We start from the raw sequence: 43,434 nt of genomic DNA on the forward strand, positions 1-43,434 counted from the left end.
TTGATTTTATTTAAAAGCTTTAATAAGCCTCTCCTGTTTTCATTTACTCCACTTGCTATTTCAGATATGACTTCATACTGCCATCCCTGGAAATTAGCGTATTCTTCAAGCCTTCTAATTTGATTCTTAAGATATTCTTCTTGTTTCTTTGTGGACACTCTTGCATACAAAACTACTTTAGGTTTTAGTTCTTCTTCCAGCATGCCTAATAATTTCTCTATATCTTCTTTTTTGTACCTTCTTCTTCCTTTTGGTGTTCTAACTGGGGTTATTAATCCTTCCTTTTCCCAGTTTATTAACGTAATTCTGCTTATATCATATAGCTATTTAACCTTTTTTATAGTTAATAACATTCATCATCATCTAATTAAAATTATATCATTTTTTACTACCAATTTTAACTGTTTTAGCCTCCCATATTAATTTCTGATACATAAAGTAAACCACAGTATGTTTATTTATATTTATATTTAAAAAATATTAATTTTTTCGATCTCTATACATTTGTCGCCATTAAACTTAAACTTTACAATCCACGGCATAACATGTTTGATTTCATTAAATTCATTATATCCAAATGATTTATCATAAAAATTGATAATAGTACTCAATATAGTACCATGAGTCCCTATTGCAATATTTTGGTTTTTATAATTCTCTAAAACTTTTTTCAGTGCTGCAATGCCTCGTTGCTGTACCTCTGATAAACTTTCACCATCTGATAATTTAAAATTAAAATCTTGCCATTGCTGTCTCGCAAAAGAATCAAAATCATCAATCCATTCACTATCAACCTTGCGTTCTCTAAAATCCAGAACAGTAATTACTGGTAGGTTAACTTTATTAGCAAAATCTACCAAAGTATCAACTGCTCGTTTATATGGACTTGATAAAATAATTTTAATATCTTTATCCATCAAATAAGCTGTGACAAGTTGTCTATCGATTAAGCCTTTATTTGTAAGAGGTCTTAACTCATCATTGTGCTCTGTATAGTCTGATTCTGCATGACGAATAAAATAAATTGTTGTCAATTAACCCACCTCCACCATATTATTTCAACATTATTCCTTAATATAATCACCATCACTTTGAAATATGGTTTCGTGATTAATTCCTCTTAGCATCATGTGGTAAATTCCCGTTTTGCTCTATTTTAGTGCTTTCCTTGGCATTTACTACTTCCTATCGTAAATCATATATATATTATATCATATTGTTAAACAAGTCCTTGTTACAATATTTTTTCATTTTCTTATTTTTCAGACAGGTCCCTCTTCCCTTCTCCTTAAGTATAAGTCTTAGTTACTGTAAATTTTCCCTTTTGTGCTATAATACTATTAGCAATTAAAAAGTGAAATTTTTGAAGAATGCAATATATGAATTTAAAAAAGGAACTAACGTAAAATAATGGATGTATAAACTCCGCCAATTCCTCAACAAACAGGAGGTGTTATATGGCAACTAAAAAAGAAATAAAAGAAATACTTAATTTAGCACTACCTGCAGTTGGAGAAATGCTACTATACATGGTAGTGTGGGTAGTAGATACGATGATGGTGGGACAATTTGGCGGTAAAGACAGTGTCAGCGCTGTAGGCCTTGCATCAGAAATTATATATACCTTCTCTAACATTTTTATTGCAATGGGAATCTCCATAGGAGTAACTTCTTATGTCGCCCGCAGTATAGGAGCGAAAGATTTTGAAGCTGCCGAAAAATACGCATCTCAAGGAATTTTTTTAGGATTTATTTTTGCTATTTTCATTTCTTTAATACTTTTTACCTTTGCAGAAAATTTTTTAATAATAGCTGGCGCTACTGGTAATGTGCTTGTCTTAGGAAGGATATTTATAAAAATTGCATCAATAGGTATTTTCTTTAATATGCTTATGAATGTATTAAACGCAATTTTAAGAGCTCAAGGAAATACAAAAACGCCTATGATAGGAGCAAGTATAGTCATATTTATTAATATTTTACTGGACTGGATTTTGATATTTGGAAGATTTGGTTTTCCTCCTTTAGGTGCAAAAGGGTCTGCAATTGCTACTACTATAGCACAAATTACTGGCTTTATATTTATAATGTTATATTACTTCAACCAAAAAATATTAAATATCGAGCTTCGTGATATAGTGAACTTTGACAGGCAAATAATTGTAGATATACTGAAACTTGCCTTCCCTGCTTCTCTTCAAGAAGCTGCCTTTGACATAAGTCGACTTATTTCAATATTCATGATAATGCACCTTGGGACAGTAGCTTTTGCAGCAAATCAAATTGCAACTACGATTGAATCTATATCCTTTATGCCAGGATGGGGTTTTGCAGTCGCTGCAACCACAATGGCAGGTCAAATGGTAGGAGCTAAAAAATATGACAGTGCAAAAAGGTATACAAATATTTCGGCATTATTTGCTGTAGCAATTATGGGTACAATGTCTATACTATTTCTGACAATACCCCATCTCTTTATAAGAGCTTTTATAAAAGATGCTGACGTAATAGCTGTCGGCATCCTTTGCCTTATGGTAGCCTCCATTGAACAGCCTTTTATGGCAGTTGGTATGGTTTATGGAGGAGGCCTTAAAGGAAGTGGAAATACAAAGACTCCATTTATTATCTCCACAATATCCAGCTGGTTTATAAGACTTCCTCTTATGTACGTAGTCATTTACATCTTAAAATTAGGAGTTGTATATGTATGGTTTGTAACAGCTATCCAATGGGCTTTTGAAGGAACTACAATGTATTTATACTTTAGAAAAGAAATAAATAAATTAAAAAGTGCAGTAAAAGATTTTTAATACGCTTTACTGCACCTTTTTATCACCATTTAAGCATTATAAAATTAACTGGGAGGTAAGAAAATGATTGACGATGGCTTAATCCATGAAATCAAAAATAAATTCCCTTTTATTAAAAACCTAAAGGATAAAAATAAGTTAGACAATTTTATGAGAATCATCAAAATTATCAAGTTGAAAAATGGAGAAAAACTTTTAGAAGAAGGAGATTACTGTACTGACATAGTTTTTGTTATAAATGGAGTAGTAAGAGTGTATAAACTTTCTCCTGAAGGAAAGGAAATAACTCTAATGTGACTTTGTCACTGAATTAAATTGTATAGTCTTGTATAATAGATATCAAGATAGGAAAAATAAATAGAGGAGGTTATAAAAATGAAAAATATTGGAAAAATTGATAAAATAATCAGATATATAATAGGAATAGCTTTGTTGAGTCTGTTGTTTTTAGTTCATAGTAACCTAAGATTTTTTGGATTAATAGGACTTGTACCAATATTAACAGCTGCTTTTGGTTTCTGCCCATTATATGCTTTATTTGGCATTAATACATGTTCAACAAAAAAATAAAAATTCAGACTGTAGACAAACTTTCGTAAAGGAGATATTTTGCAATCGGTGCGACTTGTTACAAAGCGGCAACAAAACTTAGCAAGACCAAGGGTGGAGGCAGGGCCGAAGCCACGGATGGCGGAGGCGGGCACCTTAAGGCATGGATAAATTGTGTGATAATTTTTATCAAATTAATGTGAGGGGTTAATACCCCCATTAATTTGATATGTCTTTAAAAAGTTGAAGGCAACACCAACGCCACACTTTCCACATGGTGCGTATAAGGAAACATATCAACAGGCTGAACTTCCATCGTTTTGTATCCATTGTCCTCAAGGTATCTTAAATCCCGTGCTAATGTGGAAGGATTGCAAGAAACGTATACAATTTTTTTCGGATTCATTTTTATAACTGCTTCTAAAACAGATGTATCACAGCCCTTTCTTGGAGGATCCATTATAACTACATCTGCTTTGACTCCTTTATCGGCCAACTCAGGCATTACTTTTTCCGCATCTCCTGAAATAAATTCCACATTTTTAATGCCATTTATGTAAGCATTTCTCTTTGCATCTTCTACTGCCTGGTGAACAGCCTCAATGCCATAGACAAAGGCTGCCTTTTCTGCTGCAAACAAAGATATAGTCCCTATACCACAATATATATCTATTACAGTCTCTTCACCTTTTAAATCAGCATATTCAAGGGCTTTTCCGTATAAAATTTCTGTTTGAACAGGATTTACCTGAAAAAATGACAAAGGAGATATTTCAAATTTTGTGTCTTTTATATAGTCAATAATATTATCGCTTCCGTAAATAGTTATACTTTCCTCTCCCATAATCACATTAGTTTTTTTGGTATTAATATTTATTACTATACTTTTAAGACCCCTTATTTCTTCTTTTAAAGCATCAATCAGTTGTTTTTTATATGGTATGTCCTTTCCATTAATCACAATAACAGCCATAACTTCCCCAGTTTTAAAAGCAACTCTTGTGACAATATGTCTTATCAGGCCTTTTCCCGTTTTTTCCTCATATACAGATATGTTATATTTCCTAATCCAATTCCTCACGACCCTAGCAATCTCATCACTAATCTCATGCTGTATCATACAACTTTCCACAGGCACAATGTCATGAGAACGAGGAGCGTAAAAACCTGTAACAGCTTCCCCTTCAACCATTCCAACTGGAAATTGTGCTTTATTTCTATACCGCTGAGGCTTTTCCATCCCTATGGTATCTTGGACTTTTGTATACACTTTGCCTATTCTCTCTAAATTGTCTTTGACTTTTTGTGTTTTATATTTTAACTGCCCTTCGTAGCTTAAATGCTGTAAAGAACAGCCACCGCACTTATCTGCATAAGGACATAAAGGTTCTACTCTATCACGGGACTTTTCTAATATTTCTACTACATGACCTATAACGTAATTTTTGGAAATTTTATCTATTTGTGCAACGACCCTCTCTCCTGTCAATGCTCCTTCTACAAAGACAGCCACTCCTTCAATTTTTCCAACTCCTTGGCCTTCATGGGCCATATTGTCAATATATACCTCGTATTTTTCCCCTACTTTTATGTCGTGCAATTCAAAAACGCCTCCTTCACAATTATTATACCTTTTATATAGCAAAAAATATAGGGGATAACACACCCCCACAGACTGTAAGCAAACTTTCGTAAAGGAGATATTTTGTATAAGGAGTGACTTGTGACAAAGCGGCAACAAAACTTAGCAAGACCGAAGGTGGAGGCAGGGCCGAAGCCATGGATGGCGAAGGCGGGCACCTGAGACAGGACGTCGATTGTGCCCGGTACCCTGCCGGAACCTGAAGGTCGAGTTTTAGTTTTGTAGCTTTGGAACATCGGAGCGACGATACAAAATATCTCCTTTTGAATATTTTTTTACTTTGTCAACAAACTGAGGGGATAACACATCCCCATTATTTCTTTCCTAACACATATCTATCATAAACTGATTGAGGCATATCTACAACTTTATGCTCTATATTTGAAACGAACAATACTACATACTCTGCATGTGCCCAGTTAAGAGGCGATGCAGAATCTGTAGGAAGTCCTGTATCTTCCCAAACTTGCTCAGACAACACATAACCTTGATTTGCAAAATTCTCCATTGCCTTAAGGTATTCATCAGCACTTTTACCTGCCGCTATTTCATACATACCTCTTTCACCAGTAAGAAGAGGCCATAATCTTCCTTTACCTGTGCCATGATATAGTTCTGTTTTAGAGGGCTCTCCATAGCCATCATGATTATACCTATACCAACAAGGACCTTTTGGAGTATTAACTTTTATGAGGTTGTCTACTACATAAATAGTGCTTAATATCTTAGGGTCATTGGCAGGTTTTACTCCCAACCGCACCAATTCAAGAAAACTTGGGTCTATAATTTCCTTTTGGTCATAGACTCCACCACCGTTAGCGATGCTTATTAAAAAGTCTGCATTTGGATCCGGTAGTCCTGCTATTCTTATGTAATACTGTCCATTTCCATACGGTCCTTTTGTTGTATAAGTCAGCTCATCAATTAACTTTTGCCATTTATCAGCCTTATCCAAATATTTTTGTGCACTTTCCATATCTTTATTTTGTTTTGCTATGTCCGCAGCACATACAAGTCCCGCAACTTCAGCTGCCATTGTCGCAGGTGAATATCCCCCTGCTTCTTCCCATCTTTCTTGCCCTGTTTTGGGGCCAATTTTTGTAATAAAGTCCGCAAGAGGTTTTACCAATTTTTCATACAAATCATACCGCTTTAGCTGATATGCCAGTATTATAGGGTCTGCTTGCTCATCCATTTGGATACCATTCCAATAAGGCTCCCCATTTATCCAGGTATTTTGTGGAATAAACCCATTTTTCTCTACTACCATAGTTAAAAAGTCTAAGGCTCTATTAGCAGAATCTTTGTCTCCAGCTGCAATAAAGGCATTAGCGATGTGATACAAGTCTCTTGCCCAAACTAAGTGATATCCCCCTTTATTTTCATCTCCTTGACCTTCACCCCATGGAATTGAAAGAGAAGCAATATAGGCACCTTTATTAGTCTTATCTTCACTGGCTTTTAAAATCATCATACTCGTGTAGTATAACTCATTAGCTTTCCCTTTAAAATCCTTAAGTCCATCACAGTATTTATTCCACTCAGCAATGTATATGCCAATCATTTTATCATAATTGTCCTTTAATGTACTCAAAGCAGTTTTTGCTGCCTCCTCTTCACTTTCTCCAAAAGAAAGCACTGTTTTAAACTCTGTCTTATCGCTTAAATCTATCTCTATTCCTTCAATAATATTCCCTCTTGCCTTATCAAAATGTTGTGTCATAGTTTTGTTTTTTTCTAAATCTGATATAGGGTCATTCACCTGATTATATCCTATAGAATACCCTTTCCATTTTACATCAGTTGTCAAAGCTGAATATATTTTTTCTCTAGCAGCTATAAAAACCTGTTTGTCATTTGCTTTTATAGCATAACCCTCATTGTATTTACCTTCATTAGCAATATGAGGGTCATACATAAGATAAAGTTTATAATCTTCAGTCTCTCCTTTTAGTACTTCAAATTTTGTTTTCATAATGAGGGAATTCCTTTTAGGATCAGTAAATATCTCTTTTGTAATCCTATATCTTCCCTGTTTATCGGTATTTATTAGCTTAAATGCTAAAGACCTATTGTTGAGTTTCTCCACTTTGCTCACTGTATCCTTTGTCTCATCAGAGACAAAACTTTTTCCGCCAGTTACTAAAAATTTCAAAAATTTGCTATTAGCCATATCAATCGTGGGATAGTAAACTTCTGATATTGCACCATGAGTCAAAGTAAACCATACCTTTGAAACATCATTATTTGCAGTTCCAATGCCTTGTTTTTGAGCAGATGCCCAAGTATCCTTTTTGCCAGGTGCCTGTGATGCTTCATTAGCAGTTAAGTGCTGAATTTTTACATAAGAAACATCAGAAGAACACCCTGAAAAAATAGTTATTGAAAAAATTATTAAAAATAATATCGCTAAAATTTTTCTATTCATCTAATAACACCTCCGTCTTATACCTCTATTTTATCTCAAATCATAATTTTGTGCAAACGTTTGTTATGAATAAAAAAGAAAAAATACACTTAGAAAGTGTATTGCAGACTGTAGACAAGCTTTCGTAAAGGAGATATTTTGTATAAGGAGTGACTTGTGACAAAGCGGCAACAAAACTTAACAAGACCGAGGGTGGAGGCAGGGCCGTAGCCACGGATGGCGGAGGCGGGCACCTTAAGGCATGGATGCCGATTGTGCCCGGTACCCTGCCGGAACCTGAAGGTCGAGTTTTAGTTTTGTCGCTTTGGAACATCGGAGCGACGATACAAAATATCTCCTTTTGAATATTTTTTTACTTTGTCAACAAACTGAAATACACTTAGAAAGTGTATTGAGAAAAAATCGGTTACCCTATTATTTATTATAGCTCATTTTCATAGTATTTTATACCATTTTTTATAAATTTTAATCACAGCATTTTGCGAGCATTTCATAAACCTCTGACATGACTTTTTTTAAATTGATAGGCTTTTTTTCAAGATTTGTAAAGGGATGCTCTGTATAACCTTGTGCTAAAAGTTTGTTATCCTCTTTTCGTATTATATCATATAAAAATTTAAGACGAGTTCCTTTTACAAATTCTAATCGTGTTCTTATTATTATGAGGTCATCGTATAAAGCAGAAGAAAAATATTTACACTGAGCGTCAATTACAGGTAGCATTACATTTTTTTCTTCTAAGCTTCTGTAGGACATTCCCAAAGAGCGAAAAAACTCCGTTCTCCCAATTTCAAACCAATTAAAATAATTAGAATAGTAAACTATACCCATTTTGTCTGTTTCTCCATATCGGACCCTTATCTCTGCATCCCATACATGCATGACTTAATCACCCCTTAAAAAGAAAGGAAAGACAAGAGGGAATCTTGTCTTATTTAATATTTACAATTCCTTTATACACAAATCCTCTAACTGTGTCAACCGTTACAGTCATGCCATCTTTGAGTTTAGAAGTTGCTCCTTCACACCCAACAATTACAGGGATTCCTAAGTTTAATCCCACAATAGCAGCGTGAGAAGTAAGCCCTCCTTCTTCTGTGATTATAGCAGAAGCTTTCTCTATAAGAGGCATAAAATCTCTTTCTGTCTTTGCAGTTACTATTATATCGCCTTCTCTAAATTTATCTTTATCTTTGCTGATATCATTAATGACACATACAACACCTGTAGTAGCTTTAGAACCTATACCTATTCCTCTTAATAAAACATCCCCTACTATATGTACCTTCAACATGTTGGTGGTGCCTGTCATAGCTACAGGGATTCCTGCAGAAATTACTACGATATCGCCATTTCTTATAAGTCCCGCATTTAAAGCACTTTGTATTGCAACATCTATCATTTCATCTGTAGTAGAAACCTCTTCTGTAACTAAAGGATATGCTCCCCAGACTATAGAGAGTTTCCTTGCAACACTTTCGCTTGGAGTAGTAGCAATAATCGGAGCTTGAGGCCTGTACCTTGATACCATTCTCGCCGTATAACCAGATTTAGTACAAGTTATTATAGCAGCTGCTCCTATATCTCTTGCAGTAGTACAAGTTGCATGGCTTATAGCATTTGTAATAGAAACATTTGTATCAATATTTCTATCAATGATATCTCTATATCCTACATAAGCCTCTGTCTTTTCTGCAATCTTTGCCATTGTTTCAAAAGCTTCTACAGGATATTTACCCTGAGCTGTCTCCCCTGATAGCATTATAGCATCTGTACCATCTAGAATAGCATTTGCTACATCTGTAACTTCAGCCCTTGTAGGTCTTGGATTTCTCATCATGGAGTCTAACATTTGAGTTGCAGTGATTACAGGTTTTCCTGCTTTATTGCATTTTTGTATAATCATCTTCTGAACGATTGGTATTTCTTCAAGAGGAATTTCAACACCTAAATCTCCTCTTGCTACCATTATTCCATCTGAAACCTTTATAATTTCGTCTATATTTTCTACTCCTTCGCGATTTTCTATTTTGGCAATAATTAAAATATGCTCTGCCTTATTTTCTTCCAAAAGTTTTCTTATTGCCAAAACATCAGCTGCCTTTCTAACAAAAGAAGCAGCAATCATATCAATGCCCTTTTGAATTCCAAATTCTATATCATCTACATCTTTTTGAGTCAAAGCAGGAAGATTAAGTTTTACTCCTGGAACATTTACTCCTTTATGGTCTTTTACAGGACCAGAATTTTCTACAATGCAAACTATATCTTCTCCTTTAACATCAGTAACCTTTAGAGAAATTAACCCATCATCAATTAGTATGCGGCTACCTCTTTCCACATCTTGAGGCAAGCCCTTATAGGATACACTACATATAGTTTCGTCTCCTAATACATCTCTTGTCGTAATGACAAAAGTTTGTCCTTCTTTTAATTCCACTCCGCCATTTTTAAACTTTCCTGTCCTTATTTCTGGACCTTTAGTATCTAACAAAATAGCAACAGGTAATCCTAATTCTTCTCTTATCTTTTTAATATTGTCAATTCTTGCCCCATGCTCTTCAAAATCTCCATGAGAAAAATTCAATCGAGCAACGTTCATACCCTTCTCAATTAATTTTTTTAGTATATTATAGTCTTCGCTGGCAGGTCCTATTGTACACACTATTTTTGTTCTGCGCATACCTTCACTCCCTAAAATTTATTTATATAGACAATATCTTGCTGAGCTCATAAAGTTTTCTGTTAAACTCCTTTTTCATGGAAAGGGCTTCATCTATATCATCGTCTACAATTTGATTGTTTCGTATACTTATTATTCTCTTAGTTTTATTTTCTAAAAGCAATTCCACTGCTCTTGCTCCCATTTGGCTTGCCAATACCCTATCCATCACTGTAGGGGCTCCACCTCTTTGAATGTGCCCCAAAATAGTATACCTTAAGTCTAATTTTGGTAGCCTTTCTTTAATCATTTTCGCTAGTTCTGGAGCGCTCATAACTCCCTCTGCAAGGACAATTATATGGTGAAGCTTCCCTCTCTTTATCCCGTAAGTTATCTTATCACAAAGTTCATCGATGCTCCATTCCACTTCAGGAAGTATAATCATCTCTGCTCCACCAGCTAGGCCAGCATACAAAGCAATATAACCCGCATTTCTTCCCATCACTTCTATTATATTTGCTCTTTCATGGGAAGTAGCAGTATCCCTTATTTTATTTATTGCATCAATGACAGTATTGCAAGCGGTGTCAAACCCTATTGTATAATCTGTACAAGGTATGTCATTATCAATTGTACCTGGAATCCCAATTGTATTTACATTCCATTCTTCACTTAAAAGCTGTGCTCCTCTAAAAGATCCATCTCCTCCAATTACAACGAGACCCTCTATCCCATGTTTTTGAAGGGTTTCGTAGGCTTTTTTGCGCACCTCTTTTTTCTTAAATTCTTCACATCTAGCAGTTCTCAAAATAGTACCACCTTTTTGCAATATATCTCCTACTGAAGAAAGATTTAAATCAATAACTTCATCCTCTACTAGCCCTGCATATCCCCTCATAATGCCTTTTACTTTAAGCCCATAATAAATTCCTGCCCTTACCACAGCCCTTATAGCTGCGTTCATCCCTGGTGCATCTCCACCACTTGTAAGTATACCAATCGTCTTCATAGTTTACCTCCTCATTTTATCCCACATGGACTTTAGTTGTCCCATTTTCGTTAAAGTAGCCCTTTCGGGCAAAAAATTATAAGCCATATTCAATAATAATACTTTGTGCATCTTGAGCTTCTGCCTTTGGAACTAACACTTCACAATAAGAACCTTTTTTATCTATTTTTTTATTAAGTGGACGCAATTTTACCAAAAAACCTTCTTTTGTTAAAACGTCTTTGACTTTTTCTGCTGTCTCCATATTTTGTGCCATGTATATTACCGTCCACATAAAACGGCCTCCTTAGTATTTCTAAATTATATTTTAATCTATTTTTTTGCAGTTATCAACTCAAAAATTTGCAAATGCCTATTTCAAATTACTTTGACATTTTCCTCTCCTAAAACAGCATACAATTGTTTAATTAATTCCTTACTTCCATCTACCCACAAGTCTCTATTAGCAACCAATAATTTTTTACTATTAAGCTTTAGAACTACCGGCATATTACCAGGATTTTTGCGTAATATTTGTTTAACAATCTCAATCTTTGTAGAATCCTGCAAATTAAGATAAAGTTTTTTCACTATCGCTTGAGACAACGGCTTAATTTCATCGCATAAAATTTTAGGCTCTTCTTCTTCCTTTAAACTAACCTTTCCCCTAATCACAACCGGGCTGTCTTCTTTTATTATACTGGAATACTTTTCATATACAGTTGGAAATACTATTACTTCTACAGTTCCATACAAGTCCTCAATTGTGACAAAAGCCATCATATTATTACTTTTTGTAAATTTAATTTTTTTTGTAGCTATGACTCCCGCTATCACCACTTCTTGGTTATCTTGCAATTTAGGTTGAAACATTTCCTCTTCGCTAACTTTAAAATCCAAAGTAGTGGCATTAGTAATTTTAGGAATATCATCCACATATTCTTCTAAAGGATGCCCACTTATATAAAGACCTAAAGTTTCTTTTTCCATAGACAACAATCTGCTTTTTGAAAATTCTTCTAAATCAGGAAATTCAAATTCCACACCATGACTTTGTTCTACTTCGCCAAATAAAGAAATCTGCCCATTTAAATTATTATTTCTATTTCTCTTTATATTTTCCATTAATTTGTCATATACAGACAAAAGTTGAGAACGCCGTACACCAAAAGAACTAAAAGCTCCTGCTTTAATTAAGCTTTCCACTGCTTTTTTATTTAATTGACTGTCCTGCATCCTCTCAAAAAAGTCAATTACAGATTTAAATTTCCCATTTCTTTCTCTTTCGCTTACAATTTCCATTGTCATATTTAAGCCAACATTTTTTACTGCGCTAAGACCAAACCTTATTTTATCTTCTACCACTGTAAAATAGGAATCACTCTCGTTTATATCAGGTGGTAACACTTTTATTCCCATTTTTTTGCATACTTGAACATAAAAAGCAATTTTATCTAAGTTATCCACAAAACTGTTTAAAAGTGCAGCCATAAATTCTCCAGGATAATACCTTTTCAAATATGCAGTCTGATAAGCTATAACAGCATAAGCCGCGGCATGAGACTTATTAAAAGCATAGTTTGCAAAATCTAACATCTCGTCAAAAAGCTTATTAGCAGTTGCCTCATCTAATCCATTTCTTAAAGCCCCTGGAACTATTACATTTCCCTCTTCATCAACTATCCCATAAATAAAATTCTTTCTTTCTTGTTCCATTACATCCATTTTCTTTTTAGCCATAGCTCGTCTTACCAAGTCAGACCTGCCCAAAGAGTAACCAGCGACATCTCTCACAATTTGCATAACTTGTTCTTGATATACCATGCAACCATAAGTTACGTCTAAAATTGGCTTTAAAAGAGGATGATCATAGACTATACTCTCTGGATGATTTCTATTTGCAAGATATCTTGGAATTTGGTCCATAGGTCCGGGGCGATAGAGAGAAATTCCTGCTATTATGTCCTCAAGGTTTTTAGGCTTTAATTCTGTCATAAACTGTTTCATTCCTGGAGACTCTAATTGAAAAACTCCTTCTGTTTCCCCTTTTGATATAAGTTCATAAACTTTAGAGTCATCGTACTCCATAGAATCAAAGTCTATAGTCACACCCTTGTTCTTTTTTACCATTTCAATTGTATCCCTTATAACTGTCAAAGTTCTCAGTCCCAAAAAGTCCATCTTCAAAAGTCCTAACTCCTCAAGGGTGGTCATTGGAAATTGAGTCACTATGGAATCTTCGTTTTTTTGCAATGGCACGTAATTGACAAGAGGTTCTTTTGATATTACCACTCCTGCAGCATGAGTAGAGGCATGTCTAGGAAGACCTTCTAAAGACCTGGAAATATCAATAAGCTGTTTTACTTTTTCTTCATTTTCGTATCGCGCTTTAAGTTCAGGGTTTAAAGATAAAGCTTTATCAATAGTCATTCCCAATTCAAAAGGAATCATTTTTGCAATTACATCTACCTCTGCATAGGGATAATTTAAAGCCCTTCCTACATCCCTTATAACCGCTCTCGCCGCCATTGTACCAAAAGTTATAATTTGAGCTACATTGTCCTTACCATATTTTTCTACAACGTAATCAATTACTTCTTGTCTTCTCTCATAGCAAAAATCTGAATCAATATCAGGCATGCTGACCCTCTCAGGGTTTAAAAATCTCTCAAAAAGAAGGTTGTATTTTATAGGGTCTATGTTGGTTATTCCCAACGTATAAGCCACTAAACTTCCTGCCGCAGAACCTCTTCCTGGTCCCGTCATAATCCCATTGTCTTTTGCAAACTTTATAAAGTCCCAGACTATGAGGAAATAATCTACATATCCCATTTGCTTTATTACAGAAAGTTCGTAATCTAATCTTTCAATCACTTCTTTGCTTGGATTTTTATACCTTTTGTACAATCCTTCATAACATAACTTTCTCAAATATTCATAGGAATCAACGCCTTCTGGCAAATCGTATTTGGGCAATTTCGTTTTATTAAACTCAAATTCTACATTACACATGTCTGCAATCTTCTCAGTATTTTCAATGGCCTCTTTACAACAAGAAAAAAGATTCTCCATCTCTTGTGGAGATTTTAAATAAAATTCATCAGTTGGAAAAGACATACGATCTTCATCATCAATTGTCTTCCCTGTTTGAATGCACAAAAGCACTTCATGAGCTTTTGCATCTTTTTTTTCAAGATAGTGTACATCATTAGTGGCAACTAAAGGTATTCCCGTCTCTTTGGATAGTTTTATAAGCTCTTTATTTACCTTTTGCTGTTCTAAAATTCCATGGTCCTGCAGTTCTAAATAAAAATTCCCTCGTCCAAAAACAGAGTCGTAAAAAAGTGCTGCCTCTTTCGCTTTTTCATACTCACCTCTTAAAATATAAGAGGGAACTTCTCCTGCAAGACAAGCAGTCAAAGCAATTAGCCCCTCACTATGCTCTTTTAAAAACTCTCTGTCAACTCGTGGTTTATAATAAAAACCTTCAATTGAAGCCACAGTCACTATCTTCATTAAATTTTTATATCCTACCATGTCCTTTGCCAGTAGCACCAAGTGATAATTTTCATTATCAATCCCATATTCTTTATCCTGCATGCTTCGAGGGGCTACATAAATTTCACAGCCTATGATAGGTTTTATTCCTTGGGCTACTGCTTCTTTGTAAAAATCTATTACGCCATACATCACTCCATGGTCTGTAATAGCTATGGCTTTCATGTTTAACTCTTTAGTTTTAGCAATTAAATCTTTAATTCTGCAAGAACCATCAAGTAAACTGTATTCAGAATGAACGTGCAAATGGACAAACATGATATAATCACCTAAACCATCTTTATTCTTTTTGAAAGTCTAACAGACATCAATGCCTTTGCAATTTCTTCTTTTTCATGAATGATTTGAATTTCCAACTTACTAAAATTATTACTAACTTCTATTATTTTTGCGAAAACTTCTATTAATTCTTCTGTACGCATGGGTTTAATAAAATAAACTGAGAAATTATCTAAAACCGCATCATATCTTTTATTCTGCGTTATAGCAAAAATACCTGATTCACACATTAACATCATCAAAGCACTGCTACTCACTGTACCAAATTGGTTAATCATCATCGAAGGGATCTTACCTTTAAATTTTACTCCATTTTCTATTTTTTCCATATCAAAATCTTTAAAAATTGTATCTTGAATAGCTTCACTAATCTGGGGCTGTTTTGTCGTATAATGTAGGGCCTTAATTACATCTTCCCTGCTTATAAGTCCTATCAATTCTTTGCCACGAGTCACAGGTAGTATCTCTACATTCCACCATATCATTAGATGGGCTGCATAAGAAAGCGTAGTAGTATCCGTTACAAATACAGGGTTAGGAGTCATAATACTCCCAATTCTATCATCATCCGATGCAGTGGCAATATCTCTTGAAGTTACCATACCAACTAATATACCTTTAGAATCAACAACGGGATATCTGGTATGTTTAGTCTCTGTATATAATCTTTTCCAATCTTTTACTGTTTGTTGAGGCGTCATATAGATTGGATTATATGTCATTACATCGCTGACGTACAAAATTTTTTTCCGTGTCATACTTTCATTGATCGCCTTGTTTATAAGAGTCGCTACAGTAAAAGTATCATAAGAAGTAGATATAAGCGGCAATGAAAGCTTATCCGCCAGTTCTTTTATATGAGGTAATGTATCAAAACCTCCTGTAATCATCACTGCTGCCCCTGCTTTCAAAGCCGCTTCCTGTGCATCTTCTCTATTTCCCAAAATTACAAGGTCTCCCGGTGATATGTACTTCACCATTTCATCAATGGTCATGGCTCCAATTAAGAATTTGTGAAGTTCCATCCTCATTCCCCCATGACCACCTAATACTGTACCTTCTACCACATCTGTAATAACCTCATAAGTAAGACGATCAAAAAATGGATCTTTTTGTTTTCTTCTTATAGTTCCTACTCTTGGAATCGTAGTTACAAGCATTAAATTCTCTGCATCTTTTATAGCTTTGTAAGCAGTACCTTCACTTATATGTAAAGCCTGTGCAAGACCTCTTACTGAAATTTTAGTACCTTCAGGTAAATTTTTTATATATTCCAACACAATTTCATTTTTTTTCATAACTATCATCCTTTATACAAAAAAGGTTTCTGAAAAAGAAACCTTTTTTGTTTACTCCTCACCGAATTTTGATTCAATAAGGTCTACCAACGCTTTTATAGCTGCCTCTTCGTCGTCACCTTCGGCACTTAATTTAACAACATTGCCTTGCGATACTCCAAGAGACATAATTCCCATTATACTTTTGGCATTTACTTTTTTGTTATCTTTCTCTACCCATATTTGTGAGGAAAATTTGCTGGCAGTTTGTACAAATAATGCTGCAGGTCTTGCATGAAGCCCCGTCTTATTTTTAATTTCAATCGTAACCTCTTTCATTATTTAACTCTCCTCTCTTTCAATTTCTTTGAAATTTCTTCAATCCTCCTAAGTCTATGATTCACTCCTGACTTGCCGACAGGAGGAACTAGCATTTGTCCCAATTCCTTTAAGCTCAAATCAGGATAACTAATCCTGAGTTCCGCCATCTCTTTCAAATTAGGTGGCAAATAATCAAGTCCTACTGTTTCTTTGATATAATTTATACTCTCTATTTGCCTTAAAGATGCATTAATAGTTTTGGTCAAATTTGCAGTTTCACAATTAACAATTCTATTTACATTGTTTCTCATTTCTTTGTATATTCGTATATTTTCCAAGTTCAAAAGAGCACTGTGGGCACCTATTATATTTAAAACATCAACAATTTGTTCTCCTTCTTTTAAGTATACTACATAATTATTTTTTCTTGCAATAACCTTTGAATTTAAGTCAAAAGAATTTATCAATTTGCTTAAATCTTTCCCGTGTTCTAAATTATGAGTAATAAACTCCATATGATAAGCTTTTTCAGGATCGCTTATTGAACCACCTCCTAAAAAAGCTCCTCTCAAATAAGCCTTCTTTGTTTTACTGTTTTTTACAATCTTTTTGTCTATTCCATAATTTAATTTTATATGGTCTTTTTCATAATTCAATATTTTAACTTTACCTAAAATTTCTTCGGCAATTTTTGTATCAGGCACAAAGATAAGATAGGTTAAGGTTTTTTTAAGATACTTACCTCTTCTTACCATTGTCTCAGGAATTATCCTAAATAAATCTTTTATTAACTTAAAAACTAATCTCGCCACAGAGGCATTTTCTGTAGTAAAGGTTAAAGAAATTTTCCTCTTGCCATATATCGAAATGCTGCCTATCGTCCTAATCAAAGCAGCTAACTCTGCTATTTTACTTTCTTCATCTTCAGGATAAATCCTTGCTAATTCGTCTTTTGTATCTGAAGAAAATGACATAAAGCATCACCTCAACAGGCTTATCTTTATTATACTACATTATTTCAAAAAAAAAACCCCTTTCAAAAACAAATAAATAGAAAGGGTTTTTACACTTCTATAACAAACTACAATAATTTTTTCTTTTCCCATTCAATATATTTAGGTGAATTTTTCCAATTATGTCTTTCTTCAGAATTACACCATTCCTTGAACTCTTTGTAATCTTTCCACTCTTCATATTCACTTGCTTCAACTAATTTTTTTAATGTAATAAGCTTTGTAATGTCGTAACTTCCATACAATCTCTCATAATCCTTATAGTATTGATAATCTCTGCCATAGCGGGATGTATCTTTCATACCATCACCCCTGTTTTTTTAAAAAATATAGGGGAATTTTCATTCCCCTTTATTTTTCTATCTTCATATTATTCACTTAAACTCAGATTGGTTACTTTAAAATATAGGCAGAGTTAGGTTGTAAGTAAAGGAGATTTCCACTTCTTTTTAATTCCCTCATCTTTAAAATATCTTCTTTCCCTTCTGCTTCATTCAAAAATATCACTTCCTGCTTGCTACTGTTATTTAGTACAACAATTATTGATTTACCTTTATATTCCCTCTTAAAAGCAAACACCCTTCCTATAGCATATAAAGTAGAGAAATTTCCGTATTTGAGCTCCTCATTTTCTCTTCTTATAGAAATCAGTTTTTTATAGAAATTAAAAATACTTTTATTTTGCTTTTCCTCCTCCCATATCATGCATCTTCTGCAATCAGGGTCATAACCCCCTACCATTCCTACCTCGTCTCCATAATAAATATATGGAATTCCAACAAAGCTAAATTGAAACACCAACGCCAACTTCATTCTCGCAACCATGCCATTAGCTAAAGTCAAAAACCTCTCAGTATCATGACTTCCTATTAAATTAAACATAACCCTATTCACACTATCCATATGTCTCATAAGTTGCTCTGTAATCATTGTATTAAAGCGAGAAGCACTTATTTTCCTTCTTGCAAAAAAGTCCACAACCGCATTTCTAAAAGGATAGTTCATTACACTGTCAAACTGATCCCCTCTAAGCCAAGGAGAAGCATCATGCCAGACCTCTCCCACAATTATGGCTTCCGGTTTGGCTGTCTTTACAACTTCTCTAAACTTTCTCCAAAAATGGTGATCTATCTCATTAGCAACATCCAGCCTCCAGCCGTCTATGTCCACTTCTTTAATCCAATATTCCGCTACTTCCAATAAATACTTCTGTACTTCTGGATTTTTTGTCATAAGTTTTGGCATTCTCCATACAGTATCTGCAAAAGCTTCATAGGAAGGTTTTGGATGAGTTTTAATTGGCCATTCGTATATATTAAACCAATCCCAATATTTTGATTTTTTACCATTTTTAACAACATCCTGAAATGCAAAAAAGTTATATCCGCAGTGATTAAAAACGGCATCAAATATAACTTTTATGCCATTGTCATGACATTTTTGCACAAGTTCTCTCGCTTTTTGTGTATCACCAAAGTGGGGGTCAATTGTATAATAGTCAGTAGTATCATATTTGTGGGTAGAAGGAGATAAAAATATGGGGGTTAAATAAATGGCATTTATACCCAAATCCTTTAAATAATCTATTCTATCTATTATTCCTTGCAAATCTCCTCCAAAAAAAGAATCTGCAGTAGGTTTTTCGCCCCAAGGCTTTACGCTTTCAGGGTCGTTTGATTTATCACCGTTATTAAACCTTTCAGGAAATATCTGATACACTATGCAATCGTTTGTCCACTCTGGAGCAAAAAAGACATCTTTTTCTCCTACATATGGGTAATGGAAAAATCCCCAAAACTGATTTTCTGGCCTTTTTTTATAAAATCCTGCTTCTGTATAATATAACTTTTCGCCTTCCTCAGATACCAAATAGAAAAAATACACAAATTTTTTATTAAGCTCTAAAGTAGTCTCATAATAATCAAATAACTGGTTGGTATGAGTCAATACCATTGGTTTTATTTTGAATTTTCCCAGCCAATCGTACCTGTCTTTGTATAAAACATACACCCTATCTACATCAAATACAGCAGTCTTCAGTACTATCTTTAATTGATTTTCATTCAGTGGATATGCATAAGGCATATCACTTTTATGGAATATAGCTTCTTTTATCATCTTTTTTCTCCTTTCTATGTATGTATATCTATTGTGATTGGTGACGGTGTTTGCACTGTTGGTAGCTCCTCACCATCTACAGTTATTTTAACAGCTGGCGGATAACCCATCAAGATAGTAATGCTATCTTTTACATCAAAAATTTTAGACATATCCTTTGTCATAAGGCCTTCATAAACGACATTTCCATCTACTTTTATACTAAACCAACATTTTTCGCCAGGTACACTTATTTCTACTTTATAACTTTTCCCAAATGGAACAACTTTATATTCTATTTTTTTAGAAGTCTCTGCCACTTTTTCAACCGACGTCTTTGCTGTAGGTTGAGAAACATTACTTTCCTGTGAAGAATTTGTTTTGTTCTCTGAATTTGTTGACGCTTCACTTTGATTTTGTTGTGGAATTGGTGCAAGTCCTTTTTTCACTTGATTTAGAAAATAGTAAAAACCGTATCCTATAATACCTATTATTAAAACAATGATTGCTGCTTTTTTTAAAGCCAAAAAAAATTGTGAAAAATCTCTCCTCTCTTTTTTGTAGTATGTGGTCTCTATATTAGGTATGGCTTCCTCCTCTTTCGCCTGAAACAAATATTCATACTTTTTTACTAACTCATTGCCATCTAGTCCTAAAGCCTCAGCATAACTTTTCACAAATCCCTTCGCATATACCAGTGCAGGCATTACGCTAAAATCTCCATCTTCAATAGCTTTCAAATAGCGTATCCGTATTTTAGTTATTTCTTGAATTTCTTCAAGAGTCAATCCTTTCTTAATCCTTTCACTTTTTAAAAATTCTCCCAATTCTTCCATACCTATCACCCCTTACTAACCATCCACTTATTATATATTCCACACAAAATACATTTTTCCTTCATTATTTTCGGAAAAATAAAAATTAAAAGGATGATTTCAGCAAACTATCTCCATCCTTTTTCTATAAAGTAGATCCACAAAAGCTTCCAAACGGGTTTGGTAACCTGCTTGCCCAGTGTTTTCATCATATACTAAAGACATCACTGGAATATTGTAATCCCGGCTAATTTTTGCAATTATTCCTTGAGCTACTATTTCAGGGGTGCAGGTAAAGGGAAGTATGTGAATCACACCATCATAATTTAGTTTAGCATATTTTACGGTATTTGCAACAGTATTAAGACCATGTCCTCCTATATCTCTTTCTAAATATCCTCTTGCGTTTTTCTTAAACTCCATCCTTTGAGGCAATTTAAAAGCGCTGTTAATTAAATAATCTGAAAGATATTCTGTTTTTGTAACTTCTACCCCTAATTCATTTAAAGATTTGCTGATATCCATATTAGTAAAGGGTTCTAATAGCATATAAATTTCTCCTACTAGTGCTACTTTAAGCTGTATTTTCCTCCGTACATTTGCATTTTCCTTTATTTTTTTCATAGCCTCTGATACTATTTCGTCCACTTCTTTACCATTTTGAGCTTTTTCTAGCTTTTTCATATATTCTTCATATATTTTTGTAGTTACACCTGGTTTATCTTCATGGGCTCTTAACTTTAATAAAAACTTTTCTAATTTATCAGCCGCTATCATTTTTTTCACTGCAAATACAAAAGATTTTAAAGCCGTTTTTCCATCTACATTAGGGAAATATGAAGCTAATTCTTTTAAAAAGTCTATTAACCTGCCATGGGGTGGATCAACAATTATCATTTTAAAGTCATAGCCCAAATCTTTTAATATCTCTCTTTGCACCTGACCGTAATACCCAAATCTGCAGGGCCCAATTCCACCTAACATTATAATCGTGTCTGCTCCCCTATCAAGAGCCTCAATAAAATTTCCGACATTGATTTTAAAGGGTAAACATGCAAATTCATGAGAATTTCTAACTCCTAATGTCAAGGTTTTATTAGTAGAAGGTGGTGGGTCTATCACTTCTACCCCGATTCCTTCAAACATCGTTTTTAAAATCATATTTAGAGAACCCATGTGGGGATAAGTAATTTTCATACCATCACCGCCTTTTTATTAAATCTTAAAAGGTCTGTAAAGGCCTCCAACCTCGTCATAATGCCAGCTTCTCCAGAATGTTCATCAATTGTAATCAACATAAAGGGTACCTCCTTCTCTCTTTTAAAAATCCTCTCCAACAGTTCTTCTGTCATAGAATTAGGTCCACATCCAAAAGCAGAAACCATAATTACCCCATCCACATTCTTTTGTTTTAAAAAATACAATCCCGCTCCCAAAATATCTCTTTCATAGTTCCAAAACATTTCTTTTGAAAGCATTGATGCTCCTTCTAATATTAGATCTTTGTGTAGCATTTCCATGGTATAAACTTGTGCTCCCATGTTTTTTAGCTTCTCAATAATCCCCATACTTATGTATTCATCCATAATATCATAAGGATGAGCAATGACTGCTATTTTAAGGTCATAATTACTTTCTTCTTTTACCAAATTCTTTCCTTCCCAAACTTTTAAAGCTTCTAAATTGGTAAGACCTTCTTTCAACAAACTCTCAAACTTTTTTTGTTGGTGGGTAGCCTCAAAATAGGCTTTTAAAGATTGGTCTTTAGTCTTCCCAAACATCCTACCAGCTTTTATAAATTCATTTTGAGTAAATTTATCATTTTTATAATAATTAATCTCAATATCTATAATAGGGGGTAAATCATGAATTAAACTTTTTATAAAATCTGGAAGTCCTAAAAATTTTGAACAAAGGTATTTTTTTCTTTCTACACTTACAATCCTCGGAATAAATATATAATCAACATCTTTTTCTTTTAAATTTATCACATGTCCTACATAAGTTTTAACAGGAAGACAAGCATCTTCAACACAGTTTTTTACTCCTTCATCAAGAATTTTTTTATTTGTATCCTGGGAAACCACTACTTTTGCTCCCACACCTTCAAAAAAAGTCTTCCACATTGGATAAAAATCGTAATATAAAAGTCCTTTGGGTATTCCTACAGTCTTGCTCATTTTTGACCTCCTTTAAAAGCAAATACATATTTATTTTTGCCATAAGTTTTTATTTATATACAAAAATAAAAATACCGGAAATAATCCGGTATTTCAGACTGTAGACAAACTTTCGTAAAGGAGATATTTTGCATAAGAAGCGACTTGTGACAAAGCGGTAACAAAACTTAGCAAGACCGAGGGTGGAGGCAGGGCCGAAGCCATGGATGGCGAAGGCGGGCACCTTAAGGCAAGGAGGCCGATTGTGCCCGGTACCCTGCCAGAGCCCGAAGGTCGAGCTTTAGTTTTGTCGCTTTGGAACATCGGAGCGACGATGCAAAATATCTCCTTTGAATATTTTTTAACTTTGTCAACAAACTGAAATACCGGAAATAATCCGGTATTTACAAATTGTTCCATGTGTAACAATTTTTTATCCTTTTACTGCACCTGCTGCAAGGCCAGCTTGCAAATACCTTTGCAATACCATAAAGAGTATTACAAGAGGCAAGGATGCCATAACAGAGGCTGCTGCAAATTGAGTCCAGTGGGCCGAAAATTGGTTTTGAATAAACCTTTGAAGCCCTAACGCTATTGTATAATTTTCAGGTGACTTTAATACCGCACTGGACAAAATAAATTCACTGTATACTCCCATAAAGCTAAATAAGAATATAACTACAAGCATGGGAATCGCCAAAGGAAGAATTATTTTCACGAAAATTTGCCAGTGTGTAGCTCCATCAACTAAAGCAGCTTCGTCCAACTCTTTTGGAAGACTGTCAATATAACCTTTTAAAAGCCATATACTAAAAGCGCTGCTACCTGCCATCACTAGCATAAGGGCATAGAGATTATCCAGAAGATTTAATTTTGCCATTATACCAAATATAGCAGGTAACGCCATAAATGTAGGAAACATCTGCATTATCAAAAGAGTCTTTAACCCATTTTTTCTTCCTACAAATTTCATTCTACTAAAAGCATAAGCTGATGTAGCAGTCAAAAATAATTGAATAGTTGCCACACCAATACTCAAAATCATACTATTTTTTACCCAAAGTAAAAAATTGGTTTTTTTGAGTACGTCTATATAATTTTGAAATGTCATATGCTGTGGAAAAATAGAGCCTGAGAAAAAAGCATCTCCCGACGCCATAGAGGCTCCTACTACCCAGGCCACAGGAAACATCATTATTGCAATTACAGCCCATATAATAAGTCGGCTAATCCAAAGAGATACTTTTTCATGAGGTTTTAATTTTTCCCTGTAATAAATCTTTTTAGTCGTTTTTTTGTCACCAATTTTAGCACTTGCATATTCCACCTTAATCCACCTCCTCAAAAGCATGAGTCATCTTCATATTAATAAGACTCAATGTTCCAATTATCAAGAATATAATTATAGACAAAGCTGCCGCCAAATCATACCTATTAAATTGCATTGTCATTTTATAAGCTGAACTTACAAGCAAATCAGTATGACCTGCAAAAGAAGTATCTGTTCTTGGAGGTCCTCCTCCTGTAATTAAAAACGCTGCGCCAAAATTGTTGAAATTATAAGCAAAAGATGAAATAATAAGTGGCAAAGTGGAAGATGTCAGCATTGGTACTGTTATCATTCTAAACTTTTGAAACCATGTAGCACCATCAATATCTGCAACTTCATAAAGTTCAGGTGGAATAGCCTGCAAAGCTCCTAATGAAGCGTTCATCATAAAAGGATAACCCATCCACACACTGACAATTATAATCGCAACCCTTGCCCAAAAAGGATCAAGAAGCCATGGTATCATAGGAAGATGCAACTTCTGTAGTATCAGATTTATACCACCGTACTGCTGATTTAAAAGTCCTGTCCATGTAAGAGCAGCAATCGTACCAGGAAGACCCCAGGGAATAATTAATATTGCTCTATATAAATTTGTTTCCCACATATTTTTGTTATTCAAAATAACCGCTAAAAGAAGACCAATAATATAACTCAGTAATGTAGCTGAGAGAGCAAAAATAACTGTCCATACAAATACAGGTGCAAAGACTGTCTTAAAAGGCCCTGATAATATATCAATAAAGTTTTTAAATCCTACAAATTGATAGTTATTAAAGTGATATAGATTAAAATTTGTAAAAGCAATATAAATAGTATACAAAATAGGTGCAAAACTTAATACAGTCATAGATAGTATAGCAGGGGACAAATACGCATAAGGTCTTAATTTATCCCGCATAGTTTTGTTTGTTTTCATTTAGCAACCTCCTTCTCTAAAAAAAGGGGCTAAAAGCCCCTTTCTGTTATTGCTGAGTTGCAATACCTTGCTTGATTTGATTTACCATATCATCAGCAGCTTTGTCAACTGGAACCTTTCCAGATGTAATAAGCTGTAATGTATTTCCTGCAGGACCCCATACAGCAGCCATTTGAGGTATATTAGGCATTGGAATAGCATGTGTAGCTTGCTGAGCAAATGCATTTAAAATCTCATTATTCTTAACTTCTGGGTTATCTAAGAGAGATTTAATAACTGGTATTCTGTTACCTGTTTCAAATAGTGGCAATCCTGTATTTTCAGCAAGATACTTCATTAAATCCCATGCTTCTTGTTGATGTTTTGACTTTGCACTTACAAAAGCAGCTTGCACACCTGCAAAGGAAGGCATTGGCTTACCATCAACAGTTGGCAGAGGAGCAACTTTAAATGGAACATTAGCTTTCTTAAATCCATCAACATCCCATGGACCACTTATATACAAACCAGTTTTCCCACTTTGGAAATTACCTTTAGCCATATCTCCATTTATATCTGCAGGCATAAACTTATATTTTTGCACAAAATCTTTTAGAAGCTCTAAACCTTTTTTCGCACCTGCGTTGTTAAGTCCTATATCATTTGGATCAAGTCCACCACCTGTATCCTTAAATACATACCCGCCGTATGCAGCAATAAATGCAAAGCTAAAATAGAAGTTATTTATATCATATTGGAATCCTACTTGCTTTCCTAGATTAATCAAATCATCTAACGTAGCTGGAGGCGTTTTAACTTTCTCTGTATTGTAGAAAAGTGCATAAGTCTCCATAGAAATTGGCACTGCATACATTTTACCATCGTAGGATACTGCACTTATGCTCATTGGAACATAGTCGTCTTTGTTTATAACTCCCTCTGGTACTTCAGCTAAAAGTCCTGCCTTCTGGAAAGTACCCAAGTTATCATGTGGTAAACCAAACATAATATCTGGGCCCTTACCACTTTGAGCAGCTGTTGAGAAAGCTTGGAAGTCACTCTGGTCTGCCAAAACTTTTACTTTGTTACCAGTTTGCTCTGCCCACTTATTTGCAATCTCTTGAACCTTTGCAATTTCAGGATCTGTTAAGTGGGACCATACTACAAGTTCTACAGGCTCTTTCTTTTGTTCTGTCTGACCTTGTGATGGAGTATTTTCACTTGTCTTGCTGCCACCACAACCCGTTAAAGCAGCTGACAAAACGAATACCATCACAGTCAGTAATGCAATTATTTTTGTGTACTTCTTCATACAAATCCTCCTCTTAATTTTAATTTTATTATAATTTTGGGAAAATCCCAAAATCTTATTTCACTCTTACATTAGTCCATATACTGACACTGTCTTTAGGTAAAGTTATACTTAAAATGTCGTTTTCACTATTTCCTCTTTCAACTTTTAAATTGCTTCCTTTTAATAAACCCCTTAAATAATCACTGTATTTGCCTTTTCGAAGAGAAGTCTCTATATTTTTTACAGTAGTCTCTTCTCCTTTATTTATTGCAACTACAACTATATCTTTGCCATATTGCCTCTCATAAATATAAACATCATTACTAACATATCTTGCTATTGTCTTACCATACTGTAATGCCGGTGTAACCTTACGCAAATTTGACAGTTCTTTAATTAAAACATAAGCCTTAGTATTCTCATCAAACTTTTCCATCATTGGCCTATTGTAAGGGTCATTTCCGCCATTTGTGTCATTATGCAAATACTGCTCTGTCCCATAATATATAGCTGGTATTCCGCGAGATGTCATTATAAAAGCAATAGCTTCGTGCAATTTGTCCTTATCATCATTGACTGATAAAAACCTCGGCATATCGTGATTGTCTAGAAAAGTAACCAACTTATAAGGATTATCATAATCTTTATTTGTCTCTTCAATAGTATCATTCAATCTGTCAAAACCATAATCTTTTTCAAAAACATCTTTTATTGCACTGTTAAGCATAAAATCCAACACAGAAAAACCACTTGTATTAGCAAATTGAATATTATAACCGTACAAAGGATCAGTTGGACCGTTTAACATCCACTCGCCAAAAAGAATAGCATCTTTATTAACGCCGTATATGGTATCAGCAAAACTTTTTACCCATTCCATAGGCATATGCTTTGCTGCATCTAGCCTTACCCCATCAATTCCATGGCTAAACCATAACTTGATAGAATCCTTTAAATACTTGTCAACAATAGGATTACTTTGATCAAGGTCTGCAAGGTCAAACAAATTTTTATCCTGCAAGTCCTTTAAATTATTCCAGTTGGTAATTCCACCATTATGATGAAAAAGTTTATTGACATCATTGCTATAAGTTCCTAATAATTTACCATCGTCATAAAGTGCACCGTTTTCAGCAAAGTCAGGATTGTTTTCATCTGCAGGACTTGTATGATTTGGAGCAAAATCTAGTATAACTTTTATTCCATTAGCATGAGCAGTCTTTACAAAATTGTCAAAGTCCTCCCATGAACCAAAATGTTCTTCTACTCTTTTAAAGTCCCTTGCCCAATATCCGTGATAAGGTGCATTTATTTCGCCATTATATATTGCTGGTTTGTTGATGTTGTCTACAACAGGAGAAATCCAAATAGCTGTTACTCCCATCCCTTTTATATAAGGAATTTTTTCTGTCAAACCTTTTAAATCTCCACCCCAATACATCCTCCAATTGGTATAAGTTGGATCAAACATACCTTTACTTATTTTTGGATCATCATTAGACTTATCCCCATTGTAAAACCTATCTATCATAACCTGATATATTACATCTGACTTAGGAGTAATATTAGAACTGGTATCTTTACTACCGCAACTGGTCAGCAATAAAGAAAAGAATAAAATTATTGCCGCAAATAGTTTTACATTCTTTCTCATCACTTTCCCCCTTACAAATAATTGCTAATATATTACAGCAATCGCTTTCTTGAAATGTATTTTTTAAAAGCGCCCAATTGCAACAGTGTTGCAATCGCTTGCGCTTGCTTTCAATATTATTGTATATCTTACTTTAACAAATGTCAATATGTTTTTTTGTACAACATAGACTAAAATTCGTCGTTTACTTAAGCAGGCTTACAATTACTTCTGCAAGCTTTTGCTCATCGTGCCTTATAAATTCATTTTTTAAAGCTACTAAATTTTCTTCTACCACTTTAATTCCCATACTTTCTAACTGATTTTTATCGTATTCAACAGGTTGTGACATGTCTTTTATATAGCGCTCCATATAATCATGGGGAATTTCGCCATTGTTGACAATAATGTAATCTAGAGATTTAAGCCCATGTTCAAAAAGAGCCTTCACATGGTCACAAGCAGTATAGCCCAAAGTCTCTCCTGGCTGTGTCATGATATTGCAAACATAAACTTTAACCGCTCTGGAAGCTTCAATGGCGTCACCCACTCCATCTACCAAAAGATTAGGGATTACACTCGTATATAAACTTCCGGGACCCAATACAATGACATCAGCATTTAATATATCCACTAGCACTTCTTCAAAAGGCTCTGCATGAGAAGGTTCAATATATATCCTTTTTATATTACTGTTTTCTTTTTGCTGTACAACAGGAATTTGCGATTCCCCTTTGATGATAATTCCATTTTCAAGCTCTGCTACAAGCCTTACATCATCAAGAGTTACAGGAATAACTTTCCCTGATACAGCAAGCACATCACTCATCTTTTTTACAGCTTCTTCAAAATTTTTAGAAATGCCTATCATGGCTGCCAAAAACAAATTCCCAAAATTTTGCCCTTTTAGCATTCCCTCAGTAAACCTGTACTGCAAAAGTTGTTCCATTGTAGGCTCTGTGTTTGCTAAAGCCAGTATACAATTTCGGATATCTCCAGGCGGCAGTATACCTAAATCCTGTCTTAGGATTCCTGACCCACCGCCATCATCTGCTACTGTAACTACCGCAGTAATATTGGTTGTATAAAGCTTTAATCCTCTTAGCATGGTAGAAAGCCCTGTACCTCCGCCAATAGCAACAATACGAGGCCCCCCTTTAGTATTATTCTTTGTAAACATATTACTCCTCTCCTATATCTCTATGGTGCAAAATAACAGAATAATCTTCTTTTTTTAGAAACTCAAAAAGGGCATTTGCAATAGTAACAGACCTATGTTTTCCTCCTGTGCATCCAATAGCTATAACGAGTTGAGATTTCCCTTCTCTTATATAATATGGGATTAAAAATTTAATCATGTCCCCTAATTTCTTTAAAAACTCCTTTGCTTCATCCCATTTCATCACGTACTCTTTTACCTTATCATCATTTCCTGTTAAAGGTCTTAATTCTTCAATATAAAAAGGATTAGGCAAAAACCTCACATCAAATACAAGGTCAGCATCAAGAGGTATTCCGTATTTATATCCAAAAGACATAATATCTATTATGATTCCTTTAAACTTTTTCCCTTTTAAAAAGATATTAGACAATTCCTCTTTTAACTGAGAAGATGTTAAATTAGAAGTATCTATTATGCTATTGGCAATTTTCCTTATTTCTGCAAGTCTCTTTCTTTCCTCATTTATTCCATCAACTATTCTACCTTCTTCAGAAAGAGGATGTTTTCTTCTGGTTTCTTTAAACCTCTTTATCAAAACCTCATCAGAAGCTTCCAAAAAAACTATTTCATAATCGTAGTTATTTTTTTTTAAAAATTCAAGGCTAGAGTAGATGTCCTCAAAAAACTGACCACCTCTTAAATCCATACCAAGGGCTACCTTATCAACATTTTTTGAGTGATAAAAAAGGTCAGCAAGTTTTGGAAGGAGAGCAGGCGGAAAATTGTCTATACAAAAAAAGCCCATATCCTCCATAGCCTTCAATGCTTGTGTTTTTCCAGCACCAGAAAGGCCTGTTATTATTACAAACCTCATAAAAATATCACCCCTTTGCGTTTATTATATCTTCTTCTGTTAGTCCCGCCTCTTTTGCAATTTCTATTCCTCTTTCAAAGTTTCCTACTCTAAAAGGTGTATGTGCATCGCTGTTTATTGCAAATTTGCATCCCTCTTTTTTAGCTATCTTTACATATTCAACTGTCATATAACCGTGACTTGAATTAATTTCAAGAGATGTCCCTCTCTCTTTTGCTGCTTTTGCAATCTTTTGTGTATCAATATCTACTTTAGCTCCCGGATGTGTTATTATGTCTATTTTGTATTTCTTTATTGCATTGATCATTGCATCAGTATTTTTTTCTCTCATCTCTTCCCTCAAGGAAATAGAATATTTACTTGCCATGTTCTTACCAAAAAGCTGTAAAGCACTTCTAAAGTTTCTAGGTATAACTCCTTCATGGTATCCCATAAGCAAAATATCTAGATATTTCATAAGTTCATCTGGAACATCAATATCTCCTTCTAAGCTGATTAAATTAGCTTCTACTCCCATCAGCACTTTAATTTGAGGATATTTTTCATTAATCTTATCTATTTCTTCTCTCATTTTTTTAAAATCCCCTTTTCTTAAGCCATAAAATACATGAGCTGGCCCATGGTCAGTAATTGCAATCTCATCAAGCCCAATTTCTATCGCCCTTTTTACGTTATCTTCTATTGTACCTTTTCCATGACTGTATACCGTATGAGTGTGATAATCAGCAAAAATTTTCATTTGTCAAATCACCTATTTCTCTCCTATTATTTTTATTTCTGGTACAAGTTCCACTCCAAACTTTTCTTTTACTACTTTTTGTATATGCTCAATCAAATTTAAAACATCGTAAAAAGTTGCATTGCCAGTATTTATAATAAATCCCGAATGTTTTTCAGAAACTTTAGCTCCTCCAATTGAATAACCTTTCAGTCCTGCCTCTTCAATCAATTTTCCAGCATAATATCCAGGAGGCCTTTTAAAAGTACTTCCGGCACTTGGATACTCTAAAGGCTGTCTTTCCCTTCTTTTTGCATTTAGTTCCTCCATTTTGCTTTTTATATCTTCGTATTTTCCTTTTGTTAAACTAAGCCATCCTCTTAAAACAATCCAATCCTTTTCCTGAATAATACTATGTCTATAGGAAAATTTCATTTCTTCGTTTGACAAAATCAATATACTGCCTTCTCCATCTAAAACCTCTACCTTTTCTACCACGTCCTTCATTTCAGGCCCATAAGCCCCTGCGTTCATAACTATTGCTCCACCTAAAGTGCCAGGAATCCCGCTAGCAAATTCGAATCCTGCAAGTTCATGTACAAGTGCCACATTGGCGATATAGGAAAGAGGCGCTCCTGCTTCAGCTATTATCCTATTACTTTCTACGATTACATTCCTCAAAGAGGATAATTTTATTACAACTCCTCTAATACCCTTTTCACTTACTAATAGATTAGTGCCATTTCCCAATATAAAAAAGGGGATTTTTTCTCCTTTCAACAAAGATATGATTTCTAATAATTCTTTACGATTATTTGGTACAACTAACAAATCTGCAGGTCCACCTATTTTAAAAGAAGTGTGTCTTTTCATGGGCTCGTTTAAATACAATTTCCCTTCTTTTAAAATATCTTTCAATTTGTCAACTATCTCAATCACTGTACCACTCCTCAAAATTTAAAGTTTAACTACCCCATCTATAGTCTATCTATAACATATTGTTTTCATTCCAAAATGAAACTTTACATGCAATTTTATAATATCACTTTTTTTTCACAAAATAAATAGAGGGGATAACCCCTCCTTTATGCATTGTAACAAACTTTAAATCTTTTGCTTATGCAACCTTCCGAATCATACATGCTCACAACAGCTGTACACTTTTTTATTTTTATCTCGCAATTGCAATCCCTGCAAAAATATAGGTTATTCCCTATTTTGCCCACATTGGTACTTTTGCAATTTGGGCATTCCACAGCAATCACCTCTTCATCAGCTGCTTACACTCTAAAACTATCAAAAGGAAACATTACACCTCCTGTAATTAGTTTTATTCCAGTCTAAGCAGCTTTTGATTTGTGCATTAAATGATCTTAAAATTTTGAATATTTTATGCACCCGTTAAGATTTTTTCAATTCCAATTTTTATTATACCACAAGGAAAGAAATCGAATATAGCTTGAAATTTCTTTATATCTTCTAATATTTTGAATTTTTCCTTATATTTATTCGTTATTTCTCCCTTTAACAAAAAAAATATCCGTTTTTCTATGCTTTTTGCTAAAATATAGCGCATATAATTATATGAGGTGGTCCACATGATCTTTAAAGTTATAAAGGTATTTTCCATTCCTTTTTTCACTTCAATGGGGGTTGTCATAGGCGGAACACTTATTGGTGCTTTATCTTCTATTTTTACTTCAGATTCTCCCATCAAAGTCATAAACATGATATTAAAAGATATACGCTTATGGGCAATATTAATAGGCCTTGGAGGTTCCTTTTCTGCTATAAGAGGTTTTGAAGTGGGTCTTAAAGGTGAATTTACACAACTTATAAAACAAGGCTTAATAATTTTAGGGGCATTTCTGGGATCTTATGCAGGGTTTAAAATTATTTCTTTTATTGTTGGTGATTTAAAGTGAGAAATCTTCATATTTATATTAGCATCTTCATTCTTGGCTTTATCATTGGAAGTTCTATCATCAACGCAATAAACGGAGTTAAAATCGAAAAGTTAATTTTTGAAAAAGAAGCCTACAAGCTTAAAACGCTTGAACTTAATGAAAAAATATCAAAACTTAACGAAACACTAAAGGCCAGACCTCAAAGAGCAGTTACAGAAATAATAGTTCATATAAATACAGAAGACAATAAATTAGCGATTGAAATAGAAAAATACACAAAAGAAAAATTAAGCAGTCTCTACGGCAAAGACGTAGAAAAAATAGACCCTCTATTAATAAAAAACATTTTTGATGGTAGAATTTTAACAATTGAAAACAAAAAACTAATGTTAAAAGTCAAATTTATTGTAGTAAATACTACCCTCGAAATCTATTTAGACATTGAGGAAAAAGTACCCTTAGAATAAACAGACATAAAATTGTTTGCCTTACATTTCTAAGTCTCTCTTTATTCTCGCAACAATAGAATCGGCAGCTTCAAATTCCATATTTATACATTTTTCTGCCTGGTCAAATCTATACCAGTGTATATTATCGACATTAGGTTTTAAAAAATCTCTTTGGAATTTTCTTACTCCTCAAGAAGCTCTTTTACAACTTCTATACCGTTTAATTTCATGTGATACAAAAACATGGTATGTATCAAATTACCATCATGAGGCATTATCTTGAGGGACTCGGCAGTTTTTACAGATGTATCATAAGTTTCAACGCAATTTTCCGGTACAATTACATTTACTTTAAGATTATTGGCATTTGCAATCATTTTTATAGACATAGCCGTCTGGTAAACGCATAAGTCAGTGCAATCTCCTACAACAATAAAAGTAGATTTTCCTTCCTTTATCATTTCAATAACTTTCTTCAAAAACTCATTCCCGCCTTCTAATTCCCCACCAAAAAACACATTTAATGAATTTTTCTCTACAATCACAGGTTCTCCTTCAATTATTTCTTTTAATTCGTCAACAATTTCACCCTCATAGGTACCTTTTACACAGTGAGGAGGAAATTCTCCAAATTCAACTGCATCTGAAGGATGAGCGTCATTTAAAAAGAACACATTTTTTATCCCCATTCTGTAGCAGACCTTTAACAAATTCTTTATAGGTTCTATTATGCCTGCCACTCTTGGACTAGCTAATGGACCGCTTTTACAAAAACCGTTTAGCATATCCACAACCAAAACTGAAACCCTATCCTCTCCACCAGCATTGTATATTACACTGCTCAAGCTTTTTTCTTCCAAGTTACTATAAAAATCAAAAAGGTAATTTAAAAAGGGTCTAGTGTTATACAAAAAGCTATCAAAATTCATAAAAAATTACCCCCTCTAATCAACTCTTTTGCCAAAATTATACCACAAAAATACTTAATCCAGTACATTGAAAAAAGTTTCTCTTGCCACAGCTAAAAGCCTCCCCTCTTCTGTGTAAGCTTCACAAACTGCAACAGTAGTTTTATTGCCAGCATGTACTATTTTTCCAATCGCCTTTACTTTGTCAACCAAATTTGCAGGTGAAACATAATTTATATTCATTTCAAGAGTCACCACTTGCTTTCCAACTGTGCGAGCTGCCATACCCATTGTAATATCCATCAAAGAAAAAAGCACACCTCCATGAGCAATGCCAAGAGGATTTAAGTGTTTTTCTTCAATTTCCATTTTTGTAACAGCATAACCCTTCCCTAATTCTGCTACATGTACCCCTATTAATTGATGAAAATTAGTACTCTTATTTATTTTTAAAAGTTCTTCAAAAAGTTTTTCATCTATTCCACCATTTATTGCTTTCACCTTCCCGCCCTCCTCATAAGTAGTTGTTATTATTATACCATAAAAACACAGGACTTTTCATGTGTAGACTGTTGACAAACTTTCGAAAAGGAGATATTTTGCAATCGGTGCGACTTGTGAAAAAGCGGCCCGGCACTCAAGTAAGAAAGTTTATAAAGCAAAAATAGAAAAAACAAGCATACTTACTTGAGTGCCGGGAAACTTAGCAAGACCGAAAGTGGAGGCAGGGACGAAGCCAAGGACTTTTCCTGTGTTTATGCAAATATTTCATGCCATATTTTTATAATATACCCTTCAACAGGACTAAGTATTCCTTCAAGTCCTCTTAAAATTTTACTGCTTATAAATCCTATTATAAAGCCGGCTATGATATCCAGTGGATAATGTACTCCCACATATATTCTTGCAAATAAAAGTAATAGAGTTAAAACCATCATTATACTGCCAATAATTTTGTCATACATAAGCTCTGTAAAAGATAAAGCAGAACCTCCTGATGCATGGTCACTCGGAAAAGAAGCATCTGCAGGATGTTTTACCAAAAGATTGACTTTGTGATGCACAAAAGGTCTGGGTTCAAAATAGACGGTAGAAATTATTAAATTTAAACCTAGTGCAATAATAGCTGCAAAAAAGGCGTTCATAGAAGTTTTTTTACCCTTATCACCGCCTATAAACCACTGAACCAACATAAGCATCCCATACAAAATTGGAGAATACACAGCAATAAAAGTCATAATCTTGTCCAAAAAAATATTATGGCCTGCTAAGCCATTTATCATGTGAAAAAGTGTCAAATTCATATTTCTTCACCTCACAAAATATTATAGAGGTGAAGTCTTAAAGGAAAATTAGATTTTCATTAAAAACAAATTAAAAAATTAAATTGATTATGTATTAATGTTAAATTAATAGTCAATACCTAAATCTTCTATTACAGATATAAACGCATCAACAATTTTAGGATCAAACTGTGTTCCCGCATTTTTCTTCAATTCTTCAATAGCTTGAGCCATTGTAAATGAATCTCTGTAAGGCCTTTTAGAAGTCATGGCATCAAAAGCATCAGCCACGGCTATTATTCGTGAACCCAAAGGTATCTTCTCACCTTTTAATCCATCAGGATATCCTTTGCCATCATATTTTTCGTGATGATGACGTATTATCTTTGCGATATTTTCCATAGCCTTCATCTTATTTATAATCTCATAACTCATAACCGGATGATCCATTATTTCAGCAAATTCTTGATCTGTAAGTTTTCCTGGTTTGTTTAACACCTCATCTCTTATGCCAATTTTCCCTATGTCATGAAGTTTTGCTGCCGTGATTATATCTTCCGCTTCTTTCCCTTCAATTCCTATTTTATAAACAATTTGTGTTACAAGTTTACAAACCCTTTGAGAATGTCCTTGTGTATACACATCCTTTGCTTCTAACGCAGAAATCAATGCATTTTCCATGTCTTTTAGATTTTCATTTGTTTCCATTATTAAATCTCTAAGTCTCTCTGCCTGCAATTTAAAGTAACTGATAGATATAGATACAAAATAATACACTGGAACAGATATCAGAAAAGTTATAAATAGTATATAAGATTTTTCAGTTAAATATATTTCTAAAAACTCTCCTATACTTATTAGCGTAGGAATAATTAAGCTGCGTTTCAAATCATACATTAGAGCAGAAATTACAAGAGGAATATACAAAAGTCGCGTATAGGCGTAAAAATATATAGTGTTTATGTTTCGGGAAGTATAAAATATAATTCCAATCATTATAAGTAACAATATAAAAATTAAAATGTCTGTAAATTTTTTGTTTTTTAAAAGGCAAAAAATTTTACTTTTAAATCTCTCCATAACTCTCCTCTCCTCTGAAATTACAAAAAATTTGCTTTTTCGTCAATTTTCTTGCTTATTCTACTAATATTGTATATTTATAAATTTTTATTGTCAACAATCGACTATAGTCAAATTTTAATGAATTTTTAACACTAGTTTGATATAATAAACTAAGAATTGTAAAGGGGTGGAAAACTTATGAGAATTCTCATTGTAGATGATGAAGAAAATTTAGTAAATGCTTTATATAAAGCTTTAAAAGAAGAAGGATATAGTGTAGATATTGCACAAGATGGTTTAGAAGGGTTAGAATATGCCAAAATGAATGTCTATGATGTAATAATTTTAGACATAATGCTTCCAGGAATGGATGGCATTAAAATTTTAGAGAATTTAAGAAATGAAGGTATTAACACTCCTATACTGATGCTTACAGCGAAAGATGCTACAGAAGATAAAGTAAAAGGTCTTGATACAGGAGCTGACGATTACATGACAAAACCTTTTGAGTTATGTGAGTTAATGGCAAGAATTCGCGCCCTTTTAAGGAGAGAAGCTCCTACTAAAAGCCCTATTTTAAAGGTTGCCGATTTAGAATTAAATACTTTGACACGCCAAGTCAAAAGAGGAGACAAAGAAATAACTCTCACAAGCAAAGAATTTGCCCTTTTAGAATATATGATGAGAAATGCAGGGAGAGTTTTAACCCGCACCCAAATAGCCGACCATATATGGGACTATGAATTTGACGGCTTTTCCAATATTATCGACGTATACATACGCTATCTCAGAAAAAAAATTGACGATGATTTTGAAAACAAACTCATTCATACGATAAGAGGTAGCGGATATTGTTTAAAGGAGTCTAAGTAAAATGAAAAAAATTTATTTTCCATTAAAACTAAAATTGACATTATGGTATGTGCTGCTATTAACTATTGTAATAACAATATTTAGTGTCGTAACCTATTTAAGTCTGGAAAAAATGATAATTATAAATGAAGATACAATACTTAAAACACAAGTTCAACAAATATCATCAGTACTTGATATAGAAAATGGAAAAATTAAATCTGGCGATGAACCTTTTTATGCCAACACAGATTTTTACGGAGCTCTTTATTCTTATCCAGACCTAAAACTAATAGAATCCAATATTCCTTCAAAAATTCTTAGCCAATATACTACAAACACTGATTTCATAGGCAAATACCAAACTGTTACATCACCTGAAGGAAAGCTTAGGATGTATTCTGCTCCTGTATATTATGACAGTAAAATAATGGGAATAATTGTAATAGCTCAATCGTTAAATTTAATGGATATAGCAATGAAAAATCTGTTTGGCATCTTCACCATTATAATTCCAATTTTAATTGGTATCGCAATTTTAGGCGGGATTATTATTTCAAACAAAGCATTAAAACCAATTAGTCACATGACTAAAGTTGCAAGAGAAATAAGTGTTGGTGACCTATCTAAAAGACTTAACCTACCTTACACTAATGACGAAATAGGAAATCTTGCCCAAACCTTTGACATGATGATTGAAAAGCTTGAAAACTCTTTTAAAAGGCAAAAACAATTTACCCATGACGCCTCCCATGAACTTAGAACTCCTATTGCTGTAATACAAACCCAAGCAGAATCAGCATTAAATGGCACAGGCACAAAGGAAGAATATAAAAAAGCTTTACAAGTAATACTTGAGGAAGCAAAACACATGTCAAAACTTGTTCACGATTTATTATTCCTTGCTAGAAGTGACTCTAATGCAGAAAAATTGACTATAGAAAATTTAAATTTCAGCGAATTAATAGAAGGAATTGTAAATGAACTTGCCCCTCTTGCTGAAAATAATGGCTTAACATTAAAAATTATAAAAAATGATTCTTCCTACATTAGGGGAGATCAAACAAGAATAATTCAACTTTTTTACAACTTAATAGACAATGCCATCAAATATACACCAGCTGGTGGAAAAGTAGAGATAAGTGTAGAAAATTCAGGAAAATTTATTAAAACCTCTATCAAAGATACAGGAATAGGAATACCTGAAGAGCATCTACCCCATATTTTTGAAAGGTTCTATAGAGTTGACAAAGCAAGGACAAGAAAAAGCGGAGGAAGTGGATTAGGGCTTTCTATCTGCCAGTGGATTATAAACGCCCACGGCGGAAAAATCCAAGTCGAAAGCTGTGAAGGCAAAGGAACGACTTTTGTAGTATGGCTTCCTACCTTAAAAAAATGAGTTTGGACAATTCCAAACTCATGCCCTAAACCTTCTCAATCTTAAAGCATTTGTTACAACTGACACTGAGCTAAATGCCATTGCCCCTCCTGCTATAGCTGGAGTTAAAAGGCCCATCACAGCAAATGGTATGCCGATTGTATTGTATAAAAAAGCCCAGAATAAATTTTGATTGTAGTTAAATATTCAGTAAATACTTGTATTTACTGGAAATATATGAAATGTCATGCTCCATCAATTGAAATAAATTCAAAAGTAATGTCTGCAAAAACTAGTGCAGAAACAGAATGCACAACATTTAAACCAAGATAACGCAAAAAAAGCATTGATATTTCATTCAATGCTTTTCTTTCATTTAAATTTTTTAAAGTATTACACTTCATATCCTGTATCAATAATTGCTTTTTTCATATCATCTGCAGAAACTTTAGCAGGATCATATGTTACCGTTCATTACCTTTGTCAAGGTCAACAACAGCTTTCGATACCCCATTTAATTTCTTTAGTGCAGTTTCGACAGAAATTTTGCAATGATTGCATGACATTCCTTTAACATTTATAACGATAGTCTCACCTTTAGTTCCAAACAGGCCCATAATCCATCTTCCCCTTTTATAAAATTTAAAATATATTAAATAAATATTATATCCAAGCAGCACACATTTTATCAAAAACTTCCTGCATCAACGTTTTCTCCTTTTTAAAAAGCTTATAATTGCGGGTATTAACGATATGACAATTATCGCAATTGTCACCAATCCAAAATGGTCTCTCACTATTTGCAAATTCCCAAAATAGTACCCACCTAAGGTAAAAAGTAAAACCCACAGCGTTCCTCCTAATGCATTGTAAAACAAAAACTTAAAATACCTCATTTCTCCAATCCCTGCTACAAAGGGTACAAAAGTTCTAATAATTGGTATAAACCTTCCTATAACAATAGTAATAGAACCATACTTTTCATAAAAATTACGAGCTTCTATCAGATGCTCTTTTTTTATCAATTTTAATTTTTCTCTTTCATAAATCTTTTCTCCAACAAATTTCCCTATATGATAGTTTACCGTATCTCCCAATATGGCAGCAGATGCTAAAAGTATAATCACATAAAATACATTTAAACTGCCAATTGCCGCAAATGTCCCTGCAGCAAAAAGAAGAGAATCTCCAGGCAAAAAAGGCGTCACCACAAAGCCTGTCTCAAAGAAAATAATAAAAAACAAAATGCTGTAAGTCCATGTACCATAAGTTTGAATAACACTGCCTAAATACTTATCAAGATGCAATACAATATCAATTAAGTTTTTTATAAGGTCCATCTACTCCATCCTTTCATATATACAGTAATTCTAATTCACAGCATTAATTATACTATATATATGAAAGGTTTTGTAAAAATATATGAAAATTTAATAGAATTTTAATCTTCTCCACCCCAGTGTCCATGCCTATGGCGCATACCTCTATAACCTCTTTGTTCTTCTTCATAAACTCTGTAATTTCCACCTTCCACTCTTATCGCTTTACCATTAACTAAAGCATCCGCTACTTTTTGTCTAGCTGAATTGATTATTCTAAAAAAGGTGGGTCTCGAAACCTTCATCATATCAGCACATTCTTCTTGCTCTAAACCTTCCAAATCCTTAAGCCTTATAGCCTCTAATTCCTCTACTGTTAGTATAACTTCATCTAACATAGACATAGGCACACCTACTGGTTTAAAATGAGTTACATTTGGTTCACTTCTAACCCATCTGCATTTTGGAGGTCTTGGCATTTTATCACACCCTATTGTTTAATAAATGACGATTACTTTAATATTTTATACTTTTTAAAGAAAAATATCAATCCTTCATAAAAGCTAAAAACTTTTCAACAAGAATAGGGTCAAATTGTATCCCCGCCATCTTTTCAATCTCTTTTAGCGCTTGCTCTTTAGAAAGCCCCTTCCATTCTTTATCTATCATCTGCACGTAAGCATCTACTATAGCCAAAATTCTACATTCGTAAGGAATATCCTCGCCTTTTACAGCAAGTGGATAACCTTGTCCATTCCACCATTCATGATGCATTAAAATCATATCCGCAAGATGAGCTAAATCAGGAGAAGACATGGCAATTCTATAGCCTATTTCACAATGTTTTTGAAATTCCAATTTTTCTTCTTCATTTAAGTTGTCCACCTTATCTAGTATTTTATCTGAAATTCCTATCATTCCAATATCATGAAACTCAGCCAGAAGCTCTAAATTTTTTATCCGCACTCGAGAAAGTTTTAAATATTCAGCAAAATTCACTAAAATTTCTTTGACTGCCTTCAGATGCTTTTGTAGTTTAGGCTGGCGTATTTCAAACATCTTTAAGATAGAATCTAATACTTTTCTATAACTGCTTCTTTTATGAAATAGTTTCTCTCTGTACATGTTATTATCTGCTTCTTTAAAAACTTCCTCAATTTTTTTAAAACTATTATTCTTCACTGCATAGCCTATTGACATACTTAAGGGTATGTTTTCTTTTTCAAAGGCAAATTTACTATTTTCAACCATTTTTCTTATTCTATCAACCGCTTTTTCTACAACCTCAATGCTAGCGTTAGGCAGTATTATAGCAAATTCATCTCCTCCTATTCGGGCGATAATATCCTGTCCTCTAAAACATTTTCCTAGTACATCCGCCGCCGTTTTTAACAGCATGTCTCCTGCCTTATGCCCCATCGTATCATTGACAAGTTTTAGACCGTCTACATCGCATATTATGATTCCTGTGGGTATAACATTGTTTTTCTCTATAAATGTCATTTTCTCTTCAAAAAAGTTCCTGTTGTAAAGCCCCGTTAATATATCATGAGTGCCCAAGTGTTCAAGCCTATCTTGTGTTAACTTCCTTTCTGTTATATCTCTTATTATCATCATAATAAGCTTTTCATTTTCAAACTCAACTTTTGCAACATTGGCCTCCACATAAAACTTGCTACCGTCTTTTCTCTTATGTTGTAAGTTCAGCAAGACACCACTTTCATCTCCCACATCTAACAATTGAGTCAACTCCTCTTTCTCACAATCACAAAGCTCAAAAATATCCATCTTTAAAAGTTCTTCCATTTCATAGCCATAAGCCTTTATTGCAGCTTTATTCACCTCTATAATCTTACCATCTTCATATTTTGCAAATAAAATTATGTCATTTATATCGTCAAAAAGAAGTTTATATCTTCTTAAAATTTGTTCAGCTTTTTTATTCTCTGTTATATCGTGAGAGATAAAAGATATACCAATGTATCTCCCTAATTCATCTTTTAAAGCTGCAATTGAAACCAACACATTTATGAGTTTCCCATCTTTTCTAACCCTTATTCCCTCATAACTTTTTACATCTTCTCCTTTTAACAATCTTTCTAAAATGTTTCTTATCTTTTCTCTTTCAAAATCAGGAATCACCATATATATGCTATTGCCTATTATTTCCTCCGCCTTGTAACCGTATATTTTTTCGCACCCTTTATTCCACGTCTGGATAATTCCATTAAAGTCAAAAGTCCCAATACCTTCTTCTGAAGATTCTACAATAAATTCATACTGCTTTAATAATTTTTCATATTTTCTTTTGTCACTTATATCTCTAAAAACCATAACTGTACCAATAATATTACCTTGTGAATCTTTTATTGGAGAAGCAGAATCTGCAATTGATATAATCTCCCCATTTTTTGATATTAAAGCTGTATGATTTGCAAGACCTGTAGTATTACCAGTTTTTAAAACTTTTTCTATTGGAACTTCTGCCTTCTCTTTTGTATCTTCATTGATTATGTTAAAAACCTCATCAATTTTCTTACCTAATACTTCTTCTTCTTTATACCCTATAAGCCTTTCTGCAGTAGAATTCATAAACTCTATATTGCCGTTTGCATCCGTAGCAATAACTCCGTCTCCAATGCTCCGCAATGTAGTTTGAAGCCATTCTTTTTCTCTATTCAAAGATTCCATAAGTTCTTCTTGTTTGTTAAAGATAATGGCTAACATACTGTTTGCAATTTCATAAAAATGCATTAGTAAAACAATCGCTAATGTAATTTTTAAGGAATACAAAAGGTCAAAATCAACTAAATAATTTATTAAATTAAAGTGTTTCACTATGGGATATGTACATTCACGAATGCCTATTAAAACAAGTAATATTCCTATGATTAAACCAGAAATCACTTTTGAGACTTTGAAATTTTTAAATATCAATGTACCAGCAAATATACTCACAACTCCTAAAAAAACATACATTGGAATCACAGCTATATAATTACTGATTCCTAAAATTTTATTTACTGAATACCACCCTAAACTTAATGAAATAATCCATAGACCCTTTTGCAAAAAATTTACTTCAAAAAAAGATTGAAAACCATAAGTAAACAGTATAGAACTCGTTACAAGCAAACCATATACTATCACCTGTGTCAAAAATGTATTAGACAAATCTCCATATTCTATTGCATATTCTATAGCGTATCTTATTAAATCAAGCCCCCATGCACTTCCCCAAAATAAAATATACTTTTCTTTTTCTGCATTATGTACTATTAAATAAAATACACCTAATATCAGTAAAATTAATACTTGGTAATTTAGAGTAAAATGTATATTATTAAACATCTTATTCCCTCTCTCCCTAGAGAAACAAATGTTTCTAAATACATTATAAATCCATTTTCAATTTATGTCTATCAGCAAATTTAGTTTGATAGTGTCAAGATACTGTAGGATATTTTTAAGACAACCCCTGTAACTTACTTAATTCAGGGCTTCGTCTTATCATGTTCTTTATATGACTTGCGCGTATTTTATTGCTCTTAAAATCCTATATATTGGCGTTACTTTCCCTATATTCAAAACTGTAATATTATTTATCTTTTCATTTGTAGACGTTTTAATTCTCCTTACCGCCTCTTTTATTTGCTTCTTCGTTAATTTGTAACTTTCTGCATTTATATTCTCTCTCTTACCCCATTCTATTTCTCTTAGATCTCCTCCATTCTTGCTGAATACTCTTAATTTCGCCATTAACTTTAAT

The 43,434-nt window shown here is 33.7% G+C and carries 41 protein-coding genes and 1 pseudogene; 8 read left to right on the forward strand and 34 right to left on the reverse strand.

The genetic code is table 11. The features are described 5' to 3' along the window. Nucleotides 1-314, reverse strand: a 314-nt coding sequence (locus tag BUB32_RS10860; protein ID WP_234949280.1) for an IS607 family transposase, incomplete at its 3' end; no start/stop codon positions are given. 156 nt (nucleotides 315-470) lie between these two features. Beyond that, complete coding sequence (locus tag BUB32_RS10865) at nucleotides 471-1,034, reverse strand: histidine phosphatase family protein (protein WP_072969398.1); 564 nt, start codon at nucleotides 1,032-1,034, stop codon at nucleotides 471-473. Nucleotides 1,035-1,457: 423 nt separating this feature from the next. On the opposite strand from BUB32_RS10865, the gene BUB32_RS10870 reads away from it, so the two are divergent. The 3 genes from BUB32_RS10870 to BUB32_RS10880 all read left to right on the forward strand — a co-directional run bounded on the left by BUB32_RS10870 (nucleotide 1,458) and on the right by BUB32_RS10880 (nucleotide 3,380). Beyond that, nucleotides 1,458-2,810, forward strand: a complete 1,353-nt coding sequence (locus tag BUB32_RS10870) for an MATE family efflux transporter (protein ID WP_072969399.1) — start codon at nucleotides 1,458-1,460, stop codon at nucleotides 2,808-2,810. Nucleotides 2,811-2,873: 63 nt separating this feature from the next. Continuing rightward, a complete protein-coding gene (locus BUB32_RS10875; RefSeq protein WP_006569383.1) occupies nucleotides 2,874-3,107 on the forward strand; it encodes a cyclic nucleotide-binding domain-containing protein in 234 nt (77 codons plus the stop codon). Nucleotides 3,108-3,185: 78 nt separating this feature from the next. Beyond that, the gene (locus BUB32_RS10880) at nucleotides 3,186-3,380 is read left to right on the forward strand and encodes a YgaP family membrane protein (protein ID WP_072969400.1); all 195 of its coding nucleotides are present in this window, start codon (nucleotides 3,186-3,188) and stop codon (nucleotides 3,378-3,380) included. A gap of 214 nt (nucleotides 3,381-3,594) precedes the next feature. Here the strand turns inward: BUB32_RS10880 and rlmD are convergent, their stop codons facing one another. The 23 genes from rlmD to murB form a co-directional block, all read right to left on the reverse strand. Next, nucleotides 3,595-4,959: a 23S rRNA (uracil(1939)-C(5))-methyltransferase RlmD gene (gene rlmD, locus BUB32_RS10885; RefSeq protein WP_072969401.1), complete on the reverse strand. Its 1,365-nt coding sequence runs from the start codon at nucleotides 4,957-4,959 to the stop codon at nucleotides 3,595-3,597. A gap of 355 nt (nucleotides 4,960-5,314) precedes the next feature. Continuing rightward, on the reverse strand, nucleotides 5,315-7,429 hold the full coding sequence (locus tag BUB32_RS10890) for a glucan 1,4-alpha-glucosidase (RefSeq protein WP_072969402.1): 2,115 nt from the start codon (nucleotides 7,427-7,429) through the stop codon (nucleotides 5,315-5,317). Nucleotides 7,430-7,894: 465 nt separating this feature from the next. Continuing rightward, nucleotides 7,895-8,311, reverse strand: a complete 417-nt coding sequence (locus BUB32_RS10895) for an acyl-CoA thioesterase (RefSeq protein WP_072969403.1) — start codon at nucleotides 8,309-8,311, stop codon at nucleotides 7,895-7,897. A gap of 49 nt (nucleotides 8,312-8,360) precedes the next feature. Beyond that, nucleotides 8,361-10,112 (reverse strand): pyruvate kinase, encoded by a 1,752-nt coding sequence (gene pyk / locus BUB32_RS10900; protein WP_072969404.1) that lies wholly within the window; start codon nucleotides 10,110-10,112, stop codon nucleotides 8,361-8,363. Between the two features lie 22 nt (nucleotides 10,113-10,134). Then, nucleotides 10,135-11,100 carry a 6-phosphofructokinase gene (gene pfkA / locus BUB32_RS10905; RefSeq protein ID WP_042833457.1) on the reverse strand — a complete coding sequence of 322 codons (966 nt, stop codon included), beginning with the start codon at nucleotides 11,098-11,100 and terminating at the stop codon, nucleotides 10,135-10,137. 76 nt (nucleotides 11,101-11,176) lie between these two features. Further along, the gene (locus BUB32_RS10910) at nucleotides 11,177-11,374 is read right to left on the reverse strand and encodes a hypothetical protein (protein WP_029688593.1); all 198 of its coding nucleotides are present in this window, start codon (nucleotides 11,372-11,374) and stop codon (nucleotides 11,177-11,179) included. A gap of 83 nt (nucleotides 11,375-11,457) precedes the next feature. Then, nucleotides 11,458-14,895 (reverse strand): DNA polymerase III subunit alpha, encoded by a 3,438-nt coding sequence (locus BUB32_RS10915; protein WP_072969405.1) that lies wholly within the window; start codon nucleotides 14,893-14,895, stop codon nucleotides 11,458-11,460. An 11-nt stretch (nucleotides 14,896-14,906) separates the two neighbouring features. Further along, nucleotides 14,907-16,214 (reverse strand): DRTGG domain-containing protein, encoded by a 1,308-nt coding sequence (locus BUB32_RS10920; protein ID WP_072969406.1) that lies wholly within the window; start codon nucleotides 16,212-16,214, stop codon nucleotides 14,907-14,909. 51 nt (nucleotides 16,215-16,265) lie between these two features. Then, entirely contained in the window at nucleotides 16,266-16,532 is a 267-nt protein-coding gene (locus BUB32_RS10925; protein WP_003870522.1) for an HPr family phosphocarrier protein, read from the reverse strand. After that, nucleotides 16,532-17,488 carry a DNA-binding protein WhiA gene (gene whiA / locus BUB32_RS10930; RefSeq protein ID WP_072969407.1) on the reverse strand — a complete coding sequence of 319 codons (957 nt, stop codon included), beginning with the start codon at nucleotides 17,486-17,488 and terminating at the stop codon, nucleotides 16,532-16,534. Before whiA ends, BUB32_RS10925 begins: the two co-directional genes overlap by 1 nt. Nucleotides 17,489-17,595: 107 nt before the next feature. Continuing rightward, nucleotides 17,596-17,829, reverse strand: a complete 234-nt coding sequence (locus BUB32_RS10935) for a hypothetical protein (protein WP_003868318.1) — start codon at nucleotides 17,827-17,829, stop codon at nucleotides 17,596-17,598. 91 nt (nucleotides 17,830-17,920) lie between these two features. Then, complete coding sequence (locus BUB32_RS10940) at nucleotides 17,921-19,645, reverse strand: glycoside hydrolase family 13 protein (protein WP_072969408.1); 1,725 nt, start codon at nucleotides 19,643-19,645, stop codon at nucleotides 17,921-17,923. Nucleotides 19,646-19,659: 14 nt separating this feature from the next. Then, the gene (locus tag BUB32_RS10945; RefSeq protein WP_072969409.1) at nucleotides 19,660-20,460 is read right to left on the reverse strand and encodes a helix-turn-helix domain-containing protein; all 801 of its coding nucleotides are present in this window, start codon (nucleotides 20,458-20,460) and stop codon (nucleotides 19,660-19,662) included. 99 nt (nucleotides 20,461-20,559) lie between these two features. Continuing rightward, nucleotides 20,560-21,636 (reverse strand): 2-hydroxyacyl-CoA dehydratase, encoded by a 1,077-nt coding sequence (locus tag BUB32_RS10950; protein ID WP_072969410.1) that lies wholly within the window; start codon nucleotides 21,634-21,636, stop codon nucleotides 20,560-20,562. Beyond that, entirely contained in the window at nucleotides 21,633-22,619 is a 987-nt protein-coding gene (locus BUB32_RS10955; protein ID WP_072969411.1) for an acyl-CoA dehydratase activase-related protein, read from the reverse strand. The genes BUB32_RS10950 and BUB32_RS10955 overlap by 4 nt, the downstream gene beginning before the upstream one ends. A 412-nt stretch (nucleotides 22,620-23,031) precedes the next feature. Continuing rightward, entirely contained in the window at nucleotides 23,032-23,925 is an 894-nt protein-coding gene (locus BUB32_RS10960; protein WP_072969412.1) for a sugar ABC transporter permease, read from the reverse strand. A 1-nt stretch (nucleotide 23,926) separates the two neighbouring features. After that, entirely contained in the window at nucleotides 23,927-24,847 is a 921-nt protein-coding gene (locus BUB32_RS10965; RefSeq protein WP_072969413.1) for a carbohydrate ABC transporter permease, read from the reverse strand. Between the two features lie 46 nt (nucleotides 24,848-24,893). Beyond that, a complete protein-coding gene (locus BUB32_RS10970; RefSeq protein ID WP_072969414.1) occupies nucleotides 24,894-26,138 on the reverse strand; it encodes a sugar ABC transporter substrate-binding protein in 1,245 nt (414 codons plus the stop codon). Between the two features lie 55 nt (nucleotides 26,139-26,193). Next, nucleotides 26,194-27,774, reverse strand: coding sequence for an alpha-amylase family glycosyl hydrolase (locus BUB32_RS10975; protein ID WP_072969415.1), 1,581 nt, complete (start codon nucleotides 27,772-27,774; stop codon nucleotides 26,194-26,196). A 184-nt stretch (nucleotides 27,775-27,958) separates the two neighbouring features. Then, nucleotides 27,959-28,933, reverse strand: coding sequence for a gluconeogenesis factor YvcK family protein (locus BUB32_RS10980; protein ID WP_072969416.1), 975 nt, complete (start codon nucleotides 28,931-28,933; stop codon nucleotides 27,959-27,961). 1 nt (nucleotide 28,934) lies between these two features. Then, nucleotides 28,935-29,789 (reverse strand): RNase adapter RapZ, encoded by an 855-nt coding sequence (gene rapZ, locus BUB32_RS10985; protein WP_072969417.1) that lies wholly within the window; start codon nucleotides 29,787-29,789, stop codon nucleotides 28,935-28,937. A 7-nt stretch (nucleotides 29,790-29,796) separates the two neighbouring features. After that, nucleotides 29,797-30,528 (reverse strand): PHP domain-containing protein, encoded by a 732-nt coding sequence (locus BUB32_RS10990; protein WP_072969418.1) that lies wholly within the window; start codon nucleotides 30,526-30,528, stop codon nucleotides 29,797-29,799. Nucleotides 30,529-30,540: 12 nt separating this feature from the next. After that, nucleotides 30,541-31,446 carry a UDP-N-acetylmuramate dehydrogenase gene (gene murB, locus BUB32_RS10995; protein ID WP_072969419.1) on the reverse strand — a complete coding sequence of 302 codons (906 nt, stop codon included), beginning with the start codon at nucleotides 31,444-31,446 and terminating at the stop codon, nucleotides 30,541-30,543. 659 nt (nucleotides 31,447-32,105) lie between these two features. Between murB and BUB32_RS11005 the strand changes: the two genes are divergently transcribed. Continuing rightward, complete coding sequence (locus tag BUB32_RS11005) at nucleotides 32,106-32,432, forward strand: YtrH family sporulation protein (protein ID WP_072969421.1); 327 nt, start codon at nucleotides 32,106-32,108, stop codon at nucleotides 32,430-32,432. After that, nucleotides 32,429-32,881, forward strand: coding sequence for a sporulation membrane protein YtrI (locus BUB32_RS11010; RefSeq protein ID WP_072969422.1), 453 nt, complete (start codon nucleotides 32,429-32,431; stop codon nucleotides 32,879-32,881). Before BUB32_RS11005 ends, BUB32_RS11010 begins: the two co-directional genes overlap by 4 nt. Before the next feature lie 164 nt (nucleotides 32,882-33,045). Here the strand turns inward: BUB32_RS11010 and BUB32_RS11015 are convergent, their stop codons facing one another. From BUB32_RS11015 to BUB32_RS13150, 4 genes are all read right to left on the reverse strand, one after another. Beyond that, entirely contained in the window at nucleotides 33,046-33,792 is a 747-nt protein-coding gene (locus BUB32_RS11015) for a cysteine hydrolase family protein (protein WP_072969423.1), read from the reverse strand. Nucleotides 33,793-33,846: 54 nt separating this feature from the next. Continuing rightward, complete coding sequence (locus BUB32_RS11020; protein WP_072969424.1) at nucleotides 33,847-34,272, reverse strand: PaaI family thioesterase; 426 nt, start codon at nucleotides 34,270-34,272, stop codon at nucleotides 33,847-33,849. Between the two features lie 254 nt (nucleotides 34,273-34,526). Beyond that, the gene (locus tag BUB32_RS11025) at nucleotides 34,527-35,075 is read right to left on the reverse strand and encodes an undecaprenyl-diphosphatase (protein ID WP_072969425.1); all 549 of its coding nucleotides are present in this window, start codon (nucleotides 35,073-35,075) and stop codon (nucleotides 34,527-34,529) included. 105 nt (nucleotides 35,076-35,180) lie between these two features. Beyond that, on the reverse strand, nucleotides 35,181-36,134 hold the full coding sequence (locus tag BUB32_RS13150) for an HD-GYP domain-containing protein (protein WP_234949279.1): 954 nt from the start codon (nucleotides 36,132-36,134) through the stop codon (nucleotides 35,181-35,183). A 180-nt stretch (nucleotides 36,135-36,314) separates the two neighbouring features. Between BUB32_RS13150 and BUB32_RS11035 the strand changes: the two genes are divergently transcribed. The 3 genes from BUB32_RS11035 to BUB32_RS11045 all read left to right on the forward strand — a co-directional run bounded on the left by BUB32_RS11035 (nucleotide 36,315) and on the right by BUB32_RS11045 (nucleotide 38,679). Further along, entirely contained in the window at nucleotides 36,315-36,989 is a 675-nt protein-coding gene (locus BUB32_RS11035; RefSeq protein ID WP_072969426.1) for a heavy metal response regulator transcription factor, read from the forward strand. Nucleotide 36,990: 1 nt separating this feature from the next. Continuing rightward, a complete protein-coding gene (locus BUB32_RS11040; protein ID WP_072969427.1) occupies nucleotides 36,991-38,367 on the forward strand; it encodes a HAMP domain-containing sensor histidine kinase in 1,377 nt (458 codons plus the stop codon). Nucleotides 38,368-38,583: 216 nt separating this feature from the next. Further along, the gene (locus BUB32_RS11045; protein WP_072969428.1) at nucleotides 38,584-38,679 is read left to right on the forward strand and encodes a DUF1540 domain-containing protein; all 96 of its coding nucleotides are present in this window, start codon (nucleotides 38,584-38,586) and stop codon (nucleotides 38,677-38,679) included. A 131-nt stretch (nucleotides 38,680-38,810) separates the two neighbouring features. Here BUB32_RS11045 and BUB32_RS11050 read toward each other — a convergent pair whose 3' ends face one another. The 5 genes and pseudogenes from BUB32_RS11050 to BUB32_RS11070 all read right to left on the reverse strand — a co-directional run. Next, nucleotides 38,811-38,963 carry a cation transporter gene (locus BUB32_RS11050; protein ID WP_072969429.1) on the reverse strand — a complete coding sequence of 51 codons (153 nt, stop codon included), beginning with the start codon at nucleotides 38,961-38,963 and terminating at the stop codon, nucleotides 38,811-38,813. Nucleotides 38,964-39,050: 87 nt separating this feature from the next. After that, complete coding sequence (locus BUB32_RS11055) at nucleotides 39,051-39,686, reverse strand: DedA family protein (RefSeq protein ID WP_072969430.1); 636 nt, start codon at nucleotides 39,684-39,686, stop codon at nucleotides 39,051-39,053. A gap of 101 nt (nucleotides 39,687-39,787) precedes the next feature. Beyond that, nucleotides 39,788-40,144, reverse strand: coding sequence for a DUF134 domain-containing protein (locus tag BUB32_RS11060; protein ID WP_072969431.1), 357 nt, complete (start codon nucleotides 40,142-40,144; stop codon nucleotides 39,788-39,790). Between the two features lie 67 nt (nucleotides 40,145-40,211). Next, on the reverse strand, nucleotides 40,212-43,016 hold the full coding sequence (locus BUB32_RS11065; protein ID WP_072969432.1) for a PAS domain S-box protein: 2,805 nt from the start codon (nucleotides 43,014-43,016) through the stop codon (nucleotides 40,212-40,214). A gap of 168 nt (nucleotides 43,017-43,184) precedes the next feature. Next, a pseudogene (locus BUB32_RS11070) lies at nucleotides 43,185-43,434 on the reverse strand (UPF0236 family protein); the annotation flags it as partial.

The sequence above is a fragment of the Thermoanaerobacter uzonensis DSM 18761 genome, from assembly GCF_900129115.1.
Lineage (GTDB): Bacteria > Bacillota > Thermoanaerobacteria > Thermoanaerobacterales > Thermoanaerobacteraceae > Thermoanaerobacter > Thermoanaerobacter uzonensis.

What these genes read in the sequence shown, in the direction of transcription:
- BUB32_RS10870 (WP_072969399.1), top strand. Translation starts at nt 1,458, where the DNA reads ATGGCAACTAAAAAAGAAATAAAAGAAATACTTAATTTAGCACTACCT.
- BUB32_RS10875 (WP_006569383.1), top strand. Translation starts at nt 2,874, where the DNA reads ATGATTGACGATGGCTTAATCCATGAAATCAAAAATAAATTCCCTTTT.
- BUB32_RS10880 (WP_072969400.1), top strand. Translation starts at nt 3,186, where the DNA reads ATGAAAAATATTGGAAAAATTGATAAAATAATCAGATATATAATAGGA.
- BUB32_RS10890 (WP_072969402.1), bottom strand. Translation starts at nt 7,429, where the DNA reads ATGAATAGAAAAATTTTAGCGATATTATTTTTAATAATTTTTTCAATA.
- BUB32_RS10895 (WP_072969403.1), bottom strand. Translation starts at nt 8,311, where the DNA reads ATGCATGTATGGGATGCAGAGATAAGGGTCCGATATGGAGAAACAGAC.
- pyk (WP_072969404.1), bottom strand. Translation starts at nt 10,112, where the DNA reads ATGCGCAGAACAAAAATAGTGTGTACAATAGGACCTGCCAGCGAAGAC.
- pfkA (WP_042833457.1), bottom strand. Translation starts at nt 11,100, where the DNA reads ATGAAGACGATTGGTATACTTACAAGTGGTGGAGATGCACCAGGGATG.
- BUB32_RS10910 (WP_029688593.1), bottom strand. Translation starts at nt 11,374, where the DNA reads ATGTGGACGGTAATATACATGGCACAAAATATGGAGACAGCAGAAAAA.
- BUB32_RS10915 (WP_072969405.1), bottom strand. Translation starts at nt 14,895, where the DNA reads ATGTTTGTCCATTTGCACGTTCATTCTGAATACAGTTTACTTGATGGT.
- BUB32_RS10920 (WP_072969406.1), bottom strand. Translation starts at nt 16,214, where the DNA reads ATGAAAAAAAATGAAATTGTGTTGGAATATATAAAAAATTTACCTGAA.
- BUB32_RS10925 (WP_003870522.1), bottom strand. Translation starts at nt 16,532, where the DNA reads ATGAAAGAGGTTACGATTGAAATTAAAAATAAGACGGGGCTTCATGCA.
- whiA (WP_072969407.1), bottom strand. Translation starts at nt 17,488, where the DNA reads ATGTCATTTTCTTCAGATACAAAAGACGAATTAGCAAGGATTTATCCT.
- BUB32_RS10935 (WP_003868318.1), bottom strand. Translation starts at nt 17,829, where the DNA reads ATGAAAGATACATCCCGCTATGGCAGAGATTATCAATACTATAAGGAT.
- BUB32_RS10940 (WP_072969408.1), bottom strand. Translation starts at nt 19,645, where the DNA reads ATGATAAAAGAAGCTATATTCCATAAAAGTGATATGCCTTATGCATAT.
- BUB32_RS10945 (WP_072969409.1), bottom strand. Translation starts at nt 20,460, where the DNA reads ATGGAAGAATTGGGAGAATTTTTAAAAAGTGAAAGGATTAAGAAAGGA.
- BUB32_RS10950 (WP_072969410.1), bottom strand. Translation starts at nt 21,636, where the DNA reads ATGAAAATTACTTATCCCCACATGGGTTCTCTAAATATGATTTTAAAA.
- BUB32_RS10955 (WP_072969411.1), bottom strand. Translation starts at nt 22,619, where the DNA reads ATGAGCAAGACTGTAGGAATACCCAAAGGACTTTTATATTACGATTTT.
- BUB32_RS10965 (WP_072969413.1), bottom strand. Translation starts at nt 24,847, where the DNA reads ATGAAAACAAACAAAACTATGCGGGATAAATTAAGACCTTATGCGTAT.
- BUB32_RS10970 (WP_072969414.1), bottom strand. Translation starts at nt 26,138, where the DNA reads ATGAAGAAGTACACAAAAATAATTGCATTACTGACTGTGATGGTATTC.
- BUB32_RS10975 (WP_072969415.1), bottom strand. Translation starts at nt 27,774, where the DNA reads ATGAGAAAGAATGTAAAACTATTTGCGGCAATAATTTTATTCTTTTCT.
- BUB32_RS10980 (WP_072969416.1), bottom strand. Translation starts at nt 28,933, where the DNA reads ATGTTTACAAAGAATAATACTAAAGGGGGGCCTCGTATTGTTGCTATT.
- rapZ (WP_072969417.1), bottom strand. Translation starts at nt 29,789, where the DNA reads ATGAGGTTTGTAATAATAACAGGCCTTTCTGGTGCTGGAAAAACACAA.
- BUB32_RS10990 (WP_072969418.1), bottom strand. Translation starts at nt 30,528, where the DNA reads ATGAAAATTTTTGCTGATTATCACACTCATACGGTATACAGTCATGGA.
- BUB32_RS11005 (WP_072969421.1), top strand. Translation starts at nt 32,106, where the DNA reads ATGATCTTTAAAGTTATAAAGGTATTTTCCATTCCTTTTTTCACTTCA.
- BUB32_RS11015 (WP_072969423.1), bottom strand. Translation starts at nt 33,792, where the DNA reads ATGAATTTTGATAGCTTTTTGTATAACACTAGACCCTTTTTAAATTAC.
- BUB32_RS11025 (WP_072969425.1), bottom strand. Translation starts at nt 35,075, where the DNA reads ATGAATTTGACACTTTTTCACATGATAAATGGCTTAGCAGGCCATAAT.
- BUB32_RS13150 (WP_234949279.1), bottom strand. Translation starts at nt 36,134, where the DNA reads ATGGAGAGATTTAAAAGTAAAATTTTTTGCCTTTTAAAAAACAAAAAA.
- BUB32_RS11035 (WP_072969426.1), top strand. Translation starts at nt 36,315, where the DNA reads ATGAGAATTCTCATTGTAGATGATGAAGAAAATTTAGTAAATGCTTTA.
- BUB32_RS11040 (WP_072969427.1), top strand. Translation starts at nt 36,991, where the DNA reads ATGAAAAAAATTTATTTTCCATTAAAACTAAAATTGACATTATGGTAT.
- BUB32_RS11045 (WP_072969428.1), top strand. Translation starts at nt 38,584, where the DNA reads ATGAAATGTCATGCTCCATCAATTGAAATAAATTCAAAAGTAATGTCT.
- BUB32_RS11050 (WP_072969429.1), bottom strand. Translation starts at nt 38,963, where the DNA reads ATGGGCCTGTTTGGAACTAAAGGTGAGACTATCGTTATAAATGTTAAA.
- BUB32_RS11055 (WP_072969430.1), bottom strand. Translation starts at nt 39,686, where the DNA reads ATGGACCTTATAAAAAACTTAATTGATATTGTATTGCATCTTGATAAG.
- BUB32_RS11060 (WP_072969431.1), bottom strand. Translation starts at nt 40,144, where the DNA reads ATGCCAAGACCTCCAAAATGCAGATGGGTTAGAAGTGAACCAAATGTA.
- BUB32_RS11065 (WP_072969432.1), bottom strand. Translation starts at nt 43,016, where the DNA reads ATGTTTAATAATATACATTTTACTCTAAATTACCAAGTATTAATTTTA.